The organism is Alloprevotella rava (genome assembly GCF_014195585.1).
Lineage (GTDB): Bacteria > Bacteroidota > Bacteroidia > Bacteroidales > Bacteroidaceae > Alloprevotella > Alloprevotella rava.
Genome location: NZ_JACICA010000004.1, coordinates 1 through 57671, shown reverse-complemented (window position 1 = coordinate 57671; position 57671 = coordinate 1). Strand labels below are relative to the sequence as shown.

General features: G+C 46.5%; 51 protein-coding genes and 1 pseudogene (1 of these 52 running past the window's edge). 37 read left to right on the top strand and 15 right to left on the bottom strand.

Features of this window, described 5'->3' with window-relative positions:
- The 3 genes from FHS60_RS05020 to FHS60_RS05010 all read left to right on the top strand — a co-directional run.
- Positions 1 to 243 carry the end of a T9SS C-terminal target domain-containing protein gene (locus FHS60_RS05020; RefSeq protein ID WP_183695869.1) on the top strand. The gene continues 1584 nt to the left of window position 1, outside the view, so 243 of the gene's 1827 nt are visible here — the last part of the coding sequence; its start codon lies off the left edge, out of view; it ends in the stop codon at positions 241 to 243.
- Positions 240 to 1664, top strand: a complete 1425-nt coding sequence (locus FHS60_RS05015) for a hypothetical protein (protein WP_183695866.1) — start codon at positions 240 to 242, stop codon at positions 1662 to 1664. The genes FHS60_RS05020 and FHS60_RS05015 overlap by 4 nt, the downstream gene beginning before the upstream one ends.
- A 95-nt stretch (positions 1665 to 1759) precedes the next feature.
- Positions 1760 to 3901 (top strand): S8 family peptidase, encoded by a 2142-nt coding sequence (locus FHS60_RS05010; RefSeq protein ID WP_244957438.1) that lies wholly within the window; start codon positions 1760 to 1762, stop codon positions 3899 to 3901.
- Positions 3902 to 4105: 204 nt separating this feature from the next.
- On the opposite strand, the gene FHS60_RS05005 is transcribed toward FHS60_RS05010, so the two are convergent.
- From FHS60_RS05005 to FHS60_RS04995, 3 genes are all read right to left on the bottom strand, one after another.
- Complete coding sequence (locus tag FHS60_RS05005; protein ID WP_183695861.1) at positions 4106 to 7534, bottom strand: preprotein translocase subunit SecA; 3429 nt, start codon at positions 7532 to 7534, stop codon at positions 4106 to 4108.
- A gap of 128 nt (positions 7535 to 7662) precedes the next feature.
- Entirely contained in the window at positions 7663 to 9168 is a 1506-nt protein-coding gene (locus FHS60_RS05000) for an alkaline phosphatase family protein (protein WP_183695859.1), read from the bottom strand.
- On the bottom strand, positions 9165 to 10358 hold the full coding sequence (locus FHS60_RS04995) for an Lnb N-terminal periplasmic domain-containing protein (protein WP_183695856.1): 1194 nt from the start codon (positions 10356 to 10358) through the stop codon (positions 9165 to 9167). Before FHS60_RS04995 ends, FHS60_RS05000 begins: the two co-directional genes overlap by 4 nt.
- A 944-nt stretch (positions 10359 to 11302) precedes the next feature.
- Here FHS60_RS04995 and glmS point away from each other — a divergent pair.
- The 7 genes from glmS (at position 11303) to FHS60_RS04960 (ending at position 18325) form a co-directional block, all read left to right on the top strand.
- Entirely contained in the window at positions 11303 to 11818 is a 516-nt protein-coding gene (gene glmS, locus FHS60_RS04990) for a methylaspartate mutase subunit S (RefSeq protein WP_009346889.1), read from the top strand.
- Positions 11815 to 13179, top strand: a complete 1365-nt coding sequence (gene glmL, locus FHS60_RS04985) for a methylaspartate mutase accessory protein GlmL (protein ID WP_183695853.1) — start codon at positions 11815 to 11817, stop codon at positions 13177 to 13179. The genes glmS and glmL overlap by 4 nt, the downstream gene beginning before the upstream one ends.
- Before the next feature lie 22 nt (positions 13180 to 13201).
- Positions 13202 to 14680 carry a methylaspartate mutase subunit E gene (locus tag FHS60_RS04980; protein WP_183695849.1) on the top strand — a complete coding sequence of 493 codons (1479 nt, stop codon included), beginning with the start codon at positions 13202 to 13204 and terminating at the stop codon, positions 14678 to 14680.
- A gap of 61 nt (positions 14681 to 14741) precedes the next feature.
- The gene (locus FHS60_RS04975) at positions 14742 to 15986 is read left to right on the top strand and encodes a methylaspartate ammonia-lyase (protein WP_183695846.1); all 1245 of its coding nucleotides are present in this window, start codon (positions 14742 to 14744) and stop codon (positions 15984 to 15986) included.
- Positions 15987 to 16002: 16 nt separating this feature from the next.
- On the top strand, positions 16003 to 17361 hold the full coding sequence (locus tag FHS60_RS04970; protein WP_183695843.1) for an acyclic terpene utilization AtuA family protein: 1359 nt from the start codon (positions 16003 to 16005) through the stop codon (positions 17359 to 17361).
- A 71-nt stretch (positions 17362 to 17432) separates the two neighbouring features.
- On the top strand, positions 17433 to 17744 hold the full coding sequence (locus FHS60_RS04965) for a DUF4387 domain-containing protein (protein ID WP_183695841.1): 312 nt from the start codon (positions 17433 to 17435) through the stop codon (positions 17742 to 17744).
- A gap of 98 nt (positions 17745 to 17842) precedes the next feature.
- A complete protein-coding gene (locus tag FHS60_RS04960) occupies positions 17843 to 18325 on the top strand; it encodes a hypothetical protein (protein ID WP_183695838.1) in 483 nt (160 codons plus the stop codon).
- Between the two features lie 255 nt (positions 18326 to 18580).
- On the opposite strand, the gene FHS60_RS04955 is transcribed toward FHS60_RS04960, so the two are convergent.
- A complete protein-coding gene (locus FHS60_RS04955; protein WP_183695835.1) occupies positions 18581 to 19351 on the bottom strand; it encodes a TIGR02757 family protein in 771 nt (256 codons plus the stop codon).
- A gap of 126 nt (positions 19352 to 19477) precedes the next feature.
- On the opposite strand from FHS60_RS04955, the gene FHS60_RS04950 reads away from it, so the two are divergent.
- The 11 genes from FHS60_RS04950 (at position 19478) to FHS60_RS04900 (ending at position 28455) form a co-directional block, all read left to right on the top strand.
- Positions 19478 to 20092, top strand: coding sequence for a DUF4468 domain-containing protein (locus FHS60_RS04950; RefSeq protein WP_183695833.1), 615 nt, complete (start codon positions 19478 to 19480; stop codon positions 20090 to 20092).
- 132 nt (positions 20093 to 20224) lie between these two features.
- Positions 20225 to 20479: a DUF6965 family protein gene (locus FHS60_RS04945; RefSeq protein ID WP_183695830.1), complete on the top strand. Its 255-nt coding sequence runs from the start codon at positions 20225 to 20227 to the stop codon at positions 20477 to 20479.
- Positions 20480 to 20491: 12 nt separating this feature from the next.
- Positions 20492 to 21187, top strand: a complete 696-nt coding sequence (gene queC, locus FHS60_RS04940) for a 7-cyano-7-deazaguanine synthase QueC (protein WP_183695826.1) — start codon at positions 20492 to 20494, stop codon at positions 21185 to 21187.
- A gap of 48 nt (positions 21188 to 21235) precedes the next feature.
- Complete coding sequence (gene queF, locus FHS60_RS04935) at positions 21236 to 21700, top strand: preQ(1) synthase (RefSeq protein WP_183695823.1); 465 nt, start codon at positions 21236 to 21238, stop codon at positions 21698 to 21700.
- 12 nt (positions 21701 to 21712) lie between these two features.
- Complete coding sequence (locus tag FHS60_RS04930) at positions 21713 to 22015, top strand: FtsB family cell division protein (RefSeq protein ID WP_009346901.1); 303 nt, start codon at positions 21713 to 21715, stop codon at positions 22013 to 22015.
- 2 nt (positions 22016 to 22017) lie between these two features.
- Entirely contained in the window at positions 22018 to 22371 is a 354-nt protein-coding gene (locus FHS60_RS04925) for a hypothetical protein (RefSeq protein WP_183695820.1), read from the top strand.
- A gap of 159 nt (positions 22372 to 22530) precedes the next feature.
- The gene (locus tag FHS60_RS04920; protein WP_244957437.1) at positions 22531 to 23247 is read left to right on the top strand and encodes a DUF4369 domain-containing protein; all 717 of its coding nucleotides are present in this window, start codon (positions 22531 to 22533) and stop codon (positions 23245 to 23247) included.
- Between the two features lie 127 nt (positions 23248 to 23374).
- Positions 23375 to 24082: a type III pantothenate kinase gene (locus FHS60_RS04915; RefSeq protein ID WP_183695814.1), complete on the top strand. Its 708-nt coding sequence runs from the start codon at positions 23375 to 23377 to the stop codon at positions 24080 to 24082.
- A gap of 32 nt (positions 24083 to 24114) precedes the next feature.
- Positions 24115 to 25413, top strand: a complete 1299-nt coding sequence (bamG, locus tag FHS60_RS04910; RefSeq protein WP_183695811.1) for a BamG family beta-barrel-assembly machinery protein — start codon at positions 24115 to 24117, stop codon at positions 25411 to 25413.
- Between the two features lie 18 nt (positions 25414 to 25431).
- On the top strand, positions 25432 to 26118 hold the full coding sequence (gene lptC, locus FHS60_RS04905) for an LPS export ABC transporter periplasmic protein LptC (protein WP_183695808.1): 687 nt from the start codon (positions 25432 to 25434) through the stop codon (positions 26116 to 26118).
- A gap of 84 nt (positions 26119 to 26202) precedes the next feature.
- Entirely contained in the window at positions 26203 to 28455 is a 2253-nt protein-coding gene (locus tag FHS60_RS04900) for a peptidylprolyl isomerase (RefSeq protein WP_183695805.1), read from the top strand.
- Between the two features lie 597 nt (positions 28456 to 29052).
- Here the strand turns inward: FHS60_RS04900 and mobV are convergent.
- From mobV to FHS60_RS04880, 4 genes are all read right to left on the bottom strand, one after another.
- Positions 29053 to 30309, bottom strand: a complete 1257-nt coding sequence (mobV, locus tag FHS60_RS04895) for a MobV family relaxase (protein ID WP_004585038.1) — start codon at positions 30307 to 30309, stop codon at positions 29053 to 29055.
- 62 nt (positions 30310 to 30371) lie between these two features.
- Entirely contained in the window at positions 30372 to 30575 is a 204-nt protein-coding gene (locus FHS60_RS04890) for a hypothetical protein (protein WP_004585037.1), read from the bottom strand.
- Positions 30576 to 30639: 64 nt separating this feature from the next.
- On the bottom strand, positions 30640 to 31572 hold the full coding sequence (locus FHS60_RS04885) for a toprim domain-containing protein (protein WP_005844603.1): 933 nt from the start codon (positions 31570 to 31572) through the stop codon (positions 30640 to 30642).
- Positions 31573 to 31941: 369 nt separating this feature from the next.
- Positions 31942 to 33132: a VapE domain-containing protein gene (locus FHS60_RS04880; protein ID WP_004585033.1), complete on the bottom strand. Its 1191-nt coding sequence runs from the start codon at positions 33130 to 33132 to the stop codon at positions 31942 to 31944.
- Positions 33133 to 33734: 602 nt separating this feature from the next.
- On the opposite strand from FHS60_RS04880, the gene FHS60_RS04875 reads away from it, so the two are divergent.
- Both FHS60_RS04875 and FHS60_RS04870 read left to right on the top strand, forming a co-directional pair.
- Positions 33735 to 34007 (top strand): helix-turn-helix domain-containing protein, encoded by a 273-nt coding sequence (locus tag FHS60_RS04875; protein ID WP_004585030.1) that lies wholly within the window; start codon positions 33735 to 33737, stop codon positions 34005 to 34007.
- A gap of 8 nt (positions 34008 to 34015) precedes the next feature.
- Positions 34016 to 34312, top strand: a complete 297-nt coding sequence (locus tag FHS60_RS04870; protein ID WP_004585029.1) for a helix-turn-helix domain-containing protein — start codon at positions 34016 to 34018, stop codon at positions 34310 to 34312.
- 90 nt (positions 34313 to 34402) lie between these two features.
- On the opposite strand, the gene FHS60_RS04865 is transcribed toward FHS60_RS04870, so the two are convergent.
- The 5 genes from FHS60_RS04865 to FHS60_RS04845 all read right to left on the bottom strand — a co-directional run bounded on the left by FHS60_RS04865 (position 34403) and on the right by FHS60_RS04845 (position 40876).
- Positions 34403 to 37078 (bottom strand): carboxypeptidase regulatory-like domain-containing protein, encoded by a 2676-nt coding sequence (locus tag FHS60_RS04865; protein ID WP_004585028.1) that lies wholly within the window; start codon positions 37076 to 37078, stop codon positions 34403 to 34405.
- A 16-nt stretch (positions 37079 to 37094) separates the two neighbouring features.
- On the bottom strand, positions 37095 to 37811 hold the full coding sequence (locus FHS60_RS04860; protein ID WP_004585095.1) for a GLPGLI family protein: 717 nt from the start codon (positions 37809 to 37811) through the stop codon (positions 37095 to 37097).
- Positions 37812 to 37907: 96 nt separating this feature from the next.
- Positions 37908 to 38120 (bottom strand): hypothetical protein, encoded by a 213-nt coding sequence (locus FHS60_RS04855; RefSeq protein WP_004585094.1) that lies wholly within the window; start codon positions 38118 to 38120, stop codon positions 37908 to 37910.
- Between the two features lie 188 nt (positions 38121 to 38308).
- Positions 38309 to 39523 (bottom strand): site-specific integrase, encoded by a 1215-nt coding sequence (locus FHS60_RS04850; RefSeq protein WP_183695802.1) that lies wholly within the window; start codon positions 39521 to 39523, stop codon positions 38309 to 38311.
- Between the two features lie 123 nt (positions 39524 to 39646).
- Positions 39647 to 40876: a site-specific integrase gene (locus FHS60_RS04845; protein WP_183695799.1), complete on the bottom strand. Its 1230-nt coding sequence runs from the start codon at positions 40874 to 40876 to the stop codon at positions 39647 to 39649.
- 806 nt (positions 40877 to 41682) lie between these two features.
- On the opposite strand from FHS60_RS04845, the gene FHS60_RS04840 reads away from it, so the two are divergent.
- The 11 genes from FHS60_RS04840 to FHS60_RS04790 all read left to right on the top strand — a co-directional run bounded on the left by FHS60_RS04840 (position 41683) and on the right by FHS60_RS04790 (position 51588).
- A complete protein-coding gene (locus FHS60_RS04840; RefSeq protein WP_183695796.1) occupies positions 41683 to 41958 on the top strand; it encodes a hypothetical protein in 276 nt (91 codons plus the stop codon).
- A gap of 65 nt (positions 41959 to 42023) precedes the next feature.
- Positions 42024 to 42254 carry a 4Fe-4S binding protein gene (locus FHS60_RS04835; protein WP_040598444.1) on the top strand — a complete coding sequence of 77 codons (231 nt, stop codon included), beginning with the start codon at positions 42024 to 42026 and terminating at the stop codon, positions 42252 to 42254.
- A 2-nt stretch (positions 42255 to 42256) separates the two neighbouring features.
- The gene (locus tag FHS60_RS04830) at positions 42257 to 43354 is read left to right on the top strand and encodes a 3-methyl-2-oxobutanoate dehydrogenase subunit VorB (RefSeq protein ID WP_183695793.1); all 1098 of its coding nucleotides are present in this window, start codon (positions 42257 to 42259) and stop codon (positions 43352 to 43354) included.
- A gap of 9 nt (positions 43355 to 43363) precedes the next feature.
- A complete protein-coding gene (locus tag FHS60_RS04825) occupies positions 43364 to 43681 on the top strand; it encodes a hypothetical protein (protein WP_183695790.1) in 318 nt (105 codons plus the stop codon).
- A 36-nt stretch (positions 43682 to 43717) separates the two neighbouring features.
- Complete coding sequence (locus FHS60_RS04820; RefSeq protein WP_183695787.1) at positions 43718 to 44491, top strand: thiamine pyrophosphate-dependent enzyme; 774 nt, start codon at positions 43718 to 43720, stop codon at positions 44489 to 44491.
- 12 nt (positions 44492 to 44503) lie between these two features.
- Positions 44504 to 45046, top strand: coding sequence for a 2-oxoacid:acceptor oxidoreductase family protein (locus tag FHS60_RS04815; protein WP_183695784.1), 543 nt, complete (start codon positions 44504 to 44506; stop codon positions 45044 to 45046).
- Between the two features lie 11 nt (positions 45047 to 45057).
- On the top strand, positions 45058 to 45321 hold the full coding sequence (locus tag FHS60_RS04810; RefSeq protein ID WP_183695781.1) for a hypothetical protein: 264 nt from the start codon (positions 45058 to 45060) through the stop codon (positions 45319 to 45321).
- Positions 45322 to 45504: 183 nt separating this feature from the next.
- Positions 45505 to 46065: a 1-acyl-sn-glycerol-3-phosphate acyltransferase gene (locus FHS60_RS04805; protein ID WP_183695778.1), complete on the top strand. Its 561-nt coding sequence runs from the start codon at positions 45505 to 45507 to the stop codon at positions 46063 to 46065.
- Positions 46062 to 48995: a golvesin C-terminal-like domain-containing protein gene (locus tag FHS60_RS04800; RefSeq protein WP_183695775.1), complete on the top strand. Its 2934-nt coding sequence runs from the start codon at positions 46062 to 46064 to the stop codon at positions 48993 to 48995. Before FHS60_RS04805 ends, FHS60_RS04800 begins: the two co-directional genes overlap by 4 nt.
- A gap of 204 nt (positions 48996 to 49199) precedes the next feature.
- Positions 49200 to 49535, top strand: coding sequence for a hypothetical protein (locus tag FHS60_RS04795; protein WP_183695771.1), 336 nt, complete (start codon positions 49200 to 49202; stop codon positions 49533 to 49535).
- Positions 49536 to 49611: 76 nt separating this feature from the next.
- Positions 49612 to 51588 carry a ComEA family DNA-binding protein gene (locus FHS60_RS04790; protein WP_183695768.1) on the top strand — a complete coding sequence of 659 codons (1977 nt, stop codon included), beginning with the start codon at positions 49612 to 49614 and terminating at the stop codon, positions 51586 to 51588.
- 45 nt (positions 51589 to 51633) lie between these two features.
- Here FHS60_RS04790 and FHS60_RS04785 read toward each other — a convergent pair whose 3' ends face one another.
- Positions 51634 to 51777, bottom strand: a complete 144-nt coding sequence (locus FHS60_RS04785) for a hypothetical protein (protein ID WP_183695765.1) — start codon at positions 51775 to 51777, stop codon at positions 51634 to 51636.
- Positions 51778 to 52115: 338 nt separating this feature from the next.
- Here FHS60_RS04785 and FHS60_RS04780 point away from each other — a divergent pair, with 338 nt between their 5' ends.
- On the top strand, positions 52116 to 53051 hold the full coding sequence (locus FHS60_RS04780; protein WP_183695762.1) for an IS982 family transposase: 936 nt from the start codon (positions 52116 to 52118) through the stop codon (positions 53049 to 53051).
- Between the two features lie 139 nt (positions 53052 to 53190).
- On the opposite strand, the gene FHS60_RS04775 is transcribed toward FHS60_RS04780, so the two are convergent.
- On the bottom strand, positions 53191 to 54204 hold the full coding sequence (locus FHS60_RS04775) for a helix-turn-helix transcriptional regulator (protein WP_183695759.1): 1014 nt from the start codon (positions 54202 to 54204) through the stop codon (positions 53191 to 53193).
- Positions 54205 to 54582: 378 nt separating this feature from the next.
- Here FHS60_RS04775 and FHS60_RS04770 point away from each other — a divergent pair, with 378 nt between their 5' ends.
- Both FHS60_RS04770 and FHS60_RS04765 read left to right on the top strand, forming a co-directional pair.
- Entirely contained in the window at positions 54583 to 56151 is a 1569-nt protein-coding gene (locus tag FHS60_RS04770) for a hypothetical protein (RefSeq protein WP_244957436.1), read from the top strand.
- Between the two features lie 75 nt (positions 56152 to 56226).
- Positions 56227 to 57671, top strand: a pseudogene (locus FHS60_RS04765) (hypothetical protein); the annotation flags it as partial.

Below are 57671 nucleotides of genomic sequence, written 5' to 3'. Positions count from 1 at the left end.
TACGACCCTACATCCATATCAGAAGTCACAGATAGGGAATACACTAATATCCACTTCGAAGGCAACACCCTCGTACTTGATAGAGAACAAAAAACCAATGCTACGACGCATATCTTTACAGCTGATGGCCGCTTAGCACTTGTCGCTACCGGCACACGTCGCATCGACATAAGCCCCCTCGGCAAAGGACTTTATATAATAAAAACAGGTGACAAAGCCATAACTAAATTCGCAATAAAATGAAAAAGACATTTATAATCATAGCTCTCGCTCTCGCATCGACAGTGAGTTGCATAGCACAAGAACATAAACACATCATGACAGTGGTGCAAAAAGACGGAAAGCAAGTAACATATTTAGTTGACAATGTAGAACGTGTGACTTTTAGCGAACGTATAAAACCGACACTTGATAACCAATGGGCACTCGATGACAAGATAACAGGTATTACAAATGTGGTAATAAGTGAAACAACCGATAGTTGTAGGGTAAGTCTCTATGGAGACTCTCAAACCAATGCTACTACTCCCGATATCGCTATAACACTTCCAGCAAGTCTTATGGGTAAAGACATAGACCTAACATCAGATGATGCTGAACATGTGACCATACGCAAAGAAGGAGTCAAAGTAAAACCAACAGGTATGTTATCTGTGAAGTTCGACAAGTTCGGCAAAAATATCATGGTAACATTAGAGAGTGAGCTTGATGGTGGCTTAGAGTTTCGTGCAGTCTACAAAGGAACATTTGGTCGTTCCTATGACAGTAGCTTAGCTATAAAGATTACACCTACTGAAGGTGAAATTACTACAAGTCATATAGCCAGCGCATTCCGCATACAACCGATATCAGTGGGCGATGCCACACATTTGGCATTCTCCGATGTAACTGCCAGCACACCCAAAGATGCACTACAAGGAAAATATGCCATTTGGATTAGCGTGGCAGCCTCAAAACTTAATAGCTCTGTCGTCAATATGGCAACTGATGCCGAAAGTTACACCTTCCGCCTTATAGACTATACTACAGGTACCGTCTACGACAAGGTAACAGAAGGAACAATTACCACTGCCGTTGACTTCGCAGGAAAGCAATATGTGCATGTCATGGCAACGCTTGACAATGGTATGCAAGTAGAGGCCGATTATCTGGGACAGTATACAAACGTGGACGACCTCGACCCAATGATTCCTACCCCTGTAATGCAGAATAGTTACCACTACTACAACTCAGATGGTGAAGAGACAAACTCTGCTATCATAGAGAAGGTTCTCTATAAAGATAAAACTTCATATATGACTCTCTACCTATATCCTAAGGGTAGCACATCAAAAAATGATGATTCAAGGATAGAGCTGCAGTTCAGTATAGCCCTGCTCAACGCAGGAAAAATAGATCTGTCACAACTCAAAGATGGCGATATGTTCTCACTAAAGTACACCGCAGGCGGTATTCAACTCACATCACCCGATGCAAAATATATGGGCTATAGTAATGTTCCCAACAATGGTACGCTTACCATTAGCCGTGACAACGAGGGCAAATACTCTGTATTTCTCGATGTAAAAAACCGCTACAACTGCAAGGCCAACAATATTGTAAATGGTGGCGACAACACGAGGCTTGTAGTCTCGTTTAACGGAGAGCTCACAGGCAAATATTAAACTTTTATTATACAGAAAATGACAGGCGGATGCACTAGTCGCGATGCAAAGTCATGACTTGGGCATCCGCTTGCAATGAACGCAGGAACAAAGAAATGGGAAAAAACGTTCTTATTACAGCCTCCCTCTTTTTATTTGGAGTGCTGGCAAACGCGCAAAAAATATCGCCCTACACAAGTTTTTTACTCATGGGCAACAGCAACGCAGCACGTCTTGAACCACTCTCGCTGAACAATAATCGAGTCGAAGCTTTTATCTCAATTACTGATGCTTTAACTCTTGACAGCATCACCTTTTTAGGCGGAGAAGTGCACAGTCAACTCTCAACTTCACTCATAACAGCTTCACTACCTGTAAGTAGAATTGAGAAAGTAGCCTCACTCAGTGGCGTAAGATATGTGCAGGCGGCCACCGAGGCACGCTTGCTCCTAGACGAGACTCGCAGAAAAAGTCGTATAGATGCATGCCAAACTGCCACAATTGGTACAGGAGACTACACTGGCAAAGGCGTGGTAATAGGTATAGTAGACAATGGCTTCGAATATGCCCACGTTGATTTCATGAATAGCGAAGGTTCTGACACTCGCATAAAGCGAATCTGGGATCAAAACTCTACAGCAGGAAACGCGCCTCAAGGCTACAACTACGGAACTGAATACACCTCTCTTGATGAAATGAAAGCGGCCAAGACTGATATGTACTCAGTTTTCCATGCCACGCATGTAGCTGGCATTGCTGCCGGTAGTGATATGACTACCAAATTCTATGGTGTTGCCCCCGAGGCTGATCTTGTATTTGTAAGTTTCAAACAGGGCAATACCAATATCGTAGATGGAATAAAGTATATATTTGACTACTCTAAGAGCGTAGGAAAGCCAGCCGTAGTAAACATCAGCCTCGGCTCTCACATGGGACCACACGATGGTACTTCAGCCACAGATCAAGCATTCGCACAACTCGTAGGACCTGGCCGCATCATAGTGGGAGCTTGCGGTAATGAAGGGCGTGAGAACTTGCACGCAAGCAAAAAATTTACCGAAGACGATACAACTATGAAAACTATGCTGGGTTACTCTACTTCTACGTCTATAACAAAATCGGCGTATGTTGACATCTGGGGTTCAAAAGGAGCAGATATCTCAGTAAAAGTGGCCGTGGTTGATGGTCTTCGCGGCAAGATATTAGCAGAATCGCCCGCAGTTTCTGCATCAGGAACCAACGATGTAAAATTCATTTTTCCTGATGGATGCGACGTAGTGGGTACTGTGCAACTCGCTGCGACTGTCAATCCCGATAACAATCGCACCGAAGTACTGCTGATGAGCCGTGCTACACAAATTTCTGAAAACCGCAAGATTGCTATTATTGTCAATGGCGCACCTGGTGATGAGGTGCATATGTGGAACAATGCTACTGGTGGCATATTCGCTTCACCCAATAAGCGTAGCTGGACTAATGGAGACAATAGTTACACCGTAGGGGAATTAGGGGGTACAAGCGAAAATGTTATATCGGTAGGATCTTACAATTCTAAGATGTCCTATACTGCACTTGATGGCGCCATCTACGACATTAACACGAATCTCGTGGGTAAGAAGGACGATATATCGGCCTTCTCTAGCGTAGGTCCAACGGTAGATGGTCGTACAAAGCCAGACATTACAGCTCCTGGCGCAGCTGTAATCTCGGCAACTTCACGTTATTACGCTCAGCTCAATACATCAACAGCTGTTGCAAAAAGCGGTAACGACTACTACGACGTGAATATAGGAACATCAATGGCTTCGCCTGCTGTAGCGGGGACTGTAGCCTTGTGGCTACAAGCTAATCCACAGTTAACGCCGACCCAGATTCGCGATATCATATATGCCACTGCTATTCGCGATGACTTCACAGGTGAATCCTCTACCGACAACTTCCATTGGGGAGCAGGAAAACTTGACGCATACGCCGGACTCAAACGCATAATAGAGTCCACAGGTGTCAGTGACGCAACAATTTCCGATAAAGCTTTCAAGATTGTCTGCAACCGCTCTACACGTTCTGCTACCGTATATTTCGTGTCCAAAGGACGGGATGCACACCTTATAGTCTACGATACAATGGGGCGCAAGATGCTTAGCACAGATCTTAAAACGAGCGGTGAGCATGTCAACTTATCGCAACTTACCGCAGGTGTATATGTATTCAGACTTCAGCTCGGATCCGTATCATACTCTTTCAAGGCAGTGCTATAGGACAATTATCCGTAAAATAGAATCTACAGACAAAATGTTTTACGACATTACCAATGGAAAGGAGTAGAAAGACGCTTTAATACTTCTCATCCATAAATCTAGAGAACGAAAAAAGACAGTCACTCAATCTGTAGAGATGAGTGACTGCCTTTCTTTATATGTGTCTTGTTTAGGCTTATAGGCCTAAATCGTTAGCCAATTGTCTTAGACAATGCCTTTGCCGTGGCAGTTCTTAAACTTCTTGCCACTACCACACGGACAGAGATCGTTGCGACCCGGCATCTTGTCTTTCACGATGGGCTGCTGCGGATGTTGGGCACGCGTATCCTGTCCTGCTGCGGCCTGCTGGCCGGGAGTTCCCAGAGGATCTTCGCTACCGCGGTTGGTCGTGTAGTTCTGATTTTCGTGAATTTCCTCTTCGGCCTCACGAACTCCCTCAGGAGCTGCTACAGGAATCTGGCAGCGCATCAAAGTGCTAACGCTGTTGTTGTTGATGCGGTCCACCATGTCGTCAAAGAGCTTGACACTTTCGAGCTTGAAGACGAGGAGCGGGTCTTTCTGTTCATAGGACGCGTTCTGCACAGATTTCTTCAAGTCGTCAAGAGCGCGGAGGTTCTCCTTCCAAGCATCGTCGATGTTATGGAGCAGAATGGCCTTCTCAAAGTCACGCGTCACTTCCTTGCTCTCGCTTTCGTACGCCTGCTTCAAGTTTGTGCGAATGTTATAAACAAGGCGTCCATCGCTAATAGGAATGAGTATGTTCTCATATTGCTCGCCCTGATTTTCATACACCTGCTTGATGACAGGCATAGCCACTTCTGCCAAGCGATCTGTACGGCGGCGAAAATTAGCTACTGCTGCTTGGAACGATTGTTCCATAAGCTCATCTCGGTTCTTATTGAGCAGTTCTTCCTCTGTAAAGGGAATTTCCATCGCCATAATGTCAAGGAACTGTTCGCGGCAGCGTTCATAGTCGTTGCTAGCTCTGTCGATGATGGTAACAATGCGGTCCCAAATCATGTTGGAGATATCCATGCCTATGCGCTCTCCCATGAGCGCATGGCGGCGTTTCTCGTAGATTACAGTACGCTGCTTGTTCATTACATCATCATATTCCAACAAACGTTTACGGATACCGAAGTTATTCTCTTCCACTCTCTTTTGCGCGCGTTCGATGGAGTTGTTCACCATTTTAGCTTCAATCATTTCGCCATCCTTGAAACCGAGGCGGTCCATAACTTTGGCGATGCGTTCGCTAGCAAATAGGCGCATGAGTTTGTCTTCCAGACTGACAAAGAATACTGAAGAACCTGGGTCGCCTTGACGGCCTGCACGACCACGCAGCTGGCGGTCGACACGGCGACTTTCGTGACGCTCCGTACCAATGATGGCCAAACCACCAGCATTCTTCACTTCATCGGAAAGCTTGATATCGGTACCACGACCTGCCATGTTTGTTGCGATAGTCACTGCACCCAAAAGACGTTCTTCTTCGCGAACGTCGCCCGGATTATTGTCGTTGATGCTCTTCTGATATTGTTCTGCGCTTTGCTTATCGCCGAAAGCTCTACCATCGGCTGCAATGTAGGCTTTGCCCAATGTACTCTTACCTGCTTGCGCAACAACCTGTGCCTCCTGTTGGTGGAGTTTTGCATTAAGAATCTGACGCGGAATGCGGCGAAGGTCAAGCATACGGCCCAAAAGTTCGCTGACATCAACGCTAGTAGTACCTACGAGTACCGGACGGCCTTGCAGACGCATCTGTTCGATTTCTTCGATAACGGCCTTATACTTCTCACGCTGCGTACGGTAAACGCGGTCGTTCATGTCGTTACGAAGGATGGGGCGGTTTGTTGGAATCTCCACTACATCCAACTTGTAGATATTCCAGAACTCACCTGCTTCTGTAGATGCAGTACCTGTCATACCGGAGAGCTTGTGGTACATACGGAAATAGTTCTGTAGCGTGATGGTAGCAAAGGTTTGTGTGGCAGCTTCTACTTTCACGTGCTCCTTAGCCTCCACAGCTTGGTGCAGACCATCGCTCCAGCGGCGGCCTTCCATAATACGACCCGTCTGTTCGTCTACGATTTTCACCTGTCCATCCATAACGACATATTCTTCGTCGATATTAAACATGGAGTAGGCTTTGAGGAGCTGCAAGAGAGTGTGTACACGGTCGCTTTGGATTGCGTACTCTGCCAGCATTTGGTCTTTCTTATCGACGCGCTCTTGCTCACTTAGTGTTGTGTCGGCCTCTACTTCCGACATTTCAGAAGTAATGTCGGGAAGAACAAAGAGTCTGTCGTTGTTCACTTCTTTAGCCAACCAAGCACTACCTTTATCCGTCAGGTCGACAGAATTCATCTTTTCATCAACAACAAAGTAAAGCGGCTCGACAGCTTCGGGCATTCGTTTGTTGTTATTCTCCATATAGATTTCTTCCGTCTTGAGCATACCAGCTTTTACGCCCGGTTCGGAGAGGAACTTAATGAGCGGTTTGTTTTTAGGCAGAGCCTTGTGGCTGCGATAGAGAGAGAGGAAGCCTTCTTCAGTCTTTCCTTCAGCAATCAGTTTCTTCGCTTCGGCAAGATACTCAGTAGCGAGTTTTCGCTGGACATTTACAAGGCGTTCTACCAGCGGTTGATACTGCTCATACATCTGATCGTCGCCCTTAGGCACAGGACCAGAAATAATCAGCGGCGTTCTGGCATCATCAATAAGCACTGAGTCGACCTCATCGACAATCGCGAAGTTATGTCCACGCTGTACGAGATCTGCAGGGCTCATCGCCATGTTATCACGAAGGTAGTCGAAACCAAATTCGTTATTCGTACCAAAAGTAATATCGGCCAAGTAAGCCTGACGGCGAGACTGCGAATTAGGTTCGTGTTTGTCGATGCAGTCTACGCTGAAACCATGGAACATATATATTGGGCCGTTCCATTCAGAGTCACGCTTGGCGAGGTAGTCGTTCACCGTCACCACGTGAACCCCGTTGCCGGTCAGCGCATTAAGGAAGACGGGCAGCGTAGATACAAGTGTTTTACCTTCACCCGTAGCCATTTCGGCGATTTTACCTTGATGCAGAACAACACCACCAAAGAGCTGAACATCGTAGTGGATCATGTTCCACGTTACCTCATTGCCGCCAGCAACCCAGTGGTTCTTATAGAGAGCTTTCTCTCCTTCAATGGTGACGAAGTCGTGCGTGGTGGCCAGTTCTCGGTCAAAGTCGTTGGCTGTAACCTCTATGATTTCGTTTTCAGTAAAGCGGCGCGCTGTGTCCTTGACGATGGAGAACACTTGAGGCATAACTTCGTTAAGCGCCTCTTCGTAGCGTTCAAGAACATCCTTTTCGAGTTTGTCGATTTGATTGAAGATAAGTTCGCGATCCTCAATAGGAGTTTCTTCGATCTTTGCTTTGAGCTCGGCTATCTTTTCCTTGATGTCGTCCGCAGAGTGCTGAACTTTTTCTTTCAGTTCTTGCGTCTTAGCTCGAAGGCCATCATTGTCGAGCGCCTCAATCTCAGCGGCAGCTGCCTTAATCTTTTCTACAAGCGGCTGAATCAGCTTCATGTCGCGCTGACTCTTGTCGCCGAAGAGCTTTTGGAGGAATTTAATTATATCCATATTTGTATTTTTTTGTTATCAAATGAAGAATAAAAGGGATTGTTGTAATGTTGCGTCACTATATATATAATGAGTGGTAGCAACGAGGTGTTTGTCACCGTTCACTTGCGACAGACGAATTGTAGCCATTATTTGAGCGGCTGTAGCTTGCAACCGTTCGGGGCTCTAATACGAATCGCCTTGCTGAGTGTTGGGGCGATGTAGTCGATGGTTACGGGTGTTGTTATCTCCTCGTGGGTGATGGCGTAACCAAAGAAAATGATAGGAAACGGGATATATGTTGCCCGAACCTGTTGGTTTTTCTGATCGTCAGTATTGGTGTAGCGCCAACCAGGAGCCACCTCAATGAGGATGTCGCCCGAAGTGCGCGCGTTATATCCGTTGCGAATTTTGCTAATACCTGGTGTCCAAGCTCCTTGTATGAGGCGCTGTGAAGTATAAACATCCTTTACGCCGTCAAGTTGCAGCAAGAAATCCTGGCAACGTTCCAAAAGTTCGCCAAGATTGATTTGCTTATTTTCTATGAACTTTCTGTTGAGGTATATCTGCCGTCCGTAGCACGCCTCCACATAGTTTCCTTGTCCATAGACTGCTGCGAGGTACATATTGAGCAAAGAAGCAGAACGCTTCATGTCGAATGTCCCTGTCGGCACACTATATTTGCGTAAATCCTCGTTTTCGTCTTCTTCGGATGTCCCAGTAGACGTTAGAGCAATCAAAGTGTTTTGCAGACCGATGCGGCGGTCGATGGCCTGGAATAGTTCTGCCAGCGAGCGGTCAAGACGAACGTATGTGTCTTGCAATTCCATCGATGGCTTTCCGCCTGCATAGAAAGTGAGCGATAAAAGGTCCGAAACTTCGTCCTGCCCCAACATGCTACCATTTATAGCCGTTGACGCGAGGCGAGCCACCATTTCGTTCACAAGTCCGCTTGTCTGAAGCTGGGTTGCCGAAAGTTTGTGAGCAAAAGGCTTCTTCATGCCTCCCGAAGGGAAGTAATTGAAGTTACCTACCAGTTCGTTGAGTGGTTTCCAAAGCGTTGGTAGCGTTTGGTTATTGTCGGCACGTGCCCATGAAGGCAATGTTCCGAAATATGCTGAAGTAGTCCAGCGTCCCGTTCGCGCATCCATCCATACAGTAGCATCTGTAGAATGACCGCCAGATAGAATGGCGCATTCCTTAAGAGGAGCTATGGAATAGACGAGAGCCCGCCCATTGGTGGCTATCTTCATTTCATCGCCCAGTGTGGAGACGCTCAGATATTGTGGGCTATCATTAGTGCCTGTGCAGGACACGGGGCGCAACGTCTTGCGATCAGTCCAGCGCAGACCTATGATGCCATGATCTGAAGGGGTTGTACCCGTAGAAATAGTTGCTGCTGTTGCAGCGTGGTCGGCCCAAGCCGAAGGATTTTCTGCTTGTGAATAAACAAGTCCTTGTCCCATTAGTCGGCGGAAGCCATCAGGCCCATAGAGCGGCATAAAAGCCTGGACGTAATCGCTACGCAATCCGTCAACAAGTATGTTCACTACAAGACGCGGGACGGCTGTTCCAGCTGCTGCAGGTTCTGCAGCCGCCAACACCGTTATTGCGGTGAGAAGGGAAATAAGGAATCGTCCTTGTTTTGTAGTCATTTGTCAGAAGAGGTGCCAGCAAGCAGCGGTCTGCATCGCCAGCGGATGATAGAAATAAGCCCGCGTATCAGCAAACACAATGCCAAAAGCTGCATGGCTGTAGGGATTGTTTGTAGCTGTAGGCCAGCAACAACCAGTGTAAATACGGCTGCGAGTGTCCCATATAAGGGGAGATAATAGTCCTGTAAGCCTCGGTGTTCACGCAGTATTTTGATAGGAAGCCAGACGAGAGGAATCGGATTGAGGATGCCGATGAGCCAGTTGCTTCCTACTGCTGGTTGGGCAGAGAAGAAGAACAGCACAAAGACCACCAAACCTGCCAAGCCCTGCACCAGAATCAGCGCGTTGTCGAAACGGCGAAAAACGCGTCCCGTGCGGAGTTCGCACCAACTAAGCGCCACAGTAGAGCACAAGAGCAGTAAGGCTACCATGAGCGGTGTGAAGGCCGTGGGAGAAGCCTTGGTTTGAGCCACCTCTACCACTATTTTTTCATCTTTCAGCAAAGGTATGCTGTTGCCCAGACTGTCTTTGGTTGTTGTGTGGGTAAGCATTTCTTTCGCCAAGATGGGGAACATCATTCGTGCGTGCTGATTGAGCAGTGTGTCCACCTCACATCCCAGAATAAGGTCTTGTCCAAATTCCAGCCAAGGAGAATCCTGCGTATAACTATGAATGATTTCGCGATAGGTTGTAGGGGGCTGCTTATCAGCAGGTAGAGCGAACGATGCCACTTTTCCTATCATGTCGATAGCCCGCGAGGTACAGTTGTCGCGCAGAAAGTTATAACGATAACTTCTGTTCTCAGGCTGTGCATTGAGTGCAAGATACTGGAATAGTTCTGCCGTTTGTTGGGCAGAGATATTGAGCGTTTGTTCCGTCACGGGGCGTTGTCGCTCAGTATATTCGGCCGAAAAATCGGGAAAACTTACCACTCCGAGAATATAGTCGGCCTTTCCGAGCGTGAATTCCCAGGTAAAGCGGCCGACATCTTGGAAAGAAAAAATCCCGTAATTAAATACCCAGTCGTCGCCCGTTTTTGTGTTTTGAATGCGCAAAGCCGTATGGCCGTAAAGCTCGTAACTCTTCGTGCCTGGAGCACATGTCAGCAGACTGGCTTTGAGCGAGTCAGACTGGGCGGCTAATGGCAACGCGAGCAACCAAGAAATCAATATGTACAAGTATTTGCGCATTCAGCCGCAAAGTTACGAAAACAAATGTAACCAATCCTTTTCGTCTGTGATAAAATCACTCCTATATATAAAATAAGGAAAATTTATGCTACATCCTCTTCCCTCCTTTCTCCACTCCAAGGGGATTTTTGCGTTCTCCCTTCTATTTTTCCATGGTTCCTATAAATCTGCGTAAAGTCTTTTTCCATGCTGCTACCAAGCCTTCCTGTTTTACCGCCCGATTATTTGACAAACAACTTTTTCAATCTAGCGCGAGAGAAAGTGCTTCAAAGTTGAATCTCTCAGTTTTGCGTTCTTCTCCTTCTTAAAAAGATGACTTCTTCCCTCAAAGAAACCCACTTTTTTCTCCCAAAAATCTCTTTTTATCCTTATTTTGGATGAAAATACAATAAAGTTGTCCGCCAACATCCTTATTGCGTCCGCGGATATCCTTATTGTAATTGAAATTCCCCTTATAGGAATTTTAATTCCGCCTATAGAAATTTTATTTTCTCCTTGAGGAATTAGAAATTGCCTTATTGTAGTGGTGTTTCAAAACGGCGTTCTTTTCGGTCGAAGGCGTTTGAGTTGGATTTCAAACGATTCTCAGGGCTATAGAATACGAAAATTCTTAACAAAACTAGCAACATATAACCTTTTTCTTTTCTTCGTCAAAATTTCGCCTTATTTCTCCTCCAAGAAATGTATAAAAATTCGCGAAAACCTGCCGAAAAGCAGATTTTTGGCAAAAAGAAAGATTTTTATCAATAAAACCTTTGAAAAAATGTAAAGTTTCAAATTTAACGCCTTATATTAGGCGGTGTAATGTTAATCTGACACTAAAAACAACCTATAGTGAGTGTCTGCGGAAAGATTTTAGCCAGTTTCGAGTAAGCTAGTTTTGCTCGTCAGTTGGACTAAGTAAATCGTCCGCCAGTCTTCACTATCAAAAAAAAGATTATGCTATGGATAAAAAAACAATTGTCATTGGCGTTATTGGAGCCGATGTTCATGCCGTAGGCAATAAGATTATTGATTTGACGCTGAAGCAAAAAGGCTTCAACGTGGTAAACCTCGGTGTGATGGTCTCTCAAGAAGAATTTATTGAGGCAGCTGTTGAAACACAGGCCGATGCCATCATTGTGTCGTCCCTTTATGGTCACGGCGAGATCGACTGTATGGGCTTCCGCGAAAAGTGCGACGAAGCGGGTCTCAAAGGTCTACCTCTCTTCGTAGGAGGTAACCTCGTAGTGGGTAAGCAAGATTTCAAGGATGTTGAAGCACGCTTCCGCAGCATGGGCTTTGATTATGTTTATCCGCCCAGTACGCCAATAGAAAGTACAATCGTCGATATCCGCAAAGCTTTAGGACTGCCAGAATCAACGGCAGCCACAGCTACTGAAGAGGAAGAAGCCATAAACAACTCGGCTCTGCAAGCTGCCACTGCCGTTGGAGCAATCACTGAAGATATTCAGCTATGAAATATCTAGCAGTCGACATAGGAAGTACTTACACAAAAGTGACAGCCATTGATGGCGACTTGCGAAAGGTTGTGGGCACGGCGCGCGCGTTCACTACTATTGCGGACGATGTCACGCAGGGACTTGACTGCGCCTTGGCTGCATTGGGAGATTTCGTATGGGACGACATGCTCGTCTGTAGCAGTGCTGCAGGTGGACTAAAGATGGTGGCCCTCGGCCTTGTTCCCGATCTGACTGCAAAAGCTGCTCGCACAGCCGCCTCAAATGCAGGGGCGAAAGTGATGCAGACGTTTGCCTACGAGATAAGCAAACGTGAAGAGCAAATAATCTACGATCTGAACCCGGACCTCGTATTGCTCTGTGGCGGTACGGACGGGGGAAATAAAGAAGTGATAACGGCCAACGCGCGCCGTCTCTGCTCCATTGAGCGCCCTTTCACCACCATCATTGCCGGCAACAAAAGTGCGTCCGACGACATTGTCGAAATCTTTGAAGCAGCAGGCAAGCCCTATGTGCTGACGGAGAATGTGATGCCAGAGTTCAACCAACTCAATATTGAACCCGCGCGCGATGCTATTCGGCAGTTGTTTATCTCTCGCATAGTAGAAGCCAAAGGCCTGTCAAAGGTGCAGGCTCTAACATCCCACCAAATTATTCCCACACCGCTTGCCGTTTTACAAGCCTGCGAGTTGCTGAGTCGAGGAACGGAGCTACAAGAAGGTTTGGGCGACTTGATGGCTGTCGATGTGGGAGGAGCTACCACAGATGTCTATTCTATGGCCTCGGGCGAGCCAACGATGGAAAGTACACTTACTAAAGGTCTTCCAGAGCCTTGGAGTAAGCGCACCGTAGAAGGTGATTTGGGTATGCGCTATAGTCTTCCTCACGTTTTAGAACAGATGGAACATCCGTCCGCCGAACTTCGCAGTTGGGTGGAGCGTTGTGTGGCACAGCCCGAGACGTTGGCTTTGGCCGACAGCGAAGAAAAGCAAATGGAAGAACTGTTGGGAAGCATGGCGGTCTCTGTGGCCGTTGAGCGTCATTGTGGGCGGATGGCCGATGTCTATACACCGCTCGGATTGATGCATACTTTGGAGGGGAAGGACTTAATGAGTGTTCCGCTGATGATAGGCATTGGCGGCGTACTCTTAGGAAGCAATCATCCGGAAGAGATACTGAAAGGCAGCATCTATGATTTGCGCCATCCCGAGATAGCCAAACCGCGCCGTCCGCGCTTCGTGCTCGATGGCCAGTATATATTTGCTGCTATGGGCATGCTCTCTCAAACCAATCCCGAATTGGCTTTCGAACTGATGAAGACCACTTTGAAGGATGTGGGAACAACCTCTCGTTCAGTATAACTTATAATCTTATAATACCAATATGGAAACCAAACTAAAAAACGAAAGAATTCCAGAAGGTGAATTTATGGCCGAGCGACAAGAGGTCTTGGCCCAGTGGCCCACGGGTAGTGGGGTCGATTTCAAAGAAGCTGTTGACTACCAGCTTAAAATTCCTCGTGAAAAACGCTTTGGTGAAAAACTCCAAAAGGCTGTTGCCGATAAAGTGACATTAATACAGCCGCGCGCAGGTGTGGCTCTCTATCGGGAGCAGATAGAGTTGCTGCAATATCTGGAGGATAAAGGCGGAGCAGACCTCCTGCCGACCACCATCGACAGTTATACACGCTTGAATCGCTATAATGAAGTGGAAGTGGGCATCGAGAAAAGTAAAATCTCTGGCCGTTCTATGCTCAATGGTTTCCCAGCTGTCAATTACGGTGTTAATATCTGTCGCATCGTTACTTCTGCGCTCCGCAATCCAGTGCAGGTGCGCCACGGCACGCCCGATGCTCGACTGCTCACTGAAATAACGATGGCAGGCGGCTTCACCTCTTATGAAGGTGGCGGCATATCTTATAATATCCCGTACTCCAAGAACCATTCTGTGGCAAAAACTATTCGCCATTGGCAATATACGGACCGGCTCATTGGTATGTATGAAGAAGCTGGCGTTAGCATCAATCGCGAACCCTTCGGACCGCTGACTGGTACGTTAATTCCGCCGAGTATCAGTAACTCCGTGGCCATCATCGAGGGATTGCTGGCTGCAACCCAAGGCGTGAAGGATATTACTGTGGGCTATGGCCAGTGTGGCAATTTGATACAAGATGTTGCAGCCATCCGCGCCCTGGACCGAATGGCCAAAAAGTATATGCACAAGTATGGTTTCGACGATACTCGCATCACAACGGTGTTCCACCAATGGATGGGCGGATTCCCCCAAGATGAGTCGAAAGCCTTTGGCGTGATCAGTTGGGGAGCTGCTGCCGCTGCTTTAGCAAAGGCCACGAAAGTTATCGTAAAGACTCCGCATGAGGCCTATGGCGTGCCGACGAAAGAAGCCAATGCATCTGGACTTCGCGCAACGAAGCAGCTCATTTCCATGCTTCGCGACCAAGATCTCCGCAACATACCCGAAGTCATCAAGGAGTCGGAGATCATTGAAGCCGAAATGAAGTGCATCCTTGATAAAGTAGAGGAACTGGGCAAGGGCGATATGGCTCTCGGTGCAGTGGCTGGTTTCGAAGCCGGCGTTCTTGACATTCCGTTTGCGCCTAACCGCAACAACGCGGGTAAGGTTCTCCCTGCGCGTGATGATAAAGGAGCTATACGCATCTTAGAAATGGGCAATCTTCCTTTCTCTCAAGCTCTGAAGGACTTTCACCGGGAACGACTTGAAGAACGTGCGCGCCACGAAGGCCGTCCCGTTAGTTTGCAAATGGTAATTGACGATGTCTACGCCATAGAAAAGGGTTTCCTTGTGGGACGTCCCGAAACAGAGAATATAATGATTGGATAGACACTCTGATGAGTCTGCCAATACAAGCAACCCATAACATAACAAAATAATTGATACCACTATGAAAATCAAGAAAGTGATTTGCTCAGCAGGGAAAACAGGTTTTTTCTTTGACGATCAGCGCGCCATCAAAGCTGGAGCGCGCAACGATGGCAACTTCTATACGGGCGAGCCTGTTACGCCAGGCTTTACCAGCGTTCGCCAAGCTGGTGAATCCATCTCTGTTCTCTTTTTGCTCGAAGATGGCCAAATGGCTCATGGAGACTGTGCTGCAGTACAATACTCTGGTGCGGGCGGCCGCGACCCTCTGTTTTTGGCCAAAGACTTTATACCCGTCATTGAAAAGGAAATAGCCCCGCGCTACGAAGGTTTGGAAATCACCTCTTTCCGCGAGTTGGCTGATATCGTAGATAAAATGGTGTCGCCTACTACTGGTAAGGTTTACCATACCGCCATCCGCTACGGCATCACACAAGCCTGCTTGGATGCAGTGGCCAAAAGTCAACACAAACTCATGGCTGAAGTTGTGGCCGAAGAGTATGGCACGAATGTTAGTGAGGAGATGATTCCTATCTTCACCCAGTCGGGCGATGATCGCTACCTCAACGCCGATAAGATGATTATGAAGGCGGCCGCCGTCCTGCCTCACGCGCTATTCAATCACGTAGAGGACAAAGTGGGCTGGAAAGGTGAGAAAATCCGCGCTTATGTTGAATGGCTTCGCAATAGAGTAGTTGAGAAACGCCCATGCCCCGATTATCACCCCGTATTCCACATAGATGTGTACGGAACACTTGGGACTGTTTTCGAGAATGATTTCAAACGTATAGCAGAGTACATCTCCGAATTGGCCGAAGTAGCTAAACCTTTCAAACTACGTGTGGAAGGTCCCGTAGATATGGGCGAAAAGCAAGCCCAGATAGAGGCGTTAGCCGCTATCCGCCGCCACATGGAGACTATCGGTACTGACGCTGAGATTGTGGCCGATGAATGGTGCAACACCTTTGAAGATGTGCGCGACTTCACAGAAGCTAAAGCCGGCCACATGGCACAAATTAAAACGCCTGACTTGGGAGGTATCAACAACTCTATAGAAGCTGTGCTCTATTGTAAAGAACATGGAATGGGCGCTTATTTGGGTGGTACTTGTAACGAAACAAACCGCTCAGCCGAAGTATGTGCTCACATTGCTATGGCTACTCGCCCCGTGCAGTATCTTGCCAAACCAGGAATGGGAGTGGACGAAGGTTATATGATTGTATATAATGAGATGGCTCGAATTCTGGCCGTCAGAGCAGCAAAATAGAAAAGGAGGACTCGCTATGGAAGAATTGAAAGTTTTATCCCCAACGGCCATCCTCGGCTATGGCTTTCCGGAGCAATCCTTTAAAGAAGGAATGCGCCGCCATCCAGATGTCATAGCCTGCGATGCGGGCTCGACAGACCCAGGCCCATACTATTTGGGCGCAGGCTATAGTTTTACGGACAATAATGCTGTGAAGCGCGATCTTTCTATTATGATACCTGCCGCTCTGGAGGAGGGAATCCCCCTGATGATTGGAACGGCTGGCGGTTGCGGTGCTCGTCCGCACGTAGAGCTTACGGTGGATATCATCCGAGAAATAGCGCGTGAGCAGCATCTCCATTTTAAGATGGCCGTGATTGATGCTGAGTTTGAAAAGGACTTTATCAAAGAAGAGTTGCGCAAAGGAAATGTCACTCCGCTTGGTCCTGCTCCGGAACTCACTGAAGAGAGTGTTGACGAATGTATTCATATCGTGGGACAGATGGGCGAAGAGCCATACATGAAAGCCTTGGAAATGGGGGCACAAGTGATCCTCGCAGGCCGCTCTTATGACCCGTGTGAGTTTTCAGCCCTTGCCATCAGCAAAGGATTTCCGAAAGCGCTCGCTATCCATATGGGAAAAATCTTGGAATGTGCAGCTATCACGGCTTTGCCAGGAAGTGGCTCCGACTGTATGCTGGGAACGCTTCGCAAGGATAGTTTTGTAGTAGAACCGCTCAATCCTGAACGTAAATGTACCACGCTCTCTGTTGCGGCCCATTCTCTTTATGAGAAAAGCAACCCTTACGAACTTCCCGGTCCTGGAGGTGCTATCGACTTGCATAAGACCACTTTCACGCAGTTGAGTGATAGCCAAGTGGAAGTTCGAGGTACAGAGTTCGTTCCTACGGAAGACTATTATGTCAAACTGGAAGGTGTGCGCCGTGTGGGATACCGCACCATTTCGCCTGCAGCTACACACGACCCTGTTATGATTAGTCAGATAGACGAGGTTATTCGTGGCGTACGTAGTAGGGTGGAAGATAATTTCAATATGAAAGATCGTCGGGATATATGGCTCGACTTCAAAGTCTACGGTAAGAAAGGCGTCATGCACATGTTCCCCGAAACGCCCGAATCCTCGTCCGACGAGTTGCTCATAATCATTGAAGCCGTTGCTCCCACGCAAGAGGAGGCCAATACGCTCTGCTCGTTTGCGCGCAGTACTATGTTGCACTACGGCTATGAGGGACGCATCTCCACAGCGGGAAATCTTGCCTTCCCTTTCTCGCCGAGCGACTGCCGCATGGGAGAGGTGTTTGAATTCAATGTCTATCACCTATTGCGCGTAGCAGATCCTTGTGAGCCGTTCCCCATACATTTGTTAGAACTATAAGAAAATGAAATCATTGTCCCTTCGTTTTATCCTCTGAGAGGGACTTTTGATTAAATATTATTTATAAAATCATGAAACTAATAGATATAGCTTCTGTTATTCGAAGCAAAAACTCAGGGCCTTATGAGCTAACATTCGATGTTATTTTTAAGGACTTCGAAACGTATGGGAAGGTGAAAGCTGCACAAGCTGTGAGCAAGGAGAAGTTTTGCGCACTCTATGGCATTCCTGAAACCGATGTGTTTCACCTTGTTTATTTCGACCCTGCAAAGGCTGTAAAAATAACTATCCGCCGCCCTATTCCTAGTGGAGCTTTGGGAGAAACCGACGTCTATGGCGCACAACAGCACGCGCCTCTTATGGGAATGGAAATAGAAATCTAACAATTTTTCTCAATAACGATTAGATGGGTTCCGCCGGCACAGACTTTTGTTTGGTCGGCGGAAATTTGTAAGTTTGCCGCAATCAAAAGAGAATCATTATGAGTAAAAAACTTTTATATGCCGTTATGCTCATGACTATTGCCTTAGGACTGAGCAGCTGCAAGGAAAACTATTCCAATGGAGAAAAGGTAGGTAATCTTATAGAGTTCACACGCAAAGGTGTGATATGGGATAGTTGGGAAGGTCGCCTAAATCTTACTCAAACGGGGATGAACACCAGTGGCGCGCCTTTTTCTTTCTCGTTCGATAACGACCGTTCCGATCAAGACTCTTTGATTCACCTGCTTTATCAAGCACAAGTTGAGGGGTGGAAAGTGAAACTGAAATACCACGAGGTTTGGGGACTTAAAAATATCTTTACCAATCGCGGCGAGACCGATTATTTCGTGGACGATGTCACTGTGCTTGATAAAGACTTTGCAAATGTTGCCAAGCGTCTCAATAGTACATCCCAACAAGGCCGAGTTGTTGACACAATCTATGTAGTTTTAGATAAAAGTGAACTGAAAAGACAAAGATAGGAACTACAGCGCAAAGAGTTTCTCCTAAACCGCTATTACTGTTCATATTACGATCCGAAAATATCCTTATTGCGTTTGAAAATACAATAAGGATATCAGCTGACATCCTTATTCTGTCAGCCGACAGCCTTATTGTATTCACGAGTCAGAAGGGAAAAAGAAATGCTCAGCACATAGAAAGCGGAAGAAGATATCCTTCTTCAACCGCATAAAATAAGAAAGCTGTTTACAAAAACCTAAAGGCTCTCCCCTTCCCTATTCTTCCACAAATTCAGCCGCATTAACGCCGACGCCAAAGAGGGCAAAATCGGCACGCAGAGGGTCGGTAGGGAAAATTTCAAGAAGGCGATCAGAAAGTCGGCGCACTGCCGACATCGACGCAGTGCGAGAGGAAACGAGTCCGAGTAAAAGAGCTTGATTCAAAACATGAGTATCCAAAGGAATGAGAAGAGTGCGCTTGTCGATGAATGACCATAATCCCAAATCCACGGGGGAAGCATCGCGCACCATCCAGCGCAGAAACATACAGATACGCTTGCAGGAAGATTTTGCATTCTTCGGTACCAAATGCCCTACATCCCACAGGCAGAAATAAGCGGTCAGCACTTCAACGGCTTGCAGTCCTGTTGTGGCGTATTGCTGCACAAACTCGCCCAGCGTCCCATACTCATGCAAGAGCGCATAAAGTCCCTCCAAGAATTGGCGTACATGACGCCACTGGTCGAGACGATAAAAGCAACGCTCCTCATCGGGCACATCTAGGCGGAAAGTTCCACTCCGCAACCAAGTATCGATTTGTCCGGCAGAAACATCTAGAAAAAATTGGATACGCGGGAAAAAGAGTTGCCTATTACCATAACTGAAAACGGAAGCAATGAAGCCCATCAACTCTTGATTACTCTGCCCCTCCACCTTGTGCATGAAACAACTCGGGTCTCCTATCAAGAATTCTGCTACCTCATATTTCTTCGCCGCAGCATCCAACAATGCTGCTAAACGCTTCTTTCCTATTCGCTTTTTTCCCATACGGCCGCAATATTACAACTTTTTCATAAAAGAACGAATCAGAAAGCGTCCACATTTATTTAGTTTTTTCACACAACAGACCAAAAGTAATTCATTATATTTGCACACAAACTAAAATAGGAAACAATGAAAATCCGTAAACTACTTTTCCTGCTCCTCCTCTTACCGCTAACAGTTGTGGCTCAGACAGAGCAAAAATATCTGAAAGGTGCTGTCCCCGTCAACGAACAAGGTGTGGTGGTCTTCAGCCATACGTACGACGTGCCTGGCACAAGCAAAACCGAAATTCTGAAACGGCTGACCGACTTCACGCAGCAACAACTCATCAAGGGAGAGAATGCCCTGCCGCAATGCCGCATTGCGGAGAGCGATGAAGCCAACGGCCTCTTGGCTGCACGCATCGAGGAATATCTCTACTTCAAGAAAAAGGCATGGGTGACCCATCGCACTCGTTTCTTCTATGATGTTATCTACCAAGTAGAGGACAACAAATTCACAGTGTCTCTGCAACGACTCCATTATATATATGAGCCGGAAGAAACTCCGAACGACAAATTGCAGGACTACCGCGCTGAAGATTGGATTACAGACGCTAACGCGCTCACCCCAAAAGGTCAGTTGACCCGCATGGCTGGAAAATTCCGCCGCTTCACTATCGACCGCAAGAACGAAATTTTCCGTGAAGCCGCTAAAGCCGCAGGCGCACAACTGAAAACAAAGACAGTTGTCGTAGAGGAATAAGAAAGAGAAAAAAGACTTTAAGAAAAAGCTGTACGCACGGGATGTGAGCATACATTGTTCACATCCTGCCTTAGCATACAAGTATAGGCATTCTGCAAAGATTTCACTAATTTTGCAGGAAATACAGATTTTATGGCTGCACGAAAACCCATAGTACTCTACACAAAAGAGGAAGTGAACGCTCTGACCGACTGGCTCGCGGCGCACAAGGACCAAATGCCCGACTCGTTAGAACTAGACCGGGCAACGACTATTCCAGACGTAAAAAAAACGTGCCACCTGATGAGCGAAATGGCTCTAGACGCGTATGAACGTCCTGGTTTGAAAGGTCACATAGAGATTCTCTTTCGTATCCAAAAGAAGCTGCAAGATTTGGGGATAGAATAGCGTTAGAAAATAATGAACAACGATAAAGTATTAGTAGTATTCAGTGGTGGACAGGACTCCACCACCTGCCTCTACTGGGCAAAGGCCCATTTCAAAGAGGTTTACGCACTTGCTTTCATATATGGTCAGAAACATGTACTGGAAGTGGAACTAGCAGAAAAGATTGCTAAAGAAGCAGGCGTACATTTCGACAAAATGGACGTGAGCTTCATCGGGAGTTTGGGCAAAAACTCACTGACAGATACCACCCTGGAAATGGATCAAGAAAAGCCTGCTGATAGTTTCCCAAACACGTTTGTGCCGGGACGTAATATGTTCTTTCTGAGCATTGCAGCCGTCTATGCGCGCGAGCGTGGCATCTTCCATCTTGTCACGGGCGTTTCACAAACAGACTTCTCGGGCTACCCCGACTGTCGGGACTCGTTCATCAAGAGTCTTAATGTGACACTGAATTTAGCCATGGACGAACAATTTGTTCTCCATACGCCGCTGATGTGGCTGGACAAATGCCAGACATGGGCCTTAAGCGACGAGCTGGGCGTGCTGGACTTGGTGCGCCACGAAACCTTGACATGCTACAATGGCATAGCAGGCGATGGGTGCGGACACTGTCCCAGTTGCAAACTGCGTAAGCATGGCCTTGATTCATACCTAGAACTAAAAGCAGCAGGTAAGACACCTTTCGACGTGATGCACCCGCAAGAATAAAACGACCGGCACTGAATAGTCGGTATTTATATACCTATATAATATATTATGGCTTCAAATAGAGAAAATGAAGGTCTGAACACGCTAGGGCGTAAGACCGAATATAAGAGTGACTATGCTCCAGAGGTGTTAGAATCTTTTGTAAACAAACACCCCGATAACGATTACTGGGTACGATTTAATTGTCCAGAATTTACCAGTCTCTGTCCCATCACAGGACAGCCCGACTTTGCAGAAATCCGCATCAACTACATTCCCGATGTACGCATGGTGGAAAGCAAAAGCCTGAAGCTCTATCTTTTCAGCTTCAGAAACCATGGCGATTTCCACGAAGACTGCGTGAACGTTATTATGAAGGATCTCATCAAGTTGATGGACCCGAAATACATTGAGGTAACGGGCCTTTTCACCCCGCGCGGTGGCATCAGCATCTTTCCCTATGCCAACTATGGCCGAAAAGGAACAAAATACGAAAAGCTTGCTGAGTACCGTCTACAGCAGCACGACCTCTAAATCCAAGCTCTCATGGCACCTCTTGCAAACATCGGTAGGTTTGTACTGAAGCATAAGTATCTCTTTACAATTGCTTTTTTCCTTCTTGTTGTTGGACTTCTCGACAACAACAGCCTCTTCTATCGCTATCAACTACATCAGCGCAACCAGGAGATGATCGAACAAATTGCAAACTACGACAAGCAGTATGAAGCAGACTCCGAACGTATGCGCGAACTATCCCAGAGCCCGAAAGCAGTGGAGGACGTGGCGCGCGTGAGCCTTGTCATGAAGAAAGATAATGAGGATGTTTATCTCATAGAAGAACAAAAATAAGAATGGAACGACTTTTTCAACTAGGAGGTATCCTCCTACTTATCGGTGCAATACTCCCCATTTTTCTTAGTCAGGAAAAATTCATCTACGCCGCAATAATCTACACTGTTGGGGCTATTCCCTTTGCCATTGTGCAGTTTCGCCAACACTACAAAGGACATGACATCGTGATTCGTCGCCTGCGCCGACAACAGGTGTCAGGAGCAATTCTTCTGTTAGTTACAGCCGCTCTAATGTTTACAGAATACTTCCACCTACGCCCATTGACAGGCGATCTGTGGAAGCTTTCTCTCTGCATTGCAGCGATATTCGAAGTCTACTCCGCCTTTCGCCTTGCATCCCTTAACAAGGAATAAGTACAGACAACATTATCCGAACTACTCCTCGAGGGAGGCGAAGAATCGTTAAAAGCCTTGGACAAATCGTTAAATGTACTATAAAACAACATTTTCTAACAATTAGGGCAAAACACTTTCATTGCCGCAATGTATATTTGCAATACAAAAGAAAAGGACATGCGACAATTTTTATTACTACTCATATCCAGTTTGTTCCTAACTTCATGTACGGAACAATACAACATAGCTGGTAATTCGACAGTACCCGTTCTGGACGGGCGCATGCTCTATCTGAAAGTAACTTCCAATGGTATTGTTTCTGAAAACATTGACTCGTGCAAAGTGATACATGGCAGATTCAATTTCTTTGGTGCTGTGGACTCTATCGTACTTGCACAAGTATGCATGGACAACGAGAATGTAATGCCTATCGTGCTTGAGAATGGCAATCTCACAATTTCTGTGGACAATCTCGGACAACGCGTTTCGGGAGGCCCACTTAATGACCGCCTCTATAAATTCTACCGTCAGAAGAACCGCATCGACAACGAGATGTGGGAAATACAGGAAAAAGCCATCAAAATGATGCTGGCAGGTTACTCCATGGATGTCATCAACAAAAAGTTCGGAAAAAAGGCCGATATGCTCAATAAAAAATCTGAAGAGTTGGAAACAAAATTTATTGTAGATAACTCTGACAACGTATTAGGCCCTGGATTCTTTATGATTCTGTGTAGTCAGTACCCTACTCCCGTAATGACAGAACACATCAGCAATATTTTACAGCGTGTTCCGCCTACTTTCTTCTCGAACCCCTGTGTGAAATCCTATATTCATAGGGCAAAGCTGAATCCCATGAGTAAACCTTTCAACAATTCTTGCGTATATAATTAAGTAAGAATAGATTTTAACCCTTTACCATGCCTTTGCCTTTGCCTTTACCCACAGACGTATTTTTCCAAAAATTTTGCTCATCGGGCGGATTGGCGTATCTTTGCCAAGCAAATGGCTTCGTATCAGAATGCAGCTTACCATTGACATAGGAAACACACGCGCAAAGGCGTCGATATTTGATAAGGACAAACTCGTCTTTCAAACGGTTTGGACCGACAACGACGAGGAGGAGATTCTCAATATCATTCAGAAATTCAAGCCTACACGCTGCGCATTCTCCAATGTTGGGCATGAGCGCCTACTCATCACAGAGACTCTCCATCGCTTTGGCATTCCTGTGCTTCGCATTAGTGCAACCACGCCCTCGCCGGTGCACAATCCTTTTCCAACATTAGGCAGTGACCGCTTGGCGGCCATTGTTGGAGCTGTGACATTACTACCCCATCGAGAGCTTCTCGTGATTGATTCCGGAACCTGCGTCACCTATGATTATATAGATGCTGACGCAAATCTGATTGGAGGTAACATATCGCCAGGCCTCATGCTGCGCCTGAAAGCTATGCACGATTATACAGCACTCCTTCCGCTAATCCCTATCGAAGGAGAAGTACCTGAAGCTGGCTACGATACTCCAACGGCTATGCGTGTAGGCGTTGTTCGTGGACTACAATACGAAATCGAAGGCTTCATCAGAAATTATGCCGAACGCCACCCTCAGCTAGAGGTTTTTCTTACAGGTGGTGACAGCAAACTCTTTAGCAGCGATTTGCAGCAACGCATCCATATAGAGCCACAACTAGTGGCCATCGGACTCAACCGCTTGCTCTTAGCATAAAACTTATTCATCCGAACTTTAGACCTTTCAGAATGAAATATCCGCTACTCATAGCTTCCGCCCTTGCCCTTACGACAACGGCAATGGCCCAGAATAACGGCAGCAACTCCCCCTATTCCCGCTATGGCTTTGGTTTGCTCAACGATCGCCAAAGCGCAACGTCCACCGCCATGTCTGGCACTGGTTACGGCTGGCGCGGTGGAACAGAAGTGAACTTCAAAAACCCTGCTTCCTTTTCTGCAATCGACTCTCTGTCTTTCATCTTCGATGTGGGCCTTTCTTTGCAGAATGCTAACATCAAGCAGGGAAATCAAAGCGTTAATGCTCGCAACACTTCGATAGACTATATCACCGTAGGTTTCCGTGGCGCACGACATTTAGGATTTTCTCTTGGTATGATTCCTTATTCTACCATCGGATACAGCATGAATGACAAGCGCACATGGACAGCTTCGACAGGAGATGTGACAGAGACAAATGTACACAACGGTAGTGGCGGACTTCAGCAGGTGTATCTTGGTGTGGGTTGGGAACCTTTTAGAGGTTTCTCATTCGGCGTAAATGGTGGTTATCTTTGGGGTGACATGGAACACAACATAGTGGCTTCATTTAGTGACGCCACTATAAATACGCGCCGTAGAGCTTACGATTCACACGTCAAGACTTACACTGTGAATTTCGGTTTGCAATATGAGCAACGTATTAACAAAAAGAACTCCATCATACTCGGTCTGACCTACGGCTTTGGACATAAAACGCAGGGCTATGCAAACTACTACGATCAGCAACTGCAAAACAAGGTTTATGTAGGAGATACTCTCTCGCTCCGTAATGGCTTTGAATTGCCACATACGTATGGCGTGGGATTTACTTGGAACTACAATAATCGCCTCCGTGTTGCAGCCGACTACACACTGCAAGAATGGAGCAAAGTGCAGTACCCTACGCTTTCCACCTCTACTTCTGGCTACACTTACACTGCAAAAACTGGACAATTTACAGACTTGAGCAAATACTCCCTCGGAGCTGAGTATATCGTCAACCCAGATGGCTACCGTTGGTATAATCGTATTCGCTACCGCCTGGGAGCTGCTTATACCACGCCCTACACAAAGGTGAACGGAAGTGATGGACCACGCAACTATCAAGTAAGTGCAGGTGTTGGTATTCCGATAGTTAATAGTCACAACAATCGTTGTGTTCTCAATTTGGCAGCAGGCTTCGAGCACGTAGCTCCACAAATCAGTGGTTCTCTCAAAGAAAACTATATGCGCTTCAGCATCGGCGTAACATTTAATGAGAACTGGTTTAACAAGTGGAAGGCTCAATAACTTTCTATAGTCCTCGGAATGCAATCCAAAAACATACTTAATAAAATCTGTCAGCAAAGCCCTCTCCGAAAAGGTTTTGCTGCTCAGTTTTTATTACTCTCCCTCTCTTTCCTTATCTTTTCCTGCAATCAAGACGCTCCTCCTGTCAGCCATTTGGGGCAGAAGCGCGATTCTGTGGCCATAATGACAACAATGGGAGTATCAAAACTTATCTCTGATTCGGGCTATATGCGCTACCGCATCATAGCCGAAGAATGGCGTGTCTACGACAAAACGAACCCGCCACGCCAAGAATTTCCCAAAGGAATCTTTCTCCAGCGATTTGACAAAAACTTCAAGATGAATCTCTATATCCAAGCAGACTCCGCATGGTGCTTCAATCAAAACTTGTGGCGCTTGAAAGGACACGTAGTCATAAATGATATGGAGCAACGTACATACTTCCGCACGGCGGAACTTTACTGGAACATGGAGGAACATAGGTTCTACTCCAATACGTACATGAAGATCACGCAGCCCAACAAACAAATCGAAGGAGACCGCTTTACTGCCAACGAGCAGATGACAGAATACCACGTTTATCAGAGTAAAGGTTTCTTCCCTAAACCAGAAGAAAATGAAAAAAATCAACAACCTGACAAACAGCAAACTCCCGATTCTATTTTGCAGCAGGTGCGTCCAGCCCCCACTCCTATTAAAAAATAGACAAGACAAAGGGAAAGTATAAAATTATTTTTCTACCTTTGCCAGTCATAAAAATGAAATAAAATAAAATCTAAATAACACAAAATGGCAGCTTTACAATCTATTCGAAGCAAAGGACCTCTGCTGATGGGCTTCATCGGCATAGCTCTGTTTGCATTCATTGCCGGCGACTACTTCAAGGTGTTCGATGTTTTCTCGAACGATAATCGCCAGACCATAGGTGAAGTCTATGGCAAAAAGTTAAAGTACAACGACTATCAGACTCAGCTCGAGGAATTAACCCTGATGCAGGAATTTGCAAAGCAGATGCAGACGCAAAATCCTCAGGCAACGCTGACTGAACAAGAGAAGAGCCAGCTTGGTCAGCAAGTGTGGACCGACTTTGTTCGTAACACAACCATTAAACACGAAGCAGAAAAAGCAGGTTTGGAAGTAACAGAGGAAGATGTTCAGAATACTCTTCGCATAGGTCAGGCTTCTAGCCTCCAAGTTCTGGCTCAGATTTTCCCAAACCAGCAGGGCGGCCTCGATGTTGCAGGATTCCAGAAGTTCATTAAGGAGTTCGACTCCAACATGGCCAATATGCGCAAGCAGGCACAGCAGCAACCAGGCATGGCTGAATATATTGAGCAGTATCAGAAGATTCGCAGACTGTGCGACTACAGCCTTGAAAAACTGCACGAAGAAGTGTTAGCCAATAAGTTCTACTCTCTGCTCGGAGCTTCTGTTATCGCAAACAAAGAAATTGCTAAGGTAGAATTTGACCTCCGCAATACGCAGAGCGAGGCAGATGTTGTAGCCATCCCCCTCTCTTCTATCCCCGACAGTCAGATCAAGATTGCTGATGCCGATCTGAAGAAGGCCTACGACGAATACAAGGAATCTCCCATCATCAAGAATCCTGCTCGTAGCGCAGATCTCCAAGTTCTTGACATTCAGGTAAAGGCTAGCGCAGCCGACCGCGCAGCTCTTGAGAAGGAAATGCAAACAGCTCAGCAGCAGCTACAGAATGGTGCAGATCCTGCAACTGTTGTTAGCACAGCTAATTCTAACGTTCATTACGTTAATGCAGCTCTCGGCAAGAACGCTTTTGCTCAAATCTCCGATGTACAGCAGAATCTGGACTCTATGAGTGTTGGCCAAGTGAAGCCTATGTACTACAACGCGCAGGACAATACGCTCAATGTTCTCAAGCTTATCGCTAAGACACAAGCCCCCGACTCTATCCTTTACCGCGCTATTGGCGTGGCAAATGCTGACAAAGCAAAGGAAACAGCTACTGCCGACAGCATCTACAAGGCTTTGCAGGGCGGTGCTAAGTTCAAGGACCTCGCTAAGAAGTATCAGCAGCAGGGCGACTCCTCTTGGATTGTTGCTTCACAGGCTGAAAATCTCAATATGCAGTCCGACGATGCAACTTTCATCACGCAGCTTTCTAGTGGCGCAGGCTTGAAGCTCATCAAGCTCTCTCAATACACAATGATTGTTGAGGTACTTCAGAGCAAAAAGCCCGAAACGAAGTACAACGTTGCCATAGTAAAGCGTACGCTCGACTTCTCCAAGAAGACACACAACGACGAACTCAACAAGCTCAATATGTTCTTGGCTAAGAACCGCGACCTCGACAGCTTCATCAAGAATGCTGGTAAGGCTGGCTATATCCTCCGCCCGATGGATGCATACTCTCAGAGCAATCTCCAGATCCAATCACAGATTGGTGGTGAAGGCGCAAAGGATGCAATGCAGTGGGTGTTCGACAATGCTAAGGCTGGTCAAATCTCCAAGCTCTATGAATGCGGTTCAAACAATGACCACTTGCTCGTGATTGGTGTAAGCGCAATCAATGATGGCGATTATCTCCCCTTGGAGAACAAGACTGTAAAGGATTTCCTTACACGCGTTGTTCGCCAGCAGAAGAAGGCTGAAATGATTCTTGCACAAACCAAGAACGTTAAAAACATCAACGACGCTAAGAAGCAGAAGGGCGCCATCAACGAGATGATCCAAAACGTTGCTCTCCTTGGTCAGCCAGCACAGCTCCAGGCATTGGGCGTTTCTGAACCTCGCCTGACGGGTGCTATCTATCGCACAGCTAAAGGCCAGTTTACTGGTGCTGTTCAGGGCGAAGGTGCTGTTTATTTTGCACAGGTAACCAACAAGGTGAAAGGTGCTGAGCAATTCAATCTCCAGCAGCAACAGCAGCAGATCGTTCAGCGCATCTTCAGCAGCATTGTTACTCAAAGCTACTTCGGCGGTGCTCAAGAAGTTCTCCTTGCTACTCTCGTTCAGGAACAAGGCCACATCACTGACAATCTCTACCGCTTCTTCCGCTTCTAAGGATTAAGCAGTAATCATATCAAAGCCCGATGCAGAAAATTGCATCGGGCTTTTTCATGTATTCAAGGGAGCCACCCATACTGTCTATAATTTTGACAATCAATTTTTCCAATCTAGCGCAGAAAATAGGGCAGACAAACTTGAATTGAAGCAAGAGAGGAAAGAAAAGCACTTTTGCGCAGGAACGAACCTCTATTTTTCACAAGAAAAAGTCAAAAAAGGAAGAATACAGAATCAAAAAAAGGCCTTTTCAGACTATTTTGTGCAAAAACACAATAAGGCTGCCAGCTGATATCCTTATTGTGTCCGCGGATTCCCTTATTGTATTTGAAATTTCCCTTAGGAGATTTTTCGCTTGCGAACTATCTTATTGAGTAATAGAGTGTTACCTTTGAGAGATAGATGAATAGGTAACGATTTAGAAATGAGCGGAGTGCTTTGAGGCACACTGTTTTGAATAACCAAAGAACGCTCACTATTATCACTTGCAAAGGTACAGATTTGCGAGCGAAAGTGAGCGTTCTTACGTGATTTTCTTCTTAAAAAGTTTTGTCGCAACTGAAATACAACGATGAAAGAGAAGGAGGTCTTTCGGTTTTATAGCCGTTGCGAGCGATTACGATTGATAAGCTGTTTCCATTTCTGTTCGCACCAATCGGTAACGGGAAGTCCGTTGATAGTCAGTAGCGGTCGCTTCTTCTCATCCTTAGCGATGCGGATTTCACAACCCTCTTCCGTAAACTCTCTCTTGTATAGTCCCGAATAGGCTTTAGCCGTACCTCGCTGGGGAGCTTCCGTGCGATACATTTCTGCAATTCTGTCATCAGAGAAATTCATCTTTCGGAGCATCAGACGGATATTTAAGAGTTGGTAGAAACCATTGAAGAAGCGTTTTATCCAATTCCGCTCTTCCTCGTAAACCTGCATGGTCTCTTTCAGTTCGGCAATGGCTCTGTCTCTTCCCTTAACCGTGTCCTGCAAGAGAACAATCTCCTTTCGGATTTCATTCTTCTCCTTTTCCGAAAGATACCGCTGTCGTTCGGCTTCCTGTTCCAAGTCTGCGATGCGTTTTTCTGCCTTGTCGAGTTCAGAGTTGCCAAATATAGAATAAAACGTACCTTTCATTCGGAGTTTGCCTGCCTGCTTCTCCAACTCTTTTATCTTGGCAGTGAGTTCTGCTTCTTGCGCCTCTTTCTCTTTCGTGGATTTTAGGACTTCCTTGTAATACTCCATCGTGGTGCGGTGCTTGGCTTCCGAACCGTGTACGCCCCGTTCCAATCCGAACCGTTGCATTCGCTTGGCATAACTCGTCTGATAGTCTTCCAACTTTTTGGGCGTGAGCACATCATCTGCACAAAGTCGTACCTTATTCTTCTTTGTCTTGTACTTCCGCTTGCCGTTCTTGGCTTCCTCTTTGGCTTTCCGTCTTTCACCCGTGACAATCGGGACAACTGTGGCGTGAATATGAGGTGTGTCCTCATCTGCGTGCAGTGTGGCTGCGACCACATTGTCCGCCCCGAAAGTGGTGCGAAGCCAATCCATCGTTTCATTGCACCATTCGTACAGGCGTCCTTCTTGCTCTATGCGAGCCATATCCTCCGGTGAACTTGACAGGATAAAGCGTAAGGCTTTGACTTGGTTCTGTGCCACCTTTCGGTAGATACCTGCCGTGGCGATGCGATGCTCTATCGCTTCGGTACGGTTAGTTACATTTGCAGGGAATTGCACCAGCTCTCGATTGAGGTGTGTGCGGGAGGAATCGACGTTACTCGGCATGAATGTACGCGCTATGTGTGCGGTCATTGCCGAGTCGTTTCCTCTCGCCTTGTCTATATGTAAAACGGCGTAGCCCATTGCTTGAAGATTGATTTAGGGGTATCCAAAGGGGCACCGCCCCTTGGCTCAGGAGGGTATTTTTAGCGATAACGGAGTGCAGCGTAAAGAAAATACCCTAATGAGCTATGGCATTTTTCGAAATGTCCGCTCCGCCCTGCTCGTGCTTCTTTCTTGTTGCGTTGCATCCTGTGAATGCCTGCACGCTTTGTTTCTAAGTTTTGCTCTGCAAACTTGCTGTTCTGAGGAACTGCCGTAGCTATCGAAACAAAGCCGTTTATTCGCATACATTTTATTTTCTGCATCTTTGAATACCTGATGATAGAATAATGTTGTTTGCTCTCTTTTGCCTTATCGTCTAAGTCCTCGTTTGCGAGGTGGTATCACCTGCTTTAGTTCTGTTCTTTGGGCAACGTGGTACTCATTGAGGTCTTTGTATCGGGCATAGTATTGGCTCATATCCTCTACCTTGATGCCTGAAGATTGGATACCCTGAAGAGCTTGCCGTCCTGCTTCATCGTTGTCGAAGAATGCACGGACGGAGAGAATGCCATTCTCGCAGAGATAGGCGATGGCTCGTGGTAGATTGCTGACGGAGTTCAGAACTATGGAAGGCGAAATGCTTTCTTTCCCTTTCATTGTGAGATAGGAAAGGAAGTCCATAAAGCCCTCGAAGATGCAGAGAGGGGAGTTGTTCGTTTCTCCCGCAACTACGGATATATCCTTTGGTGCGATTGTTCCTTTGAATGTCTTGTCGTCCCGAAGCTCATACCCTCCTGCACGGTTGACAAAGCCGATGGCAGAATACTCTCGTCCTCCTACCTCATAGCGAACGTGACGGAGATAAGGGCTTGCCATGGCAAGGTCTATCCTGCGTACCTCTCGGAGATAGCTTTGCAGATGTAGGGGTAACTCTTCGCTGATGGAAAGAATGTGCCTTGTACTTGTGGAATTGCTCGTAGTAATGGTTGTTTCACGATGAAAGGAAGAAGGGGCGAGGGTTGTCGCTTTCCCTTCAGCAAGATGTGCCATTGCTTCGTAGGCACTGCATCCACGCATCCGCATCACAAGGTCGATGATGCTTCCGCCTTGGCTTGTGCCGTAGTCGTGCCACAGGTTTTGCCGAAAGTCCACTTTCAAACTGGCGTTGGAGTCTTCTCGGTAGGGTACGTGATAAAGGGCATAGCCATTGTAACGCTTGGCAGGCTCGATACCGCAGGCGTGCAGATAGTCCGCTATCGGTATCGCCTTGATGTATTGTAGGTCGTAATATTCGTTGTTCATTGCTGTTATCGTTGGATTTGGATTATTCATATTCATTTGTTCGTTATTTCATTGTTCGCTCTGTTTTCTCTTTTTGGAATTTTCCCCTTTTCATCTTACTACCCTTCGACACTCGGATAAGTATTTGACTGTGAAAGAGAAAAGTGTAACACTTCATTCGGATTTATCCTTCTACATCTCCTGTCTACACCTATCCTCTTTCATTCTGCCGTAGAAGCGTAGAAAGATGGTAGTAAGCTGTGTCGCAAGATGGACACCTCCTGCAATCCTTTCTCTTTCACCGTATTATCCTTGGTTGTAGTAACGTAGTAAGGAGGATAGGAAATAAAAGAGAAAGGGGTATTGCAAAGGGATTGCAACAACAGAGTGCTATGGCGGTTGCTCGGGGTAAACCTTACGGACGGCATAGACATACACGGGATTGCCGTTTATCCTGCGACACTCCCTCGTATAGCCTGCCTTTCGCAAGGCTTCGCCCATCCGTTTGCTGGAGAGCGGTTGTCGAGTATAGCAGGAGAGATAGCCCACTATCTCCGAATTGGTCATATAGAAGCGTTTCGTTGCCGTCTCCGCTTCCGTGGGAAAGGTGAAATAGCGGAGCAACAGTTCTATCTCTGTCGTATAGACTTGGAAGGCTTCGCTGTTTCTATGCAATTCAATAATCTCTTCATCATTGAACCAATAGCGAAACCCTTCATTCAATCGTGTCTTGGCTTCGCTGTAAACGGCATCCATCGGAATGCTCTTGGCTTGGTCTATATCTATTGCCTGCACTTCAAAGGGCAGGAAGCGTCTGCTCCCTGTCGGGTCAGTGAGGAAGTCGTTGCCATTGACCGAAGCCACGAAACTTGCCAAGTGGGGTCGCTCCTCAATGTGTTTCTCATAAGGCATACGGTACTTCACCTGCGGACAGGTGATAAGGTTCTTCAGTTCATTCTCGTCCCGTTTGTTAAGGGCTTTGAGTTGGTCGTCAATGTTGATGATGAGGTTTTGCCCGATAAGACTCAGCACGTCCTTCTCCTGTGGGTATATCTTCCCTGTATAGCGGTAATCGGAGAGAGACGGAGGGCAGAGCAAATCAAGGAACGTGGTTTTGAATTTTCCCTGATCGCCTGTCAGTACAAGGCAGGTATGGTTACGACATTGCTTGTCGTCCATCGCATTGGCAACTACTGCCACCAGCCACTTGGTGAGGTATTCCCTCCACTTCTCGGGATGGGTTACGCTCACGCAGTCGGCAAGGGTGGTGATAGTTTCCGTATTTCCTTTCGTCTGCGGTAAGGCTTGGAAATAGGCTTGCACGGGATTGATGCGTGGGGAGAAATCGCTTTCGATGATACAGTACAGGTTCTCGGGCGAGGTCTGTATATCGGCTTCCTTGTCCAAGGCTCGTTTGAGGGTATTGATGCAGTAGCGGTCTATGGCTGTGTAGTCGTCCGTTCCTCGTGGACGGTACTCCGCTCGGTGCAACACGGTGTTGTATCGAAACTCGTAGCGAGCCGAAAGGAACTCTTCTATTTGGGCGTTCTTGGAGGGGCTCTCCTTCTCTTCTTTTTTCATTGTTCGTACTTCTTCTGTTTGCTTGGTTTTGAACTTTCACCCGAAATGGGATGCTGAAACCAAGTTACAGAGGCGAACAGGTGAAGCCAAGCCTTGTGGCGTTGTTGCATCGAGGTGCTGCATATTTCTTCGGCAAAAGGAAAGGATACCTCATATTTTCTCCTCAAAAATCAGAAAACGACAAATGGAAGAAAGGGAAACGCTACCCGAATGGCTGTATCGGATTACATGCAGATGCATGCCTTTGCCTTTTCGATGAAAGCAGAGGGAAAAGCCTAAAAAGACAGGTAGTAAGATTCTCTCTAACAGAGCCATTTCATACCATTTCGACGCCAGAAGTATCCACTTAACAGGAATGGGGTAAACAGTATATGTCGGTTCGTTATTTTCGCATCGAAACAGGATTTTTTCCCTCGGAAGGAATTCGGGGAAACAGAGAGAAAAGGCAGGGAATCCCTTCTAAAAATAGATAGATTTTACTTATACATTTGCCTGCAAGTTCCTGTTATTTCCCTTGATTTCATCAGGTCAGAGAACAAGGATTTCGGCTGCATATATTTGCGCCAAAAAGAGAAAATAACAACAATTAAAACGATATTGATATGAGATTTACAGCCATCGACTCCTCCGCTTGGGAGGAACTGAAAAAGAGCATCGAAGAGTTGGCTCTTTGTATGAGAGAACATTTCGGGCTTCGTCCCGAAATGCCCGACTTATTGCACAACGGAGACGTGTGCCGAATCCTGAACATCAGCAAACGGACGCTCCAGCACTATCGGGACACGTCCGTGTTACCCTTTATCCAAATCGGGCATAAATGTTATTACAAACGCGAGGATGTGGAAGCACTCCTTGCCAAGTCCAATCGCCAATAACCACGACTATGGAACACGAAATTGTAAACAGAGAAACACCCGAAATGAAACAGCTCATTTCGGGCATTCAAGAAGTAAGCAAGCGTATTCGGGAGATTGCCCAAACGCACCGTCCGTTGTTCGGGGGAGAAATCTATCTCACAGGGAGAGAGGTATGCGAACGCCTTTTCGTCAGTCCTCGCACCTTGCAGGATTATCGGGACAAGGGCATTATTCCCTACACCCAAATCGCAGGGAAGATACTCTACCGTCTCTCCGACTTGGAGAAGCTTTTGGAAGAAAACTATAAGCAAAGATCTTTTTAGAAGCCCTCTGTTTGTGTATATGTTAGCAAGGTATGTTATTTATAATTTTCTTGTCAAAAAAAACGGAATTTGGAGTTATGTTATAAAAGATTATAGTGTATAACAGAGAGATAGAAGAATATGCCCAGGCAATCGTCTGTATAAGATAGTTGATTGGACTGTCGGGGTGAGGATTTCTTTCATCCATTCATTATCTTTAAGATGGAACACGTTCTCTCCCTGAAGTTTGATGTCTAACTTGTTTAATTTATATTTCATAGAGAAGTCTAAATCCCTAAAATAACGCTTGGCTTCGGCATCTTCAATTCTATTCGACTTGCCAGAAACAGAAAAAACAAAATTTCCTATATTTACATGAGTTGTTGCGAAACCTCCAAATTCTTGATTCCAAGAGTGGATATTGCTGTACGTAAATTTCTGGTCAAGACGACTAAAACGTACTCCTATCTCAAAATTAACCGGAGATTGGTACAGCCGTGAAATAAGATCCAATTTCGCATCTACTCTTTTGTTAATTAATTCGTCTTCTTTATCTACACGCATCAGGTTGTGTTTGCTGAGCGTATATTTACCTGATAATTTTATGTCCAATGGAAGGGTGCCGATTCCCTTACTCAAATAGGCGTTTGTTCTTAATGTATTGCTCCATCCTCCATCTTGATAAAAATTACTGATCAATAGTCCCTTTGAGGTTGTGACGGTAATATGCGTATCTCTATCCTTGATATAACTTAAATTGCCATACATCGAAAGCCGGTTAAACAAGCTGAAATAGGCATAGGATAAGTTTCCCTTAAACCTTTTTGCAAAAGGGTTCGATAATTTTGAGGGTAATTGGAGGTTATTGTATCCTTTAGCCAAAATCTGCTGAGAAAAGTAATCGATGGTTGAAGGAGAAACAGCTTCAGAGACAGACAGCATTAACCGATGCTGGTTACTCATTACTAATTCGATTGAAGCATGTGGCTCAATATAAAAAAGAGATTTCTCTCTCAATAGTTCCGGAGATGTTTTTTGTCTATAGGAGGAAAAATAAGAGCCTATGTTAAACCGGAATACCCCCTTGTTTTTCATCAGACTAATGTAAGGCCTGAATACTCTTAAATCGGCTGTTTCCTCGTTTATACTCGTAGGATAAGCCATCTTAAGTTCATTCCAATTCATCGACATGGAAAACTCACCTCGCAGATATATATTATTCAATACAGGATACATTCCACCTACGTAGGCGTTGAATCCTTTTTCCATGTCTTTTTTTATGTGTTCATGAAAATAAGGATAAATAGAATTTCCATTTATATGGGGTAATGGAAGCAGTAAGACATCGGTATATATATCACTATTGATCTTTCCTTTGTTGAAAACAAAACTTCCTCCACCGAAAAGAAGCCCTTTGCTCAAAAGCCATTTCATCTCAATATCCTGTTTGATACCGGAAAAGTGATTTTTCGGCTTTTCTAATGCATGGATATGATTATCATTGAATGTATTAGCATAGATATTATCGGCATTATGGTTTCGTATGTCTATCTTTGTCTTAGCACTGACAGAGAAAAAACGAGAAGGAATCCATTTCTGAGACAAATATTGAGATACAAGTTGGGTCTCTTTATCGGCAGTACCTGTTGATATATTTGTAAAATAATTCTCCGGCAAAGTATATGTATCCGTCTTTGTATGCGCCCCTTCTGATTTACCTTTGTTGAACAGTGTACTTGCTCTGAGTTTGTAGCTTGAGTGAGGGGTCCATGATATATTTATGTTTGCTAATCCTGCCGTACGTGCATGTTCATTCGTCGGAGGCAGTAAGAGTTGTTGTTCTTCAGGAGATAAACTTAAAGATGTCTGCGTTGAAGCTCCACTTCGGATCGATTCAAAGTCTATGATATTCGACATATAATCTTGAATCGAAAAAACAGCCTCACCTGTATTATTGGCGTTAATGATGGTACTGGCAGATATTTTTGGTAAGACTGTAATCAAAGATGCTTTGCTGATAAATTTGTCTTTCAGGCCGCCTCCGCCTTCAAAAGAACCGCTTAAAGCAACTTTTTTATTGGACTTCAGATTGAGGGCTAATTGTTCTTCTGCCTTGAAAGCATGGGCAATATCACCATCCGTATAATTCGAAAGCAATTCTATCGAATTGGCAAAATCAGGAGGAAGCGTATTCATGGCAACACCGGAAGAAGAGGATAAAATATCCTGCCCGTCAACCAAGACCTTTCCAATTTTCTTTCCTTGATATGAGATATTTCCTGTCTGGTCAACTTCCATACCAGGCATCTTTTTTACTACATCCCCAAGATTACGTTCATTCCCCAGTGTGTAATTCTTGCTGTTAAAAACAATTGTATCTCCTTTAGCATAAGCATCACGTGCTCTTGCCACAACAACAACCTCTTCCAGCTCTTTTGTGTCTTCTGTAAGAGTTATATCGAGAGGTGACTTAACTGCCCTAAGAGAAATTTGTTTATGAAATCCCAAGTAGCCAATTGAACGAACATGAATCCATCTCTTGTCAGGAATAGCCGAAAGTTGTCCTATCCTAAATTGCCCATGCTCATCCGTTACAGCATAGGAAATGTCTTTTTTAGATAAACTATCCGTTGAGATAACAACACTTGCATATGAGACAGGTTGTTTTTTTTCATCAAGCACTTGTCCTTTTATCGTAATTGTCTGTGCATATGAAACCTCATATCCGAATATCAATCCGAATAAAACAAAAAGAACATTTCGTGCAACATATCCAAAGATGTGCATGAGAACGATTTTTTCTTTACATTTTTATGATTTGAATACCTCCCGGCTGATGTTTGGGATCCACTCCTATTTCTTTCATTTTTTTCTCTCTCAGTTTTATGAACTCTTCCCGACTCAAAACTTCCCCTTTTGAAGGCGGTGTAATCTTTAAAATTGAAGCTGTGTACTCAACTTTCCGTGCCGAGTAAACAAAACTACCGCTTTCTATCTCCATGATTAAACCTGGTAAACCACAGTACCCAGCCGGGCCTATTTGTATAGGAATCTCTTCACAAAACCATGCAGTAATAGGCATCTTATCAATATGAGTAATAGCTTTCAAACAAGTTTTACCTAAAATAACCTTTGTCTCCTTACCAATCGTCCACGTTAAAGTTGCAAAGGGTTCTTTTACGATGAATTTTTTATCCATAATACCCTCTTGGGACACACGTTCTCGCTTCTTCATGTCTAAAAAAACACTTCGTTCTCCTCCGACAATAAAGTTTTTTCCTTGAAAAGCCTCCGAAAGAGCAGAGAATCCATAAAGTCCATCATGGAAATACATCGTGTATTCCTGACTTTTTTCTTGCATTTTTTGTATTGCAAGTTTTCGAATTTGTTCATTCTCGATTTGTTTTATTTTTTCAGGAATCTTCATTTCAAAAGAATAAGAAACCGTCACAGCTTTAGACTGCGAGAAACTTGGCAAAGCGCTCATCATTAAAAATATTGCAAAAAATAATCTGGCCATAACACAACTTTTTACCAACCAAAGCGAGAGTATTGCCTCCCGCTTTGATTATATTATAGGACAAGTTATCCAAAAGCCTATAGTCAAAAAACAGACTTAGTTCTTTTCGATAATAATAATAACTACTGTACCATCATCATAGATGATGATCCAAACCTCAACCTCTTGTTGCAACTGAGTTTGAGCCTCTGTTACAACGTTTTCAACTGCTACTTCCTGGGGAAGTGATACCATCTCAGTTGCACCTGCTGTCGGGGCAAAGCACATAGCAGCTAATGCTACGGCTAACGATGCGAAAAACTTTTTCATAGTCTTCTCTGTTTTTTTGTTTGTGAAAAATAAATTGTAGAAAGCACTCTTTTGCTTTCTCTCGCTGGGCAAGGTAGAAAAAAAATATCGACTGCAAAACTTTTTGTGTGTTTTTCCGCGCAAACGAATGAAAAATACCCAATAATAGGGATGCGAAAATACGCCTCATTAAACACTACCATATAAACCTAACCTTGTTTTATCAACCTCTCCATATCGTTTGCAATCTTTTGGTCTGTGATTTGAGCGTAAATTTGTGTGCTGGCAATGGATGAATGCCCCATCATCTTGGCAATGCTCTCCATCGGAATACCTGCCTCCAAAGTCAGCGTACCGAAGCTATGGCGGCCGACATGCCAAGTTAGCGGAGTTCGAATGCCACACGCCAAACCTACGGATTTAAGGTAAGTGAATAGTTTGCCTTTGCTTATCGTGTCGGGGAATATCTTCGTGTCGGGGAGTGTCTTGCAATTGCTCTCGTTGTCGTTCTTATAATCCCTCTTGCTTTTTTCTTTTGTGTAAAGGGAGAGTATCTGCTCCGCTATCGGATGCAGGGGTATCAAACTCTCCACTTCTGTTTTCTGTCTTGCCTTGCGGATATATCGCCTCCCTTCGCTATTCGTTTCGATTTGCGAAGCTCGGAGGCTCTGCAAGTCGGCAAATGCCAAACCCGTAAAGACAGAGAAAAGAAACATCCTTCGGCTTAGTTCCGCCCCTTCCTCCTGCAACGGGAATGCCAAGAGCTTTGCCACATCGCCTTTGCTCAGGAAACGAGGCTTGCACTCCACGGCTTCATACTTCACCTCCTCAAACGGATTGAGGCGGATTGTCCCCTGGCTGACGGCTCGATACATCAGCCGACTCAACCAACACAAATGCCCGTTTATCGTTGCAGGGGCATAGCCCTCCTTCTTCAAATGGAAACGATAATCATCAAAGAAATCTATCGCAAGAGCCGTTAGGGGAACATCCTCCTCTCCACGACTTCGTACAAAGGCATTAAGCTGTCTGTCGGAACATAGATTGTTACTATACATTCCCTCACTCTTGCTTTCTCGTTGGGCATTGAGTGCCTCCGCACTAAGGGCAAGAAGTGTCGTTGGAGTTCTTCCGATGCCTTGCAGATGGTTCTTCAGAAGTTCGGCACTCACTGCTCCATATTTGTAGAGCAAGGTATTGTACCCTTGTTCGATTTCCTCCCGAAAGGTTTGCAAGCGTTGGTTGGTCTTCTTGTCCGTTGTCTCCCCTCGCTTCACGCTCCAATCGTGAGGATTTGTGCTTTCGCCTGTGGTTATTACTACGTTCGCCCCGTCAATGGTGATGCGACAAAGGATTGTCGTTGTACCGTCTGCTTTAGTCTTGTTCTTATTGATATAAAATAAGATTTTGAATGTACTGCGCATAATCTTTTCATGTGCTATGTAAATGGTAATTACTTTTTGCTCCAAGGCTTCTAAACTTTTGGGCAAAAGCTTTATTGCTTTCTCGGAAAAGCTTAGGTGCTTTTGAGGGCATATTTTTGAATGTCACAAAGAGAGTTGTAAATCCTCGGTGAAAGAGAGAAATCGCTCGAACTCATCGAAGAGTTTCTTTGGGGTAACGTGGGCGTATCGTTCGGTCGTTTGGATATTGCTATGCCCCAACATTCGGCTCACCGTTTCGATGGGAACACCTCGTTCCAAAGTAATCAACGTCGCAAAGGTGTGGCGACCAACGTGTGCCGAAAGGGGGATGGAGATACCTGCCCGAAGTTGTAGGGCTTTGAGCTGAATAAGGTAAGCAGAGTAAGCAATGGGAGCAAAGAGCGTGCTACGTTCCTCCGATTGATACCGCTCTATCAAACGCACCGCTTCGGATAGGAGCTTCACACGACAAAGAGTATTGGTCTTTTGTCTACGGAACTTCAGCCACAAAGCCCCCTCATCATCCGTAAAGAGGTGTTCCCGATTCATGGCAATCATATCACAATAGGCAACACCCGTATAACAGGAGAAGAGAAAGAGATTGCGAGCGGTCTCCAACTCCACTTCATACGACTCAAAGGTCAAGCCCAGCAACTTATCCAATGAAGCCCTATCCAAAGCCCGAGGTTGTTTGTTCTCTCCTCGCTCTATCTCCACGTGCGCAAATAGTTGTCGCTCTGTTAATCCTTCACGATACGCCAAACGGCAGACTTTCTTTACCATCAATGCCATCTTACGATAATAGGCTTGCGAAAGTCCCAACTTTCCGACCGAGTAGTGTTGCAAGCATTCCAAGAAATCTTCTTCTATCTGTCCGAAAGGGATGTCAGCCGTGTGGTACTTCTCTCCAAAAAAGACTTGCAGATGCTTACGGACAGTATAGTAACCTCTCATAGTCGTAGCCTTTATTTCGATGCCCACCTTTTGCTCCATCTCTTCGACCATTCGGTCGTATCGCTCCAAGAAGGTGGTCTGGCTTTGCATACTGCCTTGAAACTGCTCCTTGATGTCTGTTGCCGTAAACACCGCACCTCGCTCGCAAAGGAGTCGATAAGCCGACTGCACCGAGAGGAGCAAGCGTTCCAACTTACCATTCGTTGCCACCGCTTCACGGCTCTTGCCGTTCAGTCTGCTCTCACGAGCATTCCACAACTTCGGGTCGCACGAGAGTTTACAACTCAATTGGGCGATGGTTCGCCCGTAGGTTATACGTCCCATTATCGGAGCTTGCCTCGACTTGTCCAATCCGCTCTTTTTGAGGTAGAGCAACACCTTGAATTTGTCTGTTTGCATACGCTTCTTTTTTATGGGCAAAGTTACCCGTTACCAAAGCGTTTTCAGCTACGCAAAACATTGTAGTACAAAGCATAAGCACCATAATGACAGAAAGGTGAGTTACCGAACACTCTTCTGTCGGTTACCTTCTCCTACCTCTTCGTTACCATTCGATGAATGGACTAACGATTTGGTAACGGAACTTCTGCATAAATCCACATCTTCTGCACTTTATCCCTCAATGCAAACCACCGAGATATGGCGCAAATCACCCTCATTTCCATTTACTTACCTCTTATCCTCTCTCTAATGCCCTTTCTTCGAATAGTTCCGCACAGTATTTGAAATTTCCCTTATAGGAACTTTAATTCCGCCTATAGAAATTTTATTTTCTCCTTGAGAAATTACAAAAAACCCTATTTTAGTGCCCACTCAAATTGGCGTTCTTTTCAATCAAAGGCATTTAAGTTGATTTTCATGCGATTCTCGGAGCCGTAGAATACGAAAATATTTTACAAATCACTAGTTATTAAAAGCCACAAGCTTATCATTCACTCCTATATTATAAGTATGAGCTAAGAGACCTCCTTTTATGGAAAACATAGCAGTAGCAAACAGTGGCGGTAAGCTATTAAAGCGACAGACAACAGATATTAGCAAACTCCTTTCTTATAAATAGGAAGCAAGAGCAAACGGCGGGAGCAGCAAAGAGAGAATCTAAAAAAAATTCTGCATAATAGAACGTGAAAAAATCCTCTATAAATTGGCAGGAAAAGAAAATAGCCTTAACTTTGCTTTTAGTGTAGAACATAACAATCCGCAAAATGCCGATAGATTACAGTGCAATAGCACAGAAAATTGAAGAAGGACAGATCGATAAAGCCCTGCAACTCGCAGACGAAGCCTTGTTGGCCTCTCCCGCTGATGCACAGGTGCTGTATCTGAAAGGGCAAGCCTATATGAAGCGCAGCGAATGGGGACTGGCCATCAGCTGTTTCCGCCAGTCGCACCAAGCCAACGGCAATGCCGCTGCGGCTCAAGCCGAGGAAATGCTCAATGGCATTATGGATTTCTACAACAAAGATATGTATAATCAATAACGACAAAAAGCCAGAGGAAGAAGAGCAACACCTCTCCCCCTCCAGCTCCTTAATACATAACAATTATGGGTAAAATGAAAGGCGCCGTCGTAGTGGACGAAAACCGTTGCAAAGGTTGCAGCCTTTGCGTGGTAGCGTGCCCTACACATTCGCTTGCGCTCGCCACGGGCGAAGTAAATCACAAAGGGTATGCCTTCTGCAAGCAAGTGGATCTCGATGCTTGCACAGGATGTACCAGCTGCGCTATGGTATGCCCCGATGGGTGTATCACCGTTTATCGAAAAAAAGAGGAATAACCATGGCAGAAGAAAAAGAAATCTTATTAATGAAAGGCAACGAAGCGATTGCTCACGCTGCCATCCGTTGCGGATGCGATGGTTATTTTGGTTATCCCATCACGCCGCAGTCTGAAGTGCTCGAAACCCTCGCTCTCCTCAAGCCGTGGGAAACCACAGGCATGGTAGTGCTACAAGCCGAAAGTGAGGTAGCATCCATCAATATGCTCTATGGCGGTGGTGGTTCGGGCAAACGTGTTATGACGTCCTCGTCCAGCCCTGGTGTGGCCCTTATGCAAGAAGGCATCGCCTATATGGCGGGAGCAGAAGTTCCGGGCCTCATCGTCAATGTTCAGCGCGGTGGCCCTGGATTAGGCACCATACAACCCTCGCAGAGCGACTACAACCAAGCTACGCGTGGCGGTGGTAATGGCGACTACCACGTTATTGTCCTTGCCCCGAACTCCGTTCAGGAAATGGCAGATTTTGTGGACTTAGGCTTTGAACTGGCTTTCCGCTACCGCAACCCAGCGATGATTTTGAGCGATGGTGTCATCGGACAGATGATGGAAAAGGTAATTCTCCCGCCACTCAAACCGCGCCGCACCAATGAGCAGATCTACGAAGAATGTCCTTGGGCTGCCAATGGTCACGGATTGAAAAAGCGCGGTCCTAACGTTATAACCTCTCTGGAACTCGAATCTGCGGCCATGGAGAAACGCAATCTCCATCTGCAAAAGAAATATGCTGAATGTGAAGAAAAAGAAGTGCGCTTCGAAGAGCAATACTGCGAGGATGCAGACTATATCATAGTGGCCTTCGGTTCAGCATCTCGCATTTCGCAAAAGGCAATGGACAATATGCGCGAGCAAGGACTCAAAGTGGGCCTCTTCCGCCCCATCACACTCTGGCCTTTCCCCAGCAAAGAGCTCAAGCGACTCAGCGAAAAAGTCAAAGGAATGCTGGTGGTTGAAATCAATGCCGGCATGATGGTCTTTGATGTGCAAGCCGCGGTGGAATATAGTATCCCAGTGCAGCACTTTGGGCGCCTCGGAGGTATTGTCCCCGATCCTGACGAAATCGTTCAGGCCATGGAGAAACTCAGAAAAGTTGCTAAATAAAACCCACCTATGAATTTAGACGAACAACGTTTCCTCGAAGAAGTGCGCAATGGTTGCCGCAAAGAAGACGAACAGCAGCAACAAAAAGAACGGAAACTGCTCTTCATTCGCAATATTATGAATAGCGTGTTTATCTTGTTGGCGCTCATCGCCATGATAGGAATGGCCTACACATGGTACGCTGAGAATGAGCATATCCGCCTCCTCAGCATAGGATTAGGCGTTGTTGCCGTCCTTATCAAAATGGTGGAAGCCACTCTACGCATGACCACAATGCTCCGCCGTCCCCACGGGCTGCAACGTCATGCACGTAGCAATAAAGAATAAGCGAACACTCGTCCGCTATAAATCAGCAAATTATCTATGACACGAGAAGAAATAATTCAACCTGGTAATCTGGTCTACCAAAAGCCTGAATTGATGAACGATGTGCAAATGCACTATTGTCCAGGTTGTTCACACGGTGTTGTCCACAAATTGGTAGCCGAAGTCATTGCCGAGATGGGCATGGAAGATAAAACCATCGGCGTAAGCCCAGTAGGCTGCGCTGTCTTTGCTTATCGTTATTTGGACATCGACTGGGAGGAAGCAGCCCACGGTCGCGCTCCCGCACTGGCCACGGCCTGCAAACGCCTCTGGCCTGACCACCTCGTATTCACCTACCAAGGCGATGGCGATTTGGGCTGTATCGGATTGGCCGAAACAGTCCACGCACTCAACCGCGGGGAGAATATCACCATCATCTTTATTAACAACGCCATCTACGGTATGACGGGCGGACAAATGGCCCCGACAACGCTCATGGGCATGAAGACCGCAACGTGTCCCTTTGGCCGCGATCCCGAACTTCATGGCTATCCGCTGAAAATCACTGAGATGGCAGCTCAGTTGGAGGGTACAGCCTATGTGACACGTCAAAGCGTTCAGAGCGTGGCAGCTATCCGCAAATGCAAGAAAGCCATTCGCCATGCGTTTGAAAACTCTATGAACGGCAAAGGCTCTAATCTCATCGAGGTAGTGTCTACTTGTAACTCCGGTTGGAAGATGAGTCCCGTCAAGGCTAATAAGTGGATGGAAGAACACATGTTCGACTACTACAACATTGGCGACTTGAAAGACAGCGAAGCTAAACACTAAAACGAAATTCTTATGAAAGAAGAAATCATCATAGCAGGTTTCGGTGGTCAGGGTGTGCTCTCAATGGGTAAGATCCTTGCGTATGCCGGACTGATGGAGGGAAAAGAAGTCACATGGATGCCTGCCTACGGTCCAGAGCAACGAGGCGGAACGGCCAACGTCACCGTTATCATTTCGGACGAAAAAATATCGTCGCCCATTCTGAGCCAGTACGACACCGCCATCTTGCTCAATCAACCCTCTCTGGACAAGTTCCAGCCAAAAGTGAAGGTAGGAGGAACTATCATCTACGATAGCTTTGGCATCATTGAGAAACCTAAACGCGAGGATATCAATAACTTCTGTCTCGATGCCATGAACACCGCGGCAGAGATGAAGCTCATGAAAACCTTCAATATGATGGTGCTCGGAGGTTTCCTCAAACTCCACCCCATTGTCAGTATCGAGAGTGTTATGAAAGCTCTAAAAAAATCGCTCCCCGAAAGACACTGGGACTTACTCCCCATGAACGAACAAGCCATCTTGAAAGGGATGGAAATTATCCACAAACAATAAACAGAAGCATTATGTCAAGCAAAAGAAAACTGAAGAAAGCAATAAAAAACATCTGTGGAGACCTCTTCGCTGACTGTGTAGCATTGAGCATGTGCCAGCCAGAAAATGATGAGAAGCTGAAAGAACTCATGGCAATGGTCATGGTTACATACCAAGACTATGTAGCTCGCCTGAGCCACGTTGAAAAAGGCCAGGAAAAAGTCTTCTTCAAAAAGCTGCGCGCTGAATTCACGCAGCAAGCCAACAAACTCTCCGACGAAATCATTAAAGCTTAAGTCCTAATAGGACAAAATGATAAGTTGCGGCCACAGAGCCGCCATTGAGTGGCGAGTGACAAACAGCAACCTTACTCCGCTGAAAGTTTGTCACTCACCACTTACTGTTTCATCTTTACCGTTTTTAGAGGAGTCGGACTGGCAGAATCAGTCGGACTTTCTTCTTTACTCTGCTATTATAAAATGTTTCAAAAACTTTGTCATTATCTCCTTTTCAAACGCCTTGGATGGAAGGAGCAAGTAAGTGTACCCAACCGCAATAAATGTATTATCTGCGTAGCTCCGCACACCAGTAACTGGGACTTTTTTCTCGGAGAACTCTATTATACTGCCAAAGGCAAAAAGGCAGGCTTTCTTATGAAGAATAGTTGGTTCTTTTGGCCCCTCGGCTCTTTTCTTCGCTACATTGGAGGTATCCCTGTGGAAAGAAAGAAGCACACCAGCCTCACGGACGCTGTAGCCGAAAAGGCCCGTCAGAGCGAGTATTTCCATTTGGCTGTCACTCCCGAAGGTACTCGCTCACGCGTGGAGATATGGAAACGTGGTTTTTATTTTATAGCCCTAAAAGCCAATATTCCTATCCAACTCTACGCCATCGACTTTGAGCAACGCCGCATCGTTTGCACGCGAGAGATTTTCCCTAAGGAGGAAAACGTAGAAAAGGATATGAAAGAAATCATGGACTACTATAGTGGCTTCAAAGGTCGTCATCCCGAGAATTTTCAAGTAGAAGACATTCAGTGAAAAGAATCTTTACACTTATAACCCTTGCTGTCCTCAGTCTGCCTGCCTTTGCACAGACCGAGGACACGCTGCTTTCCGATGTTATTCAAAACTATTTCAACAACTATCGCGTAGAAGGCTACCACCCGGCCCAATCTATGCGTGCAGATAGTTTTCGCGTCGATGAGCAACAACGGCTTGTCTGCATATTTGCCAACGAACCGTTTTATTCGCAACCCTTTACCCCACAGAGCGTCAATCGTATCTACCGCGAACTGCCGCGCCTTTTTCCGCAACCCTATAACACGTATCGCGTAGTGGTCTTTGGGCGCAACTCGCAACAGATTGAGGACTTAATCCCTAATATCTACCGCACAGCCAAGGCAGATGCCAACCGCCTTTGGGGAGAAAAGAACTATAATAGTAATCCTTGGGTGCAAAACACCTCAGTTCCCTACATTCCCACCAAAGGTCTGGCTAACCGTCACTTAATGATTTGGCCGAGCCATGGGCGCTATTTCCGCGACGGCAGTTGGCAATGGCAGCGGCCTTACCTCTACTGCACCACGGAGGATATGTTCACTCAATCGTTTGTATATCCCTACCTCTTCCCCATGCTCGAAAATGCTGGGGCCATTATCTATTGTCCGCGTGAGCGCGACATACAGCAGAGCGAAGCCATCGTGGACAACGACCGCCCACACCTCATGGGCGACTACTCCGAGACATCTTCTGGTACAGACCATTGGGCCACCATCGCCACAGGTTTTTCTACCCCCACGGGCCTTCTCGTCGATAGTATCCAACCTTTCTCCCTCGGCACGGCCCGCACAATTGCCGCCACCACTAAGAAGTTCGGCACTGCCTCTGTAACCTGGACGCCGCGCATCCCTCACGCTGGCCGCTATGCCGTATATGTATCCTATTCCAGTCAGCCCAACAGCGTTCCCGATGCTCACTACACCGTTTATCATAAAGGGCAACGCACGCAATTCAAGGTTAATCAAAAAATGGGAGGCTCTACATGGGTCTACCTCGGAACTTTCGATTTCGACGAAGGAGAAAACTGGCAGAGCCGCGTAGTTCTCAGCAATCAGAGCAACTATTCTGGCGTGGTCACTGCCGACGGCGTACGCTTTGGCGGCGGATTCTCACAAAACGAACGTGGCAATGCGGGCACAAGTGGTCTACCCCGTTTCCTTGAAGCTGCGCGCTATCAAGCACAATGGGCGGGTCTACCCGACTCGTTATACAACACCGAAAATGGAGCTAACGACTACAACGACGACCTGCGCGTGCGCGGCAACTTCACCAATTGGCTGAGTGCGGGTAGCATCTATAATCCCAACCCCACTTATTCTGCGCGCCGCGACAGTCTGCATGTTCCCTCTCAGCAGAGTCAGAAACTCGTTCCGCTCGAACTGGCTCTTGCCATCCATAGTGATGCCGGTGTGCGCAAAGACCGCAGTATCTTCGGCACTTTGGGTATCTGCACCACCACGCTTCCCAGCAATGGCGACACGTATTATAACAGTGGACTCTCGCGCTATGCTTCACAGGATCTGGCTAACATTCTTGTATCCACGCTGACGAACGATCTCTCGGCCTATTATGACACCACATGGACGCAGCGTGAAGTGTGGGATCGTAATTATGCCGAAACGCGGATGCCCGAAATCCCATCGGCCATCTTAGAAATCATGTCGCACCAGAACTTCTCCGACATGAAATTTGGCCATGACCCATCGTTTAAGTTCCAATTGTCGCGCAGCATCTATAAATCCTTGCTCCGCTTTGTCAATTACGAACACGGCATCAAAGACTGCATTGTTCAGCCGCTCCCCATTCATCAATTTTCCGCCCTGCTCTCCGAGAAAGACAACACTGTACAACTCTCTTGGCAGCCTACTACGGACAAACTCGAACCTTCTGCTGTTCCGACGGATTATATCGTCTACACGTCGGTTGGTGACGGAGCGTTCGACAACGGACGACTCACTCAGGGCAAAACGTCCCTTACGCTCCCCGTCAGCCCTGGTCGACAATACAATTTCAAGGTCACAGCCGTCAATGCAGGCGGACAGAGTATGCCGTCGGAGATTCTGAGTGTCTACAAGGCAACAGAAGCCACGGCCCATCTCCTTATCGTCAATGGTTTCGACCGCGTAAGTGGTCCGGCGTGGGTAGAGCGCAACGATTCTCTCGGCTTTGATCTTCGAGAGGATATTGGCGTTCCCTATCTCTATACCACGGCTTTCTGTGGCCGTCAAACGGATTTCACTCACCCTGAAGCGGGCTACAACTCAAGTGCAGAACTGCAAGGAAAGACCTTAGCAGGAAACACCTTCGACTACCCCATGCAGCACGGCCAAGCCATTGCTGCCGCACACAAGTACAGTTTCTCCTCAGTTTCTCGCGAAGCGGCTTACCAAACGGACTGGAATAAATACGACCTCATTGATTATATCGCAGGATTACAACGTGATGTCCCTTACAATCTCAGCCACTACAAAACTTTTGATGAGGCTATGCAGAGAAAAATGTCGGCTTACGCACACCACGGAGGTAACCTGCTCGTGAGCGGAGCCTACATAGGGCGCGACATGCAGCAGAGCGATGAACGCAACTTCCTGAAAGACGTTCTCAGAGTATCGTTTGCTGGTTGCGAAACTTATGGCGGTGACAGCATCAACGGACTCAATCTTCAAATCCCTATTTATCGCGATTGGAACGCCGAACACTATGCCCTACAAAATAGTGACGTCCTCATCCCCGCCTCTTCCGATGCCTTCTGTGCCTTCTCCTATGCGGATAAACAATCGGCTGGAGTCGCCTACAAGGGACGGCGGCGTGCAGCCATCACAATGGGGTTTCCCTTCACCTCTATCAAGGGCGCGCATCTCCGCAGCAAAGCCATGAACGCCTTGCTCACTTTCCTCCTCAGAAAATAAGTTTTCACACACAGCGGGCACGTGTCAAAGTATTTCCTTATCACGCCTCTTCCCGCACCACATTTTTCGTCCCGAACAATACTCTTGTTCGGGATTTTTCATACTTCGACACAAAAAATAAAAAAAAGTTTTTACCCTAATTTATTTTTCTATCTTTGCACAGAAACATACACAAACAGAAAAACGAACCATAGAACAAACACTATGTACACTATCCAACTCAACGAAAAAGGCTCACGCCATCTCGACATTAGTGACGATAACCTCAAAACTATTCAGAAATATCATCTCTTTCGTGATCTCGTCGACTCTCACGGTTATGTCACCGAAGATGTTCTCACCAAACTGCGAATGACTGTGCGTGCACTCATTGCTCAAAACGAGAAAAACACCAAGGACTTACTCGACCTCTGTATCGACGTTATCTACCACAACGACATGAAAGCTTTCGGGCTGCACAACCTCATCTTGCTCTTTATCGATTGGGAACAAAACCACCCATCTGATACTGACGAGCAACTGCCGCCCGAAGTATTCTGATTGCTTCTAAATTCTACACAAAAGTCCCACTCTTGCGAGTAGGACTTTTGCTTTTTCTCCCGAATCTTCCTATCCTATGAAACACGCCGCCCTTGTCCTTTTTCTTCTTTTTCCCATAACTCTATTTGCCCAAGAACGCTATATCAGTTGGACCGACTTTGCCGATACATATTTCGACGAGCAAAGTAGCGAGGAGCTGCAAGAAGAGCTTGAGCAGCTCTATCTCCACCCGATGAATCTCAACACCGTCAGTCGGGACGACCTCTTGCGCTTACCGTTTCTTCAGGAAGCACAGGCCGATTCCATACTGGCCTATCGTGAACGCCACCACCAATTTCTCACACTGGGGGAACTGCAGTTCATCACTGGCCTCAGCTACACCGATCGGTGCTATCTGAGCCTTTTCCTCCAAGCTTTGCCACTTCCGCAGCAGGTAGCCCCGCTCAAAGTGCGCTTGTTTAGCGGTCGGCACGAACTGGAAACACGTCTCGACATACCGCTCTATCGGCGACGAGGTGAGCAGAACGGCGCATATCTCGGCAGCGGACTCTACAACAACTTGCGCTATCGCTACGATTGGCAGCGCCGAGTGCAGTACGGCATCACGCTGGAGAAGGATGCAGGCGAACCTATTGGGCGTTATCGCAATTATCCCTACGATGCCCTTTCGGCCTATGCTCACTACCTCTCACCCAACAATCGCTACGAACTCTTGGCAGGCGACTACACCGTGACCATTGGACAAGGCTTGCTCTTCGGCTGTGCCACCTATGGGAGCAAAGCAACCCTCCTCGATGCGCCGCGCCGAACGGCCATGGTCTTACACAACCACTCCAGCATGAGCGAAGCACGTTTCTTTCGCGGCGTGGCAGGCGGCATCCGAAACGGTAATTGGCTGCTCACAGCTTTCCTCTCTTATCGGCAGTTAGACAGCAGACAGGAAGGCGACACGGTGCGCTCTTTCCTTTACGATGGTTATCATCGTACTGCGCGCGAATTGTCGCGACGGCGCAATGTGGACAATCTCACTGCTGGCGGGCAACTGCTCTATCTCCGCCCACGATGGCGCATAGGCCTCAGCGGATTCTATACCCACTACGACCACTTTCTCCTTCCCGAACACCGCGCTTATACGCAGTATTTCATGCGGGGAAAAGATGCTGCCGGATTATCTGTAAACTACTATCTCCACTCCCATCGCATCACGCTGAGCGGTGAAGCTGCTGCCGACCGCCGCCTGCATCTTGCCACAACCAATACGCTTGTCTATTCTCCCTCCAGCAGTTGCCAACTCACATTGCAGCACCGCGCTTTTGCTCCGCGCTTCGTGTCGCCCCACGGCGATGCACTGCAAGAAGGTTCTCGCGTGGCAAATGAACACGGTCTCCTCTTGGGCGGAAAATACAATGGATTTCGCCGTTTGGAACTCCGAGGTTATGTTGATTTCTTCCGCTTCCCTACGTCCACATTCCGCGCTACGGGGGCGTCGCAAGGCTTCGATGCTATGGCGCAAGTGCTCTGGCAACTGAAAAACGGCGGCCAACTCTTGCTACGCTACCGCACTAAAACAAAGCAGCAGAACATTCCCAAATATGCAGGACTGTTGCAATACGCCACAACCCACCGACTACGCGCACAACTGAACCTACGGAACGACCGCTGGGAACTCCATCCCGCCATTGATATTGCGCTGGCGGGTAAACAGACCACTGGTAACACTCTGGGCTGGATGCTCTCGCTGCGCACAGGCTTTCGCCCCACCTCCACTTTGAAGTTAGCCGCATTGGCAGCAGTCTTTTTCACCGACGATTATGCCAGTGCGTGCTATGTTTACGAACCCTATCTGCGCCATGCAGGTGGTTTCGGCGCGTGCTATTATCACGGTCTGCGCACAGTCCTCCTCGGCCAGTGGCAACTTACAAAAAACTGGGACATAGGCGTGAAATATAGTTTGCTTCACTATTTCAACAAATCCGCTATAGGAACAGGCGAACAACTCATTTCTTCTGCCTCAAAAAACGATGTTAGCCTTCAGCTTCGTTGGCGGTTCTAAGCAACCAAAGTTCTCATTTTTTCTCTCGCTTATCTTTACAACGGCTTATTTTGAAATAGAAATCAAAAAAGCTGTTATAGCCATTTTTTCATCAAAAATCCCTTTCGTTTTCCTTTTTCCACCTTCTGCTCCCCTCTTTTTTTCGTGTTTTTCGCCAAAACTAACGAAAAACGGCACAATTTTATGCACATTCGTCTCCCATCTCTCCGTCCTTATCCTTATTGTGTCAGCTCACACAATAAGGCTATCAGTTGACACAATAAGGAAGTACGCCAGCATCCTTATTGTATTTCTCAACACCTTTATTCTGCTTGCTTCTTCTATTATGTTTTCTGCGCACACTCCTACAGCAGAGATCATTTCACGCCATTCTCGAAGCTAAAAACTACGGCTTTTATTTACAACCCCAATTCGGGATAAGCAGTTCTTCTTTTTCCTCAAAAAAGTTTCAATAAAAGCCTAAAAAGAGGATTGTTTTTTGTATATTTACTGTTGAAAATCAATCATATAACAAAATAACAATCCTCATGAAACTTGTCAGCAAAGTTACGGAAATCTATTGTATTGCAGATGATTTTTGCAAAGAATATCATTCAGAATTAAACAAAACCTCTCTTTCTCTCTCAAATCCCTCTGCCGATAGTCCAAAACATCGCAAGAGAAAAGGGCGGATGAGTGATGCTGAAATGATCACAATTCTTATTTTGTTCCACAGCAATACATTTCGGAATTTCAAACATTTCTATCTCTTTTATGTTTGCCGAGAACTAAAAAAAGAGTTTCCCAATCTACTCTCATATACACGCTTTATTGAGCGTATGCCTCGTGTTGCAATACCCTTATTGCTCTTTCTCAAACTGGGATTAATGGGAGAGTGTACTGGAATAACCTTTATCGATTCTACACGTATTCCTGTGTGCGAAAATAAGAGACAATCCCGTAATAGCGTATTCAAAGGGTACGCCCAAAAAGGAAAAAGTACTATGGGATGGTACTATGGCTTCAAACTTCATCTTTTGTGTAATGAACGAGGAGAACTACTCAATTTTGCTCTAACCAGAGCCAATATAGACGACCGTAATCCAAAAATATTCAACGATTTAACGAAGGATTTATTTGGAAAATTATATGCTGATAAAGGTTATATCTCTCAATCACTGTTTGCTTCACTCTTTGATAGAGGTGTACACATCGTAACAGGAATACGAACTAATATGAAGAACAGATTAATGGATGTGCATGATAAAATCATGCTTCGCAAGAGAAGTATCATAGAGACTATCAATGATATGTTGAAGAACGTTGCACAGATAGTTCACACACGCCATAGAAGTATCTCTAATTTCATCGTTAACCTTTTAGCTGGCATTGCTGCGTATGCTTTCTACGACACCAAACCTTCCATCAATATGGAGTTTGAGAGGGAAGAAAAGCAAGGTGTAAAACAGCTCACTTTATTCTAACCTATATTTGCGTGAAACAATTATACTTCGGTTTTAGATCAAGGCCGAAAGGATGAGTGTGCGGTTTAAGAAACTCATGAAAGAGCGTTTCTTAAACCGAATTGGGGTTTACAGCAATTACTCACAAACACAAAAAGAATTATTTCCCCTGATATCGTCTCTTCACCAGCAATTCCATAAGATATTTTCTAAGGTCTTGGTCCGTAGGAACGTTCAGCTTTTTTCGGATATGGGTGCGCACCACGCCAACATTCTTCTCCGTCTTGTCAAGCAGCTGGCCTATTTCATTCATTTTCTTACCTTGCAGAATAAGGTTGCACACATCCAACTCCGATTTTGTGAGTGTGGGGAATATTTGTGCCAGATTGGTGTTGTCCATCAGATGGTGCTTTAAATGCTGCCGAATGGCATTGACAAGATTACGCTGCGATTTTGGTCTGAGCATACTAAACAGACGGTCGGTGTCTTCAGGCGTAGGTTGGTCGTTGCTGCTCATACGCAGATAGGCCTCAACTTCCCGCTCGTTGAGTTTCACGGCGTGCAGGAAAGCCGTCTCACGGTGATGCATTTCGGTGTTCTCCATCTGAATATGCCCTACATTACGGCGCAGTAGCTCGCCTAATATGCAGAGAAAGAACTCCACGGCAAAGAAAAACGAAAAGAGATTCCACAGAGCTGGTTCATTCAGATAAGCAGCAACGGCTCCATATGTTGCCAGACTAATAATAGCTATGAGGAAAGGGGTGTATTTCACGAAGCTCATCACAAGAAAAGCTATCGCCAATAGCGAAACCACTTGGTTGAGAAAAATAAGCTGCAAAAAGTTTTCGGGACGTGCCTGAACAAAATAGAAGATACGGCCTACAACGGTGACCTGTGAAACCAGTGTTACAAGCGAAAAGGCCACTGGAATAGAAATCTTCCGAAAGAAATAGAGCGATAGAGCCATGAGGCAAGCAGTCAGATGGACTACCCCCATAAGTTTAGGCACTGCTTCTTGTGATCCACCCAATCCGATCAGCTGTAGACTAATCACGAAGATAACAATGATTGAGTGAAGCAGATAAACGATGATCTGATGACGGTCGACAGTATTCTCTGCCCTCGACTTCACAAAATCTTTTATTCGTTCCTGTAGATTTTGAAAAATCATAATAGGTGTATTTTTATTTATAAGATTATGACTGCAAAATTACACTTTTGTTTTTCTAAACACAAAACTTCTTTTAGACTATCTTAGAGGTGTTTTAGAGTTTTTAGAGGTAAAAACGTACAAAATATACCAGATAGATAAAAGAATTGACACATTTTCTTTAATGTCTTTCCTAATTTTACCCTACAGTTTGCTATAGAAGTATAAAATATACGCAAGGCAATCTGTGATTTGTGTCAATAATAAACCACAAAAGTCCGATTGAATTTCGAGCTGGTAATGGCACACGCCGGGAAAAGGTAATAAAAGTATAACTATTCTCTAAGACAAGGAAACTCAAAATTATTAAATCAACTATTTCATCAATAATCTAAAAAAATGAAAACAACAAACATCATTCAGAGGCTCTACCTCTGCCTCTTTGCCCTCGTACTGGCCACGCCGGCAAGGGCGCAAAGTGGGTCGGGCAATGAGACGTTTACTATTGCGTCGAAAGAAGACTGGAAGGAGTACTGCGACCTTGTGGAAAGCGGACAGCTTCTCGACGCCAAGATGACGGCTGATATTGACCTCGGAAAGGAGGTCTGGATAGTAGGTAGTACTTACTCTCATTATACCAGCACGTTCGACGGACAGGGACATACGCTCACGGTCGACTGGACTGTGAACGGATATGACCAAGGCTATCCGTTCAGGATTTTGGGCGACGGCGCCACCATCAAGAACCTGCGCGTCAAAGGAAAGATTATGTCGGAGTATGGCCCTATAGCCGGTTTGGCAGGCGTCATTGAGGGCAATGTTACCTTCTCCGGCTGCGTCAGCGATGTGGAGCTCATCTATAACGATAATACCCCGCAATCCTTATCGGGCATGGTCAGATGGATACATAACGGTAAGGTTACCTTCACCGACTGCCTCGTCAAGGGAACGCTCAACGCCACGACGGAGAACGGCAAGAAAGGAATGGGCGGCTTCGTAGGTCAGCAAGACGGCACCTGCGAGCTGAACAACTGCCTCTACGCCGGCACAAGCAACGCCGGCGAGGACAGCTACTACCTCACCCCTTGCGGCGAAGAGCAGGGAACAAAAGCCATAGAGAAAGAGCTAAAGAACGGCGTGATGACACATAAGTTGCAGAACAGCCGCACTGACGATAGCTACTGGGCACAGGTACTGGGCAACCTACCCGACCTCTACCGCGCGGCCGACAAGAATGTGCCGAACTACGTGTATTACGACGCGGCGAACAGTCGCTGGGCGTGCGAAAACTTCGTGCTCACCGACGGACAGCTGTTGCCCATCGGCATCGACTTCCTCGCCACGAAGGCAACCTACGAGCGCCCCTTCACCAAGATGCGCACCGCCACCCTCTGCCTGCCCTACGAGCTGCCCATCCAAGGGTTCAAGGGCTACACCATCTCGGGCGGCGAAGGCAACAGGGCCTACTTCGAGGAAGTAACCGGCACGCTCGAAGCCTACCGGCCGTATTACTTCGTGGCCGACGGAGAGCCACAGTTCGGCGGCACGAACCTGCAGGTGAAAGCCTACGACGACGCTCACCTGAAGACCACCACCCCGAAGGGTTACAACCTCACGGGCACGATGGACGGCGTGGACAACGCCACGGCTGCCGCCGCCAACGCCTACATCCTGCAGGACGACGGAATATTCCACAAGGTAACGACGGAGTATCCCTCCGCCGTGGTTCCTATCTATCGGGCCTATATAACTTGTCCGAAGGCGGCAGGTGCTAAGGAGCTCGACATCGTCCTTAATGGAGAAGCCACAGGCATTAACGGCGTAGCGGACAACGCGGCAAACATGAAGAACGGTCCAGTATATGATCTCCATGGCCGACGTATGGCAGACCACCTCGACGCCACGACACGCCAGCAGCTACCCGCAGGCATTTACATCGTAGGCGGTCGCAAGCTAATTATAAAATAATTTTCATCGGGGACGCGACACGCCAACGAGCGACGCGCTCCCCGATAACCAAAAGAATATTTAATTTCAATTTATATGAAAATAACAAACATCATCCAGAGGCTCTGCCTCTTCCTCTTTGTCCTCGTGCTGGCGGCGCCGGCATGGGCAACAAATTTTGGCTGCGCTCGCTATGAGGTTTTCCGCTCACGCGAATTAGGCAAGCACCAGACAGTAACAACACTCCGAAAGGGGAAGGTGGAAATCACGTTCAGCCGTTGCAATACCACCGGTGGAACGGGCAGCGGTGCCATTTATGAGTTGGCAAAGGGTTCCCGCATCACCGTAAAGGCTATCGACGGCTATAGAATCCGCTGGATTATCCTGCGTGATACAGAGGGTGGAAAGCGGTATAGCCACAAAGATGGCATCAAGCGCATCAACCGGGTGACATCGGGCTATAACTATTACTTCGAGAAGAATGCCATCTCGAATTCTAAAATAAAAGAAGGCAACCAGCAGGACCTCAACGACGATGACAACAACATCGTGGTCTACCAAAACGATGCCAGTGCACAAAGCGTCGATATCGTCACCCACAACAATTCCGATTGGGACCAGTTCAAGGTGCGCGATATCATTGTGGGGGTCGTTAATGAACTTCATGTGAAGTACCAACAGGAGGAGTATAGCACGTACACCGTGGGTTGGGGAATTGCGCCTGGATGCACCCGCCCTAACAGGTACACAGGCCTGCCCAAGTACAAGGTGGACAACGAGTATGTTGCGACGGTCAACAATGGCGGGATAGTAAATGTCAAGCACCCGGGAACGGTAGTTCTCACCGCCACTTTCCCCCCAGATGAATGGTTTTCCGGAGCGGAGTGCAGCACAAAGGTTCACGTGCTTCGCGACAAGGTAACCTTCACCGCCAAAGACCTGCCCGACATGCTTTACACCCCCTACGACTTCCGCAGCCTACTCCAGACAAGCACGCTAAGCGACAAAGAATTCCGATGGGACAATCCGCAGTTCAGCATTACCAGTAGCAATTCCAGTGTTCTCAGCTGCGATAACGGCATGCTTAAACCCAGCGGTACGTCAGGTGAGGCGACCATCACTGTCAGGCAGGAAGAGAACGATTTCTATGAGCCCGCTTCTTTCTCGCATACCTTCATTGTGGTGCGCCGTGACCAGAATGGCACGGTACTCATCAAGGACGCCAACGAATGGAAGCTGTTCTGCAAACTCGTCAACGACAAGGGCATGACTAATCTCAACGCCAAGCTCGAAGCCGACATCAACCTCGACAATAACTCTACGATAGTGGGTACTGAAGAACACAAATATGCCGGCACATTCGACGGACAGGGCCATACGCTCACCGTCCATGTCGTGGGCGTCGGGCAGGGCACAGCCCCCTTCCACCGCACGAACGGCACCACCATCAAGAACCTCACCATCGCGGGCACCGTGACCGCTCCGGCCAATACGGACAATTACCACACGGCCGGCTTGGTGGGATTCTCTGAAAACACGAC

Bases quoted from the DNA above. Each gene is read 5' to 3' on its own strand.
- FHS60_RS04770 (WP_244957436.1), top strand. From the start codon at position 54,583: ATGAAAACAACAAACATCATTCAGAGGCTCTACCTCTGCCTCTTTGCC.
- FHS60_RS04780 (WP_183695762.1), top strand. From the start codon at position 52,116: ATGAAACTTGTCAGCAAAGTTACGGAAATCTATTGTATTGCAGATGAT.
- glmL (WP_183695853.1), top strand. From the start codon at position 11,815: ATGAAATATCTAGCAGTCGACATAGGAAGTACTTACACAAAAGTGACA.
- FHS60_RS04915 (WP_183695814.1), top strand. From the start codon at position 23,375: ATGCAGCTTACCATTGACATAGGAAACACACGCGCAAAGGCGTCGATA.
- FHS60_RS05000 (WP_183695859.1), bottom strand. From the start codon at position 9,168: ATGACTACAAAACAAGGACGATTCCTTATTTCCCTTCTCACCGCAATA.
- FHS60_RS04880 (WP_004585033.1), bottom strand. From the start codon at position 33,132: ATGAAAAAAGAAGAGAAGGAGAGCCCCTCCAAGAACGCCCAAATAGAA.
- FHS60_RS04965 (WP_183695841.1), top strand. From the start codon at position 17,433: ATGAAACTAATAGATATAGCTTCTGTTATTCGAAGCAAAAACTCAGGG.
- FHS60_RS04870 (WP_004585029.1), top strand. From the start codon at position 34,016: ATGGAACACGAAATTGTAAACAGAGAAACACCCGAAATGAAACAGCTC.
- FHS60_RS04970 (WP_183695843.1), top strand. From the start codon at position 16,003: ATGGAAGAATTGAAAGTTTTATCCCCAACGGCCATCCTCGGCTATGGC.
- FHS60_RS04980 (WP_183695849.1), top strand. From the start codon at position 13,202: ATGGAAACCAAACTAAAAAACGAAAGAATTCCAGAAGGTGAATTTATG.
- FHS60_RS04810 (WP_183695781.1), top strand. From the start codon at position 45,058: ATGTCAAGCAAAAGAAAACTGAAGAAAGCAATAAAAAACATCTGTGGA.
- FHS60_RS05015 (WP_183695866.1), top strand. From the start codon at position 240: ATGAAAAAGACATTTATAATCATAGCTCTCGCTCTCGCATCGACAGTG.
- FHS60_RS04850 (WP_183695802.1), bottom strand. From the start codon at position 39,523: ATGCGCAGTACATTCAAAATCTTATTTTATATCAATAAGAACAAGACT.
- mobV (WP_004585038.1), bottom strand. From the start codon at position 30,309: ATGGGCTACGCCGTTTTACATATAGACAAGGCGAGAGGAAACGACTCG.
- glmS (WP_009346889.1), top strand. From the start codon at position 11,303: ATGGATAAAAAAACAATTGTCATTGGCGTTATTGGAGCCGATGTTCAT.
- bamG (WP_183695811.1), top strand. From the start codon at position 24,115: ATGAAATATCCGCTACTCATAGCTTCCGCCCTTGCCCTTACGACAACG.
- FHS60_RS04885 (WP_005844603.1), bottom strand. From the start codon at position 31,572: ATGAACAACGAATATTACGACCTACAATACATCAAGGCGATACCGATA.
- FHS60_RS04845 (WP_183695799.1), bottom strand. From the start codon at position 40,876: ATGCAAACAGACAAATTCAAGGTGTTGCTCTACCTCAAAAAGAGCGGA.
- queC (WP_183695826.1), top strand. From the start codon at position 20,492: ATGAACAACGATAAAGTATTAGTAGTATTCAGTGGTGGACAGGACTCC.
- FHS60_RS04825 (WP_183695790.1), top strand. From the start codon at position 43,364: ATGAATTTAGACGAACAACGTTTCCTCGAAGAAGTGCGCAATGGTTGC.
- FHS60_RS04790 (WP_183695768.1), top strand. From the start codon at position 49,612: ATGAAACACGCCGCCCTTGTCCTTTTTCTTCTTTTTCCCATAACTCTA.
- FHS60_RS04860 (WP_004585095.1), bottom strand. From the start codon at position 37,811: ATGGCCAGATTATTTTTTGCAATATTTTTAATGATGAGCGCTTTGCCA.
- FHS60_RS04890 (WP_004585037.1), bottom strand. From the start codon at position 30,575: ATGCGAATAAACGGCTTTGTTTCGATAGCTACGGCAGTTCCTCAGAAC.
- FHS60_RS04975 (WP_183695846.1), top strand. From the start codon at position 14,742: ATGAAAATCAAGAAAGTGATTTGCTCAGCAGGGAAAACAGGTTTTTTC.
- FHS60_RS04775 (WP_183695759.1), bottom strand. From the start codon at position 54,204: ATGATTTTTCAAAATCTACAGGAACGAATAAAAGATTTTGTGAAGTCG.
- FHS60_RS04815 (WP_183695784.1), top strand. From the start codon at position 44,504: ATGAAAGAAGAAATCATCATAGCAGGTTTCGGTGGTCAGGGTGTGCTC.
- FHS60_RS04945 (WP_183695830.1), top strand. From the start codon at position 20,225: ATGGCTGCACGAAAACCCATAGTACTCTACACAAAAGAGGAAGTGAAC.
- FHS60_RS04900 (WP_183695805.1), top strand. From the start codon at position 26,203: ATGGCAGCTTTACAATCTATTCGAAGCAAAGGACCTCTGCTGATGGGC.
- FHS60_RS05005 (WP_183695861.1), bottom strand. From the start codon at position 7,534: ATGGATATAATTAAATTCCTCCAAAAGCTCTTCGGCGACAAGAGTCAG.
- FHS60_RS04875 (WP_004585030.1), top strand. From the start codon at position 33,735: ATGAGATTTACAGCCATCGACTCCTCCGCTTGGGAGGAACTGAAAAAG.
- FHS60_RS04855 (WP_004585094.1), bottom strand. From the start codon at position 38,120: ATGAAAAAGTTTTTCGCATCGTTAGCCGTAGCATTAGCTGCTATGTGC.
- FHS60_RS04920 (WP_244957437.1), top strand. From the start codon at position 22,531: ATGCGACAATTTTTATTACTACTCATATCCAGTTTGTTCCTAACTTCA.
- FHS60_RS04820 (WP_183695787.1), top strand. From the start codon at position 43,718: ATGACACGAGAAGAAATAATTCAACCTGGTAATCTGGTCTACCAAAAG.
- FHS60_RS04830 (WP_183695793.1), top strand. From the start codon at position 42,257: ATGGCAGAAGAAAAAGAAATCTTATTAATGAAAGGCAACGAAGCGATT.
- FHS60_RS04925 (WP_183695820.1), top strand. From the start codon at position 22,018: ATGGAACGACTTTTTCAACTAGGAGGTATCCTCCTACTTATCGGTGCA.
- FHS60_RS04960 (WP_183695838.1), top strand. From the start codon at position 17,843: ATGAGTAAAAAACTTTTATATGCCGTTATGCTCATGACTATTGCCTTA.
- FHS60_RS04995 (WP_183695856.1), bottom strand. From the start codon at position 10,358: ATGCGCAAATACTTGTACATATTGATTTCTTGGTTGCTCGCGTTGCCA.
- FHS60_RS04955 (WP_183695835.1), bottom strand. From the start codon at position 19,351: ATGGGAAAAAAGCGAATAGGAAAGAAGCGTTTAGCAGCATTGTTGGAT.
- lptC (WP_183695808.1), top strand. From the start codon at position 25,432: ATGCAATCCAAAAACATACTTAATAAAATCTGTCAGCAAAGCCCTCTC.
- FHS60_RS04795 (WP_183695771.1), top strand. From the start codon at position 49,200: ATGTACACTATCCAACTCAACGAAAAAGGCTCACGCCATCTCGACATT.
- FHS60_RS04930 (WP_009346901.1), top strand. From the start codon at position 21,713: ATGGCACCTCTTGCAAACATCGGTAGGTTTGTACTGAAGCATAAGTAT.
- FHS60_RS04835 (WP_040598444.1), top strand. From the start codon at position 42,024: ATGGGTAAAATGAAAGGCGCCGTCGTAGTGGACGAAAACCGTTGCAAA.
- queF (WP_183695823.1), top strand. From the start codon at position 21,236: ATGGCTTCAAATAGAGAAAATGAAGGTCTGAACACGCTAGGGCGTAAG.
- FHS60_RS04805 (WP_183695778.1), top strand. From the start codon at position 45,505: ATGTTTCAAAAACTTTGTCATTATCTCCTTTTCAAACGCCTTGGATGG.
- FHS60_RS05010 (WP_244957438.1), top strand. From the start codon at position 1,760: ATGGGAAAAAACGTTCTTATTACAGCCTCCCTCTTTTTATTTGGAGTG.
- FHS60_RS04950 (WP_183695833.1), top strand. From the start codon at position 19,478: ATGAAAATCCGTAAACTACTTTTCCTGCTCCTCCTCTTACCGCTAACA.
- FHS60_RS04840 (WP_183695796.1), top strand. From the start codon at position 41,683: ATGCCGATAGATTACAGTGCAATAGCACAGAAAATTGAAGAAGGACAG.
- FHS60_RS04865 (WP_004585028.1), bottom strand. From the start codon at position 37,078: ATGCACATCTTTGGATATGTTGCACGAAATGTTCTTTTTGTTTTATTC.